This is a genomic window from Ruegeria sp. SCP10 (genome assembly GCF_040329495.1).
GTDB lineage: Bacteria > Pseudomonadota > Alphaproteobacteria > Rhodobacterales > Rhodobacteraceae > Ruegeria.
The window spans coordinates 111023-168693 of sequence record NZ_JBDZYF010000007.1 but is presented as its reverse complement, the minus strand read 5'-3'; the positions used below and the strand labels follow the sequence as shown (position 1 = coordinate 168693).

Here is a 57671-nt window from a genome sequence, read left to right as displayed (position 1 = left end):
TCGCTTTGGAAAGCGGAGAGAACTTAGAGCAGATTGGCGATTGGTTGCTATTTCAGCGGATCACATCGATGGATTCGGTAGAGCCCATCTCTGATCTTGTCGAAGTAACCGTAGAAATCAGAAGCACTGCCGGTGATGTTCTGTTTCAAGTTTCCGAGGTTCGGGTGGTTCGATGAACGCAAGGTCTGGTCTCAGTTTGCTTGAGTTACTGATCGCATTGGCGTTGCTCGCACTCATTGCAACAGGATTGTCCGGAGCGCTCAGTTTCGCGGTTTCAGTATACGACCGCGCACGCCCTGATACTTTTCAAAGTGACCAGATTGCTCTTAAAACACGCCTTCGATCCTGGTTGTCCAATGCAAGCTCGCCATCAGAAGTTACACCTTATCCGGTAAGTTTCGTTGGAACTACCGAGCAGTTAGAGTTTACAACAACTCAAACCAAAGGGTTTGCTTCTGAAGCAGCTGCTCTGAGAGTTCTCGTGGAGAATGCATTTGGTGACCTTGTTGTCACTGTTTCTGAAATGGATGATGAAGGGAACGTTTTTTCCGTTCATGCGGGGATTGTGGCCGTATACGTAGATCCTGTATTTTCTTATTATGATCATAGGGCTAGTGAATTAGTCTGGGATGAAGACTGGTCCGACCCCGCACGATTGCCAGACTTAGTGCGCATCGTAGCAAAAAACGGCAATGACCAGAAATGGAGTACCTTTGTCGTGAAACTTATTTTGAACTAGTGTGGGTCAACGGTAAGCGATGCTTCTATTATCCACTAAACGAGCAGGATCGCCGGGTGTTTGGAATCTGCTCAATAGGGGTAGTATCTGACTCATAAAATCATCAAATTGTGGAACGATCTGCCTTCTATTCCAGGTGCGGTTTTTTTGTACAACTGATTGCGTAAGCAACATTCTACTAGTTCAGTTTAGAACAGTCTGTCCGCCAGTTGAGCCATGCTCGACACGGATTCAAACTGGCCTTTGTTCAGCACCCGAATACCGGACCTTTGAGCCTTGATCCCATGCTGGTCACCTTTTGAGTGCTTCCCAATTCTGTTTCCCAGCTCTGGCAATGGCTCACCGGGATCACCACCGAACCAGAGATACTCTGTCAAATCTAGGTTGTCCGGATCGAACCTGATCCACACGACACATCCCGACGGCCTCTCTGACAGATGAATGTTGATCTTTTGCCTTGATGTCTTTGCGCCAACGAAACTCGACTTCAATTGCACGTGGCGGACAGTGCCATTTGCTTCCAACAAAACATCATAGCCACTTCTGTCGGTGTGGCTTCGTAGGATATCCATAGGGAGGTCGCGTTTCCACATCTCGCGACAGAGCTCAGCTAGAAAACCATATTCAATATATTGCTCTCTCAGGCTGGAAGCATTGTTGTGAAACTCGTCTGACATAACGACCTCTGATTTATACTCGTCCAATCACGCTTGCTGTTTATCCGTAGTCAAGCAAAATGAGACTTATAGTCTGTAGATTATTAGTCAACATCCGTGACCGATACTTCGGATGGACATACGCGTGCGGGTCGGCCGCAATCTGAAAAAGTACCGCAAGGAAGCAGGCCTTTCACAAGAAGGTCTGGCATTGGAATGCGGTCTTCACAGAACCTATGTCAGCGGTGTTGAACGGGGTGTGCGCAACCCGACAGTTGTTGTTCTGGAACAACTGTCAAAACCACTGGGCATCAGCGCGGCCCAATTGCTGGAGTAGGTATATGAGCAAGCGTGATTCTGCTGACCAAACGACTGAGTTCGCCTTCGACGTTAAACCCTTTTCGGAACAGTTACACATTCTCAAAGACAAAGGTGCCCGGCATGTGGAGCCAGAGGAGGTTGCTGAGGAAATCCGCAAGCATGGACTGAACGCGATGCCGCGGGAACTGGAGGCCTGGCTGTGCAACTTTCTTGATGGAAAGATCGAGAAGCGCGGAAGAAAGGGTCTTAGTGATTCAGAAAAGTTGTTCAAAGCAAGAAGGGTGAGGTTGATCCACTCCGCTATTCGGGCTGCGTGGCGCGGAGATAGTGATGTTCCGGATGAAGTCTATGAGCTGCTGAACGAAGTCGAGCCTGAATTCGACGATGCGGACGCAGAATCAGTGAAAGCCTGGAAAGCCGTTTCTTACTTCTTCCACGGACATTGCGGGCATCAGAAGGATCTTAGCAATCTCGCGGGCGAATTCGCTCCCTCTGCCTCAAAATAACCCGCTTATTGTTGGGCAAGCTTTTACGGGCGTTTTGTTCCATCAACAGGATTACAAAACCTGCTGATTGGAGAAAACATGAACTTCCTGGTAAATCCGGGCGTCAGTGACCGGAGCAAAGTCGAGTTTGTAGAGGTCGGGTTGGTAAAACCCTATCCCAACAATCCGCGCACCCATTCAAAGAAACAAATCAGACAAATAGGAGCCAGCATTCGTCAGTTTGGCTGGACAAACCCGATCCTGATCGACGGGACAAACGGGGTCATAGCGGGTCACGGGCGCCTTGCCGCTGCTAAAGAACTTGGCCTGACAGTCGTGCCCGTTCTGCGCATCGAGCATATGAGCGAGGCAGAAAAGCGGGCCTATGTCGTTGCCGACAACAAACTCGCTGAGAATGCAGGTTGGGATGCAGATCTTCTGCGGATCGAACTCCAGGGGCTGGAAGAACTGGACATTGAGTTTGATCTGGAAGTCACGGGGTTTGAGACCGGCGAGATTGACGTCCTGCTAAACACTGATACCGTTCCTGATGCGGATGAGCCTGTTCCTTTGCCAGACACGGAGCTAAAGCGGTTTCGCGGGAGGGAGATCTGTGGTTGATCGGACCTCACCGGGTCATCTGTGGCAACGCGCTGGACCCGACAACATGGAAAGCTCTGTTTGGTCGGGACAAAGCGCAAATGGTATTTACGGATCCCCCGTACAACGTGCCAATTGATGGCCACGTTTCCGGGCTCGGTCGGGTTCGGCATCGTGAGTTTGAGATGGCATCCGGGGAGATGTCCCGTGCCGGTTTCACGAAGTTCCTGAATACTGTATTTGTCAATCTGGTGGACTATAGCGAAGACGGTTCGATCCACTACATCTGCATGGACTGGCGGCATATACGCGAGGTGCTCGAAGCCTCAGATGGTGTCTATCAGGAGACAAAAAACCTCTGCGTCTGGGCAAAGACAAATGCCGGCATGGGGTCTTTCTATCGCTCGCAGCACGAACTTGTTTTTGTGTTTCGAAACGGAACCGGCCCTCATATCAACAACTTTCGTCTGGGTGAGACCGGGAGACATCGTTCCAACCTCTGGACTTATGCCGGGGCAAACACGTTTCGGGAGGGCCGGATGGAAGATCTGGCGGCTCATCCGACCATCAAACCGATGGATATGGTTGCCGATGCGATTATGGACTGCTCCAGACGTGGCGGTTTGATTGCTGATGCGTTTGCAGGATCCGGCACAACACTTCTTGCGGCGGCCAAATGCGGTCGGGTCGGCGCAGGCATCGAGCTCGACCCGCTTTATGTCGATCTGATTGTGCGTCGTTTGCAGGATGCAACGGGTGAGACAGCTGTACACGCAGATAGTCTCGACGATTTCCAGACAATCGCTAAGACGCATGGAGTGATCGCATGAGCGCTTCAGACGATCAGGACTATGAGGTCGGATATAGAAAGCCTCCTAAAAACACGAGGTTCAGAAAGGGACAATCGGGCAACCCCAAAGGCCGTCCAAAGGGGGCGAGGGGGCTAAAAACGGATCTCAGAGCAGAGCTGTCCGAGCGGGTAACAATCACAGAAAACGGCCGCCGTAAGACCCTGACCAAACAGCAGCTTGTAATGAAGCAGCTTACTGCCCGCGCTGTCAAAGCGGATATACGGGCAATCAGCAAATTGGCGGAACTGGCCATTGCATTGCTGGGTCCGGAGGATGAAGCCTCTCAGGTTGAAGACAAGCTCTCGGAGGAAGACGAGGCTATTCTTCAAAGCTTTTTGGAGCGAAACGCGGGAGAGCAGGGCAATGAGCAGTGACAGGGCTGTTTTACACGCCGCTTTGCGACAGAAATTCCCGAGCTTCTTGAAGAAGGCTTTCCCAACAGTCTCCGGGGGAGAGCAGTTTGCCGAGAGCTGGCACCATAACGCGATCGGATATCAGCTACAGCGCGTGGCTGACGGTGAGAACAGACGCCTCATCGTGACAATGCCGCCGCGCTATCTGAAATCCATCACGATCTCGGTGGCCTGGGTGGCCTGGATGCTGGGGCGGGATCCGACACTGAAGTTTGTATGCGTGAGCTACTCAGGTGATCTGGCGCAGAAGCACGCCAGCGACTGTCGCGCCATCATGCAAACTGAATGGTACCGGCGTATTTTCCCGAACACGCGTCTCAAGCGTGGCGGGAACTCGGAAATGGATTTCCGGACAACAAAGGGTGGGGGCCGCTTGTCGACGTCTGTCGGTGGCACGTTGACGGGCCGTGGTGGCGATATCATCATCGATGATCCCATAAAGCCAGAAGATGCAATGTCGGAGACCGTCCGAAAACGTGTAATCAACTGGTATGCGAATACCCTGTCGTCGCGCCTGAACGACAAGGCGAAGGGTTCAATTCTGCTGGTGATGCAAAGGCTGCATGAAGAAGATCTGGCCGGCCATCTCCTTGCTTCAGGAGGGTGGGAACATCTCAGCCTGCCCGCCATTGCTGAAAACGACGAACGGGTTGCGCTGAGAAAGGGTAAAACCCACGAGCGCCGGCGCGGTGAGGCGCTCCACCCGGAGCGGGAAAGCGTCGCCGATCTCGAACGCCTGAGGTCCATAATGGGTACTGCCGTGTTCTCTGCTCAGTATCAGCAATCCCCGGTGCCTGCGGAAGGGCTCCATGTCAGAAGGGAATGGTTCAAACGATACTCCAACGCACCCGAGAAAATCACCGGAGACCGGATCGTACAAAGCTGGGACACGGCCAGCAAGGACGGCGTTTTCAGCGACTATTCCGTCTGTGTCACAGCTTTGCTGCGCAATCGGGATGTCTACATACTCGATGTTTTTCGGGACAAGCTGCAGTTTCCCGAACTTCGGCGCAAGGTGATTGAGCAGGCCCACCGCTATGACATCAATGCGTTGCTGATCGAGGACGCTGCCAGTGGCCAGCAGCTTATTCAGGTCCTGCGGGACAACGCGCCCAATCACATGCCGAGGCCTATTGCGCGCAAGCCTCAGGGAGATAAGCAAACCAGGTTTTTGGCACAGAGCCACCGTATCGAGGCCGGAGAATTGTGGTTGCCAGAGGCGGCCCCTTGGCTAGCCGAGTTTGAGCGCGAACTCCTTGGCTTCCCCAATCTGAAACATGATGATCAGGTCGATGCACTGACCCAGCTGCTTGGCTGGTCCCTGCCAAACTATGGTAACAGACCCTACATACCGGGTGACATTCCCGGAATAATGGGGCCGGGTCTGTACAATGGTTATGGACGTATTGAATAAAGCCGCTCGGGTAGCTTTGAAGGCACAGTTCTTATTCGTCTGATGTTTTCTGTGATCCGCGTATAGACGTGTCGGTTTGGCGAGAGAGTGTCTTCAGCATCTGAAGTCGGGCCTCAGCGTGGGTCAGCAGGGCCTCAATCGACACTACAAGCCCATCGGTTTCCGTCGGGTGCTGCCACGGGCTCTGGCCCTGCACGACCAGAGATGTTGCGTCCTCCAGCGTGCCTGCGAGCTTTGCAAAAACAAAACTGAGCTGTTCCCGGGTTGTGTCGTTCATACAAGCAGTACTGCTCGACCGGCTAAGGAAGTCGAGTGAATTCGGTGATGCCTTCGGAAGCGCCGCCAAATTCGCCATTGCGGGGCAAATTTCCCAGTTGTCGAGCCTGTTATGCGGTTCAAGCCTGCCGTTCGCTCGACTTAGCCTTTGCTGCGGTGCGACACATCGGACCGGACTTTCGCTGCAGGCGCAAAGGCGCAGCCCGGCTCAGATTTGGGGTTGGCTTGTGGCTAACAGTACCGACGCTTACTCTTGCACGGAAGCGTCGGGCTTCAACATCGTTTGAAAGATATTGCAGCTGAGTAAAACCACGGAAACGCGTCTACATCTTTGATCAGATTGAGCCCCATTCTAGCCCGAACTTGCCTAAGTACTTTCTCAACCGATCTGCATCGTTCTGTGTCTTGCGTTTGCCGCGCGACACGGCAAACAACGCCCGCCCGGCCGCACTCAGGCTTGCAGAGCTGCGGCAGGTCCGGATGACCTCGGCCAATTGCACAAGGTCAAAAGGGTCCACCTCGGACGCGGCATCGCCCATCACATCGGCGACCAGCTTGAAATCATCATTGGACTGAGTGGATTTCCAATCCGATTTGAGCGCCTCGATTTCAGAGGTCACCATCGCACGGGTAATCCGCCCCCGTGGCGCAAGCGTACACAGCCTTCGGATCGACCCGGAAAAGTCGCGGAAGTTTCCCGGCCAGCCGGTTGCCGGATCTTTGGCAAAACCCAGATACTGCGCGCGCGCGTCAGAGTTGAAACCGACATGGGTGCCCAAATCCCGCTCGCAGCGATCCAGTTCGTGTAGCAGATTGACCTCGATATCCTCGGTCCGGCTGCGCAGCGCGGGCAAGGTGAAGCTCCAAGTGTTCAGCCGGGCCAGAAGGTCGGTGCGAAACTGACCCGAGGCCGTCAGGCTGCGCAGATCGCGGTTCGCACCGGCGATCAGATGAAACCGGCTTGAAATCTCGTGGTCCGCACCCAACGGGTAGAAACGCCCGGTCTCGATGGCATGCAACAAAACGGATTGCATGTTTGGATTCAGTTCATCCACATCATCCAGAAACAGAACGCCGCCATCCGCTTCGCGCAACAATCCGCTGCGTTCAGTCCCCGCCGCCCCAAGGTACGAGCGGCGCTGACCAAACAGCGTCGCCATGGCGTCGGGTCCGTTTAACGTCGCGCAATTCACATGGACCAGGCGACCTTTGACGCGGCGCCGATCCAGTTTGAGGCTGTGAATGCGTTCGGCCAGCTCGGTCTTGCCGGTCCCGGTTTCTCCGAGCAGCAGGATCGGTTCGTCGGAATTGCTGGCCACCAGTTCAACCCGGTCGATCAGCGCGTTGTATTGCGCATTGCGCGTTTCGATCCCCCCCTTCAGCTGATCGCTGTATTCGCGTGACAATTGGTCGAACCGCTGCTGCAGCGCATTGTAGCGGCTGAGGTCCAGATCAATGATGTCGAACTTAGGGGCGTCGTCATCCGGACCAGGTGGACCGGTCTGGATCAAACGCGCGGGGATATGCCGACTTTCGGTCAGCAGAAACCAGCAGATCTGTGCCACATGTGTGCCTGTGGTCAGGTGGACGTGGTATTGCTCTCGATCTTCGTCGAACCCATAGATGCGTGCAAAGTCGAACAGCTTGCCATACACCTCCTGAAAGTCCCAAGGGTCAGTCAGGTCCATTCGGCGCAACAGTACCTCGGTCTGGGGCGATAGCTCTTCGATTTCGCGTTTAACCTGATGGGCAAGTCGATTGAATTTGTGGTCGTGCAGCAGCTCAAGCCGGTCGACATTGAAATGGTCATGGATGGTCAGGCTGGGCGTCGGCTTCCAGCGCCGTTTCTTGCCCATATCCAGCTGCGTACCGAGGAATCCAATAACGACGTTTTTCATATCTTATCTATTTTTATATTTTCTGATCTTTTTGTATCGTACAGCTTGGCGCAAATTTCTTCAATGGGCGATAGAATTTAAATGAATCAATAGCTTAACTCAGTTGTAAGTTTTTCTCTGATCGCGAACCGAACCATGCAAAAACATCCTCACAAACAAACGAGGACAAAGAAATGGCGAACAAATCCGTGTTTGCATCGATCAAAGGCCGGTTGCTGCCAAAGGCAACTGCACAGAACGCCCATGGGGCGCGGGCCTATGCCTATTCCGACGCCCATGCTCTGGCTCAGGTCGCCGTGACTGGGACCTTCGGGGGCATGTTCTATCAGTCGCCGCAAGAGGAGCTGGAATATGTTCTGGACGTGGCCGAGGCAGTTGAGCCGAAGTTTCTGGCGCAGGCTGCAATTCATGCCCGTCAGTCTGGCTACATGAAGGATATGCCCGCCGTGTTGCTGGCCATACTAGCCCGGCGTGACCCGGTTCTGTTTCGTGCGGCTTTCGCCCATGTGATCGATAACGGCAAGATGCTGCGCACCTTCGTGCAGGTCATCCGGTCGGGTCAGACGGGGCGGAAATCTCTGGGCTCTGCGCCAAAAGCCATGGTGCAGGCCTGGTTGAACACCACATCTGACCGGGCGCTGCTGAACGCCAATATCGGGAATGACCCGTCGCTGGCGGACGTGATCAAGATGGTGCACCCGAAACCGGCCTCGGCCGAGCGGGAGGCGCTGTTTGCCTGGATCGTCGGGCGGCCGTGCAATCTGGCACGGCTGCCACGGGCCTTGCAGGAATGGATCGCGTTTCGTGAGACGGGCAAGGGTCCGGTGCCGGATGTACCGTTCCAGATGCTGACGCAGCTGGAGCTGTCGCCACAACACTGGGCGCGGATCGCGCGCAAGGGTTCGTGGCAGATGGTGCGGCAGAACCTGAACACGTTCGAGCGTCATGGCGTTTTCAACGTGGCCAAGAATGTGGATCATGTGGCTGCACTGCTGCGGGATCCGAAGGCCATCGCCAAGGCGCGAGCGTTTCCGTACCAACTGATGGTGGCGGCGCAGAACGTGAACGGCGATATGCCGCGCGAGATCGTGGATGCTCTGCATGACGCGATGGAGATCGCGGTGCAAAACGTACCGCAGGTCTCGGGTCAGGTTGTCGTGTGCCCGGATGTGTCGGGCTCGATGACATGGGCAGTGACCGGTTACCGCCCGGGGGCGACCTCGGCTGTACGGCATGTGGATGTGGCGGCGCTGGTCGCAGCGTCGTTCCAGCGCGTGAACCGCGGATGTCAGGTGTTGCCGTTCGACTTCGATGTGCGTGATGTACGTCTGGAGCCGCGCGACACGATCCTGACCAATGCCGAGCGTTTGGCCGCCTTGGCCGGAGGTGGGACGAACTGTTCCGCGCCGCTGGCCTGGTTGAACAAGCGCGGTCGCGCACCGGACCTGGTGGTATTCGTGTCTGACAACCAGTCTTGGGTGGATGCCCGCGCTGGCGGTCAGGGCACGGCGATGTTGAAAGAATGGGAAGTGATCAAGCGTCGCAACCCGAAGGCCAAACTGGTCTGCATCGATATCGCCCCATACGGGACCACACAGGCGCAGACACGTACCGATGTGCTTAATGTCGGCGGTTTCTCGGATGCGGTCTTTGACCAGATCGCGGCCTTTGCCGCCGGTCAGACCGGCCCGGATCATTGGGTCGGCGAGATCGAGAAGATCGAACTTTGAAAAACGGGTCAGGCGGAATGCCTGTGGGACTACAGCTTTGAACTCTGTCAGATGTCTCACAAACATCTTGTCCGCCTGACCCAAACAGACATTTCCCGGCGAATGCTGGTGGAACTACAGGTTAGAGCACCGGTCAGCAGGCCGGAGGTCGCGGGTTCAACTCTCGCCGCGCTATGCGCGTAGCTCAGGGAAGATGTTTCACCAACCCTTTGTCGCCAGGACCCGAACAAGTCAGGCAGAATGCCGGTGGGACTACATCGCTGTTAACGATCCGCGCCCGTCAAAGGGCGCTGTCTCACCACCCCTTGTCTGCCTGACCCGAATTGAAAGGAAACTGTCTCGGCGAATGCCGGTGGAACTACAGATTGTTAATCTCCGTGTCGCGGGTTCGAATCCCGCTCGTCCCAGCCCCTTGTGGGAAGGACGGTAGCTCAGTCAGGTAGAGTAGGCGTTTCACCCTGGTCGTGCTTTGCACGCAAACACAACCGCTTTGTCGCCGAGACAAGAAACGAAAGGAATACCCGGCGAATGCCGAAGGAACTACATGGCACACCAGGGACAGGTCGAGTGGGTTCAACTCCCCTCCGTGCCGGCGCCCAGACGGCAAACGCATCTGCCCATTCAGATGCGGGGCGGGCCTCCCAACTGTTTCTTCACCCCTTGTCGCCGGGGCTACTGGTTAAATGCATAGAGTATGATGATGACAGACATTCAAAAAACGCTCCATTTGGCTGGTAAGGCTGTTGAAATGTGTTTGAACGGCCGCCCAAGTTTGGCACTCCGCCGCTTCAACGCGCACAGGGCTCGGCTTTCCCCGTGGGACGTCGCCCGGATTGATCCGCAATTGCGCCGCGTACATCGAGACGCTGAATTCCAAGGGAGTCGGAAGCCCGGTGTGGTTACCCGAATCCTGCGCTTGAAACCGCCATTTTTTGAGCAGGAAATTGCAAGAAGTCCACAGACCGCATGGCTATTTGTACATAGCCACAATGGACGATATCGACAGTCCGCTGTTCAATCGATGATCATCGGAGACGAGGATACCGCAGCGCAAACGGCACTATTGCAGCGTTGCAACGATTGGGTTCCACAAGTGCGCGAAGCAGCGTTTGATCGGTTACGCACCCGTGCGCCCCAATTGTCTCAAACGGCTCTGGCCAGCTTGGTGGTATTTGCTGTTGCGAGAGTCGGAATATGGCAACGCGGAGGTGCCGAAGCTCTGAATATTCTAAGGGAATGTCCTCTTTGGCTTTCCGCTTTGGAAGAAGCTTTGGCAAAACAAACAAATGGCCCTTTGGTGCATGTGCTCAAAAGACAGATCGTTGAGAGTGCGTTGGATCATGCCCTGAATCGACTGGCAAGATCCGCGAGGTCGCCGTTTGTCAGATCAGCCGCTACCGAATGCGTTTTGAATGAACAGGTGCGTTGGAAAAGTGGATACGCAAAGCAATGGGTCAACAAGCCTCTGGGTATCAGCAGGCGCGTTCCGATCTTTAAAGAACGGGTTCTGGATATTGATCCGGCAAATTGCGCGGCCGTTGTGCGTTCTGGTGCGCGTGACGCCTCTGCGATGGTTCGTAAGAAGATAGCTGACAAATTCATCAGGGATGGAGGCAAGGAATTCTCTGATGAGGTCAAGCTATTGAGTAAAGATTCTGCGGCATCGGTACGAAGTCGCATGGAGTTTTTCCATCGCAAGTATCCGAGCAATATGAAGAAAGACAAAGTAAATGACTAAAGAAGCCGAAAACTACCCCGTAACCGGGGACCATCTGAAAGACTGGGGCCATCGCCCCGGCAAGCAGTTCCCGGCCCTGCTGGCGCGCGCGAATGATATGCGGGCCGAGGGGTTTGGGCTGGTGCGCATCCGGCAGGAGCTGGAGGGCGAGATCCCTCCGATCCCGCCAACGCTGGACCTGCGTACACCCGGGGAGGTGGCGTTTCACGAGAACATCGACGCGGTGCATCCGGACGAAGAGGACAACGTCTCCAAGGTGCGCGAGACGATGACGGCGCTGATGCGGACTCCGACGATTGAGGCCGGGGCGATCATGCCGGATGCCTGTCCGGCCGGGCCGGTTGGCACCATCCCGGTTGGCGGTGTGGCCGCCGCGCGGAATGCGATTCATCCGGGGATGCACTCGGCGGACATCTGTTGCTCGGTCATGATCACCGATCTGGGGGATGCGGACCCAAAGCAGGTACTGGATGCGGCGCAATCTGTGACGCATTTTGGGCCGGGTGGGCGACCTCAGGGCAAGCGGTTCACGACCTCGCTGAAATTGCTAGATGCGTTCCGTGAAAACCCGTTTCTGGACAACCCCAAGTCTCTGCGCATGGCGCAGGAACATATGGGCACGCAAGGCGACGGGAACCATTTCCTGTTTGTCGGCCGCTCGCGCAAAACCGGGCGGACGGCGATTGTGACCCATCACGGCTCGCGCGGGCCGGGGGCGGTTCTGTACAAGAACGGCATGGCCGTGGCCGAGCGGTTCCGGAAACAGCTCTCGCCAAAAACGCCCAAGCAGAACGCCTGGATTCCAGCCGATACCGAGGAAGGGCGTGATTACTGGGAGGCGCTGCAACTGATCCGCAAATGGACCAAGGCCAATCACAACGCGATCCATCAGGCGACGGTCGAGGCCGCGCGCGTGGGTGACGTGGGTGAGCGGTTCTGGAACGAGCATAACTTCGTCTTCAAGCGGGGCGATCTCTTCTACCACGGCAAGGGGGCAACCCCGGCCTGGGGAGACTATGCGGCGGACGCAACAGGTTTGACGCTGATCCCTCTGAACATGTCCGAGCCGGTTCTGGTCGTGCGCGGCAACGATGCTGGTCACGGGCTGGGCTTCAGCCCGCATGGGGCCGGACGGAATTTCTCGCGGTCCGAACACAAGCGCCGGATGGGGTCGGTCACGCCGGATCAGATGCTGAAGGCCGAAACCGAAGGTTTGGATATCCGGTTTCACGCCGGTGGCGTTGACGCTTCCGAGCTGCCATCCAGCTACAAAAGCGCCGACAGTGTTGTGGCGCAGATCAAGTCGTATGATCTGGCAGATATCGAAGACTACATCGATCCTTACGGCTGCATCATGGCTGGTGATGTCCCGCCATTCTGGAAGAACAAAAAGAAAGGTCGCCGGTAACAGCTGGCGACCTTGGCAACTTCCAATTCAACATCCTGATGATGGAAGTTCGATGAATACATGGAATCTGTCAAAAGGACTGAGCGCAGGGGGGAGATCGGCCCAAACCGGACATTGCGCAGGCTGTCTGAATGCTGCAATCGCAGCCTGCTTAGCGGACATTCGCTGCAACAAAGATGTTAGATGATAGGCAAATTCATGAACCGTGCGCCAGGAAGCTGCGATGATCGCTAATACGACCGCGCGTACCGCGGTTATCGGCGAAATACCCGACTACCCACCTGTTGTACTTAGCGTGGTCCACTTACAGGCCTCCCTGGGCCATAGTCCCTTCCAAATCACGATAAGGCAACTCGCACTGCAAACAGATGTTAACTCAGAATACAAACCTGCATCCCAATAAAATTGCCAGCCATTCAGAGAGACCATGCTTCAAACTGTTCAAGAACAATTCGACGGGAACAGACTTGGAAAACTCAGTGTTCATCAATCTCAGTTCAACAATTGCGACACATCCGTGCTTGTTATGCGATGGCAGAAAGCCACGCATGTATGGATGCAACGCAGACCGAACCTTCACCAACACTGGACGCCACCCGTTTGATAGAGCCAGCTCTCACATCACCGACGGCAAACACTCCGGGGCGAGAAGTTTCGAATGATGATGTCGCACGACCTTCTGTTACATCGGTTCCAGTACAGACAAAACCGTTACGGTCTAACTCGACACAACCATTCAACCAGCTTGTATTCGGAACCGCACCGATCATGACAAATACGTGGCTGATCGGTTTGCGCTTTTCTTCCTGCGGCCCCTTCCAAGTGACTTCGACCAACTTATCGTCTCCGTGCAGATCGGTGATCTCCGTCTGGCCGTGAAGAGAAATTCGGTCGGTTTCAGCAATTCGCTGAACCAAATAGTCGGACATACTTGCTGACAGGTCTTTGCCTCGAATGAGCATATGGACCCTTTTTGCATAGCTGGACAAAAACACTGCAGCCTGACCGGCTGAGTTTCCGCCACCAACTACCACAACTTCCGAGTTTTCACACAGCTTTGCTTCCAGCGCGGATGCTGCGTAGTAGAGGCCCCTGTTCTCGAACCTGCCCTCTTCAGAAAGACCAAGTTTTCGGTATCTTGCGCCAGTTGCCAGGACCACACTGTGACCGAATGCGTGGTCATTGCCATCAAGTCCTAAGCGAAAGGGTTGTTTTTCACATTCAATTCCCACCGCCTTTCTGCTTACGGCGAACTGCGCACCAAACTTCTGAGATTGGATCCAAGCGCGCCCTGCAAGCGCGGGACCAGAGATACCAGTTGGGAACCCGAGGTAATTCTCGATTTTTGACGAAGTTCCAGCCTGACCACCCGGTGCCTCCTGTTCGATTATGAGAGTGCTCAAGCCCTCAGAGGCTGCATAAACCGCGGTCGACAAACCCGCCGGGCCGGCGCCTACAACAATGACGTCGTAGGGTTTGTCCGGGCTGACATCTTCAGTCAGACCCAATGCAATGGCGAGTTCTTTGTTGGATGGTTTTGACAGTGAAACCATGTTCGAGACAAGTACAACCGGAAGATCATTTGTTGTCAGATTCCGTTGATTCAGCAGGGCGTCTGCATGTGTTTTGTCGTCCGCTAGGGCTGGATCAAGCCGCTTCAGCGGATAACCGTTACGGTTCAGAAAACGGGCCATCCTAATCGCATCGGCATCTTCATGCGATGCAATCAAAGTCGCCCCCGCCTCACCGTGTTGTATGAACCCTGTGCGCCTTAGGATAAAAGCGCGGGTGATTTTCTCTCCGAGCTCGGGCTCGGCCGAAATCAGGCGGCGAAATTCTTGCCTTGGAACACGAAGCAGTCGACCTGGCTGGTCAACAGTCGCACCACGAACGATACCATCGACAAGAATCCGTCTGTTGTTGAACAGGTCCAACTCACCTGTGAATTGCTGTGTTCGATGCGCAGTGTTCACTCTGGTGCTGCCATCTGGATCATGCTCGACGATTTCGATGGCACCTTCCAAGACGACAAAAAAATCTACAGAGCGCTCACCGAGTTTGAAAACATAAGTGCCGGGTGATACGGATTCTTCGCGGCCATATTGCCTCACGCGGTCTATTTCTTCAGATGTCAGAAATGGAAATGTCTGTTGCTCGCGTGCATATGGATCAGACGGATCCAGGCTGTGGTTTTGACGCGAATTCTCAAAGTTGCCCGTGTCGATCGGTTCCATCTTTCTCAACTCCCCAGGATTCTGAACACAGTCACACCTCAGCAAGCAATCGTCTTTCAGATTATCATCAAATTGATGTAACGCCCTGCATCTACGCCAACCGTATATTTAGCAGATAGCGCAGTACTGGTTAGCGCCCTTTTTCCAATGCCTTATAAGCGGATGACCTAATCCAAAGGTTTGACAGTCGATATAGCATGGAAACACTTCGAATTTAGAAATGTCAAAAATCTGAAAGCCTCAACAAACATCAAAAGCATAGAATATCTAGGAGTCTTAATTGGTCCATTAGCCAAGTGCTTTTAGACGTCCAAAAACTGAGGCAGCGTGATGATTGACATCAAGAGTGACAGGGGTTTTCCATACGTTTTCGGATGTTTCATGCATTTTATATTGGCGTCGTCAGTCCTTTGGTTTGGTTGTTCTGCTTCTTTGGCGCAGACCGATGCCCCTGTTGTCGAGGTCGCGCATCCGCTTGAAGAGCTGATAGTGGATTGGGATGAATACACCGGCAGGTTTCAGGCACGTCAACAGGTCGAAATCGCATCCAGAGTTTCGGGCTTTGTGCAGTCGATTTCCTTTCGGGAGGGGCAGCTGATTGAGGCGGGCGATCTGCTGTACGTTATCGACCAAAGGCCCTTCGAGATTGCATTGCAACAAGCACAGGCCAGGTTGGCTGTCAGCAGGGCAACGCTGGAATTTGCCGAGATTGAGTTCAATCGGGCCAGCACGCTTGCCGAGCGGAATGTTGGGGCGCAAAGCGAAGTAGAAAGGACCTCGGCTGAGTTCGCGCGCGCCAGAGCAAATGTCGATTTAGCGACCGCTGACCTGAAATCAGCTGAACTGCAGCTGGAATACAGCGAAATTCTCGCACCCATCGGCGGAAGAATATCCGCAACCAACGTTGATGTCGGAGATCTTGTCGTAGGCGGGGTCGCTGGTGGCCAGACCTTGACCACCATTGTTAGCCTCGATCCGATTGAGTTCCTATTCTCCGTCTCAGAAGCTGATTTCATTCGCTACACAAGGCTAGACCTGAGCGGAGAGCGTCGAACTTCGAGGACAGAGCCCAATCCTGTGTCCGTCAGACTATCTGATGAGGCAAGCTGGAGCCACGCCGGTCATATGGAGTTTGTAGAGAACACATTGGATCCAAATTCAGGGACATTGATCGGCAGGGCAATTTTCGAGAACGCAGACCACTTCTTTCAACCTGGCCTATTCGGACGGTTGCGGCTGTTGGGATCTGGTGAATACACAGCGGTCCTGATCCCAGATGAAGCCGTCGTCGCGGATCAGGCGTCTTCCATCGTGTATGTCGTGGACGATCAGGGAATTGTTGAGCGAAGACAGATCGAAACCGGTGGAGTATGGCAGGGTCTGCGCATCGTCACGAACGGTATCTCGAAAGAGGATTTAGTTGTCGTGGCTGGCATCCAGAGGGCGCGGCCGGGCGGCCCGGTATCGCCCGAGATCATAGACCTGACGCTGTTCAATCGGGAGTAGCCGCCATGAACCCGCGCTTCTTCGTCGACAGACCAATCTTTGCTGCAGTCATATCTATCTTCATTCTGATAGTGGGGGCGGTTTCTTATCTCCGGCTTCCTGTTGCTGCGTACCCGGAAGTCGCGCCTCCAACGGTTCAGGTTACAGCCAACTATCCGGGCGCCTCCAGTGAGGTAATCGCCGCCACGGTTGCCACGCCATTGGAACAAGAGATCAATGGGGTGGAGGGCATGATCTATATGCTCAGTCAATCAACCAGCGATGGTCGATTGACAATCACCGTTACCTTCGAGCTTGGTACGGATATCGACGAAGCACAGGTCTTGGTTCAGAACCGTGTGAGCAGAGCAGAACCACGGCTGCCTGAAGATGTCAGACGGTTGGGCGTTGTCGTGCAACAGAACTCACCCAGTCTGTTGCTGGTTGTCCATTTCTTGTCACCTGACGGGAGCCGTGATCAGCTTTACATCTCCAACTACGTCAGGTCCCAAATCGTTGATCAGGTCTTGCGTATTGAGGGTGTCGGCCAAGCCACGCTTTTTGGCGAGCGCGCTTATTCCATGCGCATCTGGCTGGATCCGGACAAGTTCGCCGCCCGAAATCTTACCGCGGGTGAGGTGATCGCAGCCCTACGTGCAAATAACGTTCAAGTTGCATCCGGCGTTCTCGATCAGCTGCCAGTCGAAGATCAGGGCGCGTTTCAAATCAATGTCGAAACACTTGGTCGCTTGGTTCAGCCTCAGCAATTCGCCGATATCGTCATCTCGACGGACTCCTCCGGCCGGCAAGTTAGCGTTCGAGACGTAGCGCGTGTCGAACTTGGGGCCCAGGATTACGCATCCAATGGCTATCTTGGAAAAGACACTGCTCTTCCCATCGGTGTCTTTCAGCGCCCCGGGTCAAATGCCTTAGCGACTGCCGAACAGGTTATGGAACTGGTCGACGAACTCAGTCACGAATTCCCGCCGGGTATCGAATATCAGATTGTCTATAACCCGACCGAATTTATCGAAGAATCCGTGCATGCCGTTTATGTAACGATCGAAGAAGCAATCCTGTTGGTCATTCTGGTCGTTGTTGTCTTTCTGCAATCCTTGCGGGCGTCAATCATTCCCATTCTGGCAATACCAATTTCGCTGGTCGGGACGTTCTTTGTCATGCAGGTGTTGGGATTTACGCTGAACAACCTGACCCTGTTCGGCCTGGTGCTTGCCATAGGTATCGTTGTTGATGACGCGATCGTCGTCGTCGAAAACGTCGAGCGCTATGTTGAGGAAGGATTTCCCCCAAAAGAAGCAGCCTACAAAACCATGCAAGAGGTTTCAGGTGCACTTGTTTCAATTGGTTTGGTCTTGTCGGCTGTATTTATTCCGGCAGCCTTTATCGAAGGTATCTCTGGTCAGTTCATGCGGCAATTCGCGGTAACGATCGCGACAGCAACGATCATCTCGGTGACAGTCGCTCTCACTCTATCACCTGCGCTATCGGCCCTTTTGCTGAGACCAAAGCAGAAAGATCAAACGAAAACAGGCTTCCTTGCATCGGTTTGGAAGGTGATTGGTATCCCATTCCGAGCATTTGGCAGAGGGTTCAATTGGGCCTTCGACAAGCTTTCGCAGGCTTATGCCAGTGCGATCCGCGGCATCCTTCGTGTTTCGGGCTTGGCGCTTGTTGTTTACTTCGGTCTTGTCTTTCTAACCGTGTTTCAGTTCAACCGCGCGCCAGCCGGGTTCATTCCCGATCAGGATCAGGGGTATCTGATCGCGGTTGTCCAGTTGCCTGCCGGTGCATCGTTGACCAGGACCGACGCTGTCATTCGGGAAGCCACAGACCTGCTGTTGGACGTTGAAGGCGTTACCGACACCGTCGGGTTTGCCGGTCTGGATGGGGCGACGTTCACCTTCGCGCCCAACACCGGTGTCGTCTTTATTACGACAGACGATTTCAAGGCACGCGCCAAGAAAGCGCTGAGCAATCCTAAACTCATCGGCGATACTTTTTTGACCCTGCAGCAGATACCTGAAGCATCGATTTTCGTTATTGCGCCGCCTCCGATCCAGGGTATCGGCAATACAGGTGGGTGGACACTTTACATACAAGACCGGCGTGGGCGCGGCCCGGATGCGTTGCAAACCGCCGTTTTTGATGCAGCGTTTTTGGCCAACGGAACCGACGGCCTAACGCAAGCTTTCACTTTCTTTAATACCAGCAGTCCAAAGCTCTTTGCTGACATCGATCGTGTCAAGGCTGATATTCTGGGGGTTCCACCTGAACGCATTTTTGAAACGCTTCAGGTCTATCTTGGTTCTGCCTTTGTGAATGACTTTAACTTTCTGGGACGCACATATCGGGTGACGGCCCAAGCTGATGGCCAGTTCCGCGACGATCCACGCGACATTCTGGATCTGCAAACACGGTCCGACTATGGCAACATGGTTCCTCTTGGGTCTGTCGCTAGTCTGGAGCAGCGCACCGGCCCGTATCGTGTGGCAAGGTATAACTTGTATCCTGCAGCATCGCTTCAAGGGGCCACATTGCCTGGAACATCAACCGGTCAGGCGATCTCCGAGGTTGAACGATTGCTGGATGAAACCTTACCAGACGGCTTTGGATACGAATGGACAGGTCTGAGTTTTCAGGAAAAAATTGCGGGCAACACTGCAATCTATGCTTTTATGCTGGCGGTGGTGTTTGTCTATCTTCTGTTAGCGGCACAATATGAAAGCCTGTTCCTCCCTCTGGCGGTGATTTTCATCGTACCGATGTGCCTGCTTGCGGGTGTGACGGGCGTCTTGCTCAGAGGTCTGGATATCAACATTCTTGTACAGATTGGGTTCATTGTCTTGGTCGGTCTGGCCTCGAAGAATGCCATCTTGATTGTCGAGTTCGCAAAACAGGCCGAAGAGCGTGGAATGACCCGAGTTGATGCCGCTGTTGAAGCTGCACGCCTACGACTGCGACCAATCCTGATGACGTCCTTTGCGTTCATTCTTGGGGTTGTGCCACTGATGATCTCGGTTGGTGCGGGCGCGGAAATGCGCCAGTCGTTGGGGACGGCCGTATTTTCTGGAATGCTCGGCGTCACGTTTTTCGGCCTCTTTTTCACGCCGGTATTCTTTGTGGTTTTTCGTGGGATCGAAACCTTTTTCCTGCGCGAGCGAAGGGTCAAAACAGTCAGCCTGGAGCGGTGATCGTAATCCCAATTGTGTTTGTTGAGTGTGTGTCAAGCACCAACAGAGGCTAGCGTTTTTCAAAGACAGATTTTTTGAAATCTCAAAGGTTTCTGGAAGACCAAACGGGTACCGTCGCGTACGATAGACGCTCCAAACCTGTTCTGGAAACCATAATGATCGATACAGCGCTAGTTCGAGGCTTGATACGTTTCTTTGCGGGAACAGTTGTGCTGGATCACAATGCGTCTTTCCTGATTTGGCGGAAATCAACGAGCATAGACGATACTCTTGTCCGCAGCCTTCGACGAGACCAAGAGTTCTTGAGGCAATCCGCATCAAATCTTCTCAATGCGTGCCAGGAAATCGGCTTTAGTCTGCCAGAGGATTTCTTTGGCTTGTCCGAGCTTTCATCGATCGCTGTTGGCTCTGACATCGATTCTGATGCATTGTGTTGTCGGTTTAGAAATGACCACTTGCAAATGGTTGAAGATGCTCAGTTCCTGTTGGTGGTTTCACGGTTTGATACACCTTCGTCCAGAACGGCTATTCTGACGCAAAGCGCAACGCATGGTTTCTGGGCGTCTCACTGGGCTGAGTTGGATCACAAACTGCCAAAAAACTACTACAACTGAACTTCTGGCTTCGAAATCCGAGCAAGAAATGGTTTCAAACGATACGTGAGTGTCAATGGCACTCATACTGACGGTCTAGCCGGAGAGTGTATTCGAAACTTCAACGAAGTTCTGTGGGAAAATAACCTTGCTGCTGACGTACGCCAAAGGCAAAAGGTCTAAAAGCAAGCACTTAGATCAGGCGGTTATTTACACAAATCACGACCAAACCGCCAATATTCCCAGACGGGGTAGGATATGCACAAACAAGAAGATGCTCGACCCCGTCCAAGGCTAGAATCTTGTATGAGGCCTGAAAATACAGCATCGCGGATGGATCGCTTAGGTCGCATATTCCGTTGTGAAAAAGAAATGTCCTGATCAGTGTTTCCGGTAGAACCGTGGCGTCTTTGCTCGGCCAATGCCCGCTGGAATTGCCTTGATAGTCGATCGCAAAACACAAGACATCGTTAATCTTCAAATGCTCCAAACCGGTGTCCGATCTTTGGGGTCTGTGCTTCCACTTTTCCAGCGCATTCACCATTTCGCTGTCCAAAGATGCAAGCGCCCCCATTTCCTGTGCGCCCTGAAAAACCAGAAGGTCGGCGATGTTGTCTCCATCTGCGAAACTGTTCATTTTTCCTCCTGAATTGATCATGATGGACGTCCACACCACATCAGAAAGGCAGAAATGGTCACTGGCGGAGAACGCTATCCGGTTTCACCTTGGTTTGCCGTGATACAGGTAATGCCTTTTTTCCTGTGACTTCGGTCGGAACGGTTGAATCGATTTGGTGGTTTTGACGGTAACGGCCTGGCGCAACGCCGATTAAGTCCTTGAAACTGGATGTCATATGCGCTTGCGAAGAGAAGCCGAGGGTGTAGGCAATCTCTGAAATCGTCAAATCCGTTTGCTGCAGCATCTGGCGCGCTTTGGTAATTCGGCGCTCAATTATGAATCTTTGTGGAGAGCAGCCGATCGTCGCTCGAAACCTTCTTGAAAAGGTGCTGGGCGTTAACCCTGCGTTGGTCGCAAGGTCAGCGATCCGTATGCCCGTTTCGAGATGAGAGTCTATGTCTGACAAAACACGCTGCAAGGAGCCGTTGGTGAACTCTGTTCCGTCCAGTTCCGCAGCTCTCACGCAAGTCGATCCTATCGCATGTGACAAAAGAAGATCAGCAGTCGAAGACAAGAACGACATATTGGGACACACCGGTTCGAGAATGTGACGTCGAAGCATCTTTGCAATGGATGCTATGTCGCTGTGGCGATGTTCAATCAGTGTTTGCGGTAGGCGCCACTTACCGGATTTCGCAGTACGGAGTATCCGAGCTGCACGATGTGGTTCAGCCGTGATCAACAGAAGTTCGACACTGGATTTTTGGCGGATCACCCGTTCTTTGCCAGGCGACAAGTAAGTGAGCGCGTACGCTCGGTTCAGGCAACTTACTGAACCGTGTTCGTTTTCATGTAGCGTCACCGCGCCAGCCGCAAGAGGGATGAGGATATTGCACCGATCTACGCTAAGCCGTGCTTCGAATGGCTTTGCAACCATTATTGCGGCCATTACGTCATCGGTCTCCTTAAGCACAAACGCATCTGGGAGTTTATGTTTAGAGCTGGGAACGCTGATCGGGAGTGCCCGTTTTTTGCGCTCTGACTTTGATCCGAAGCTTTGTGCCATTCCCGATCATAGCTCTCAATTCAGAGACGGGTCTTACATGCAGACTGAGCTTTACAAATTCGAACAACTTTACGGCCTAGTGCAGATAACGAAACTCCGAACACATCAGTCAGATACAATGCGATAGCGGGGTTGAACGCACGGCCGTTTAGGGCTGGTTACACTACGCGACTGAGAGTTTTGCTGCTTTTCTAAGCATACCCAGAGGCGGAATTAGACATCTATTTGTTTAGAAAGTAGCCTACTATCCAAGCATGGGGTCTTTTCCAGAATGGGATATATGACTTGTCTGTGTATCAGAAATCTGAACAACCCTGGGCCAAATTAGGCACATTACAGGTCGAAACGGGCGGCTGTTTCGTCGACTATGTGAGCAAGCACACCGACGGCCACGTTATTGAGTCAACAGCTTCGCGCTTGACACTCTCTGCGACGTTGTCGCTTTCGACAGGTATGTTTGCGGCAAACTCTGACCGCTTAAAAGAACTGACCCGAACTCAAAACGCGTCGGCTTTCGTGCCAGTGGGGACTACGATCAAGGCAGCCGTGCCCGCCGGAGCACAGGAGATGCTATTGTTTCATTTGTCCGATCCGCCAGAAGACTTGGCTGAACTCGATATAACCGATTCTGGGCTGGAATTCCGAAATGACGTTGTCGATGAACACCTTGGGGCTCTGGCAAAGGAAGTACGCCGAGCGTTGATCTCTGGCCAAACTGAGGGTGTCAACTATGTTGAGCATCTCATCTATGCATTTGCGCATAGACAGCTGTCTTTGATCAGAGAAAGGACTGCACCCTCACACCAGAATACCGCCTGGATATCGAAGGAACTGATCGCACGGATTCATGAATATGTTGACGCGAATCTTGAGCAGCCGTTGAGCTTGAACAACGTCGCAAACGCGGTACAGCTGCCGCTGGCTCGGGTGCAACGGGCACTTCGGGCTGAGACAGGTCAATCGCTTCATCAGTTGATATTGCACCGCCGCGTGACCCGCGCTCGGGATTTACTGGTTTCTACTGATAGAACGCTTGCGGATATTTCATTTGCGTGTGGGTTTTCCAGCCAGCAACATATGACAAATGTCTTCTCTTCACGTTTGGGTGTTTCACCTGGTCGTTACCGGCGTCAGCAAGGCGACTTTGGACACCGGCGGGCGGGCCGTAATTGAGTTCGTACCGCGATTTCGGTTGGTCGTATCGAGGCGAGTCCCTTATCCCCCGTCAGTGAGAGCCAAATTGAATGCTTGCACATTTCGGCGGATTTGTTGCTTCGTCAGAACATCGGATGGGTGTATCGCAAACTTCAAAGCCTGAGTATTCGTCAGCCTCAGCTCAAAGTTTGCGAAACATCGATCCCACTCCATCCAAATCATGAGATTTTATGCGCCTCATAGATCCTCGCTTACCTTGCCTTCCGAACACCGCTTTCCGAAGGGTAAGTACGATATGCTCCGCAGGCTGCTACTGAAAGACAATAATCTTCAGGCGTCACAGCTGGTGGATTCTTTGCCAGCGAGTGATGAAGATATACTGCGCGCGCACGCCGCTGGATTTGTCGCGCAGTTCGAAAACGGGGAATTGGAAGAAAAGGCCATGAAACGGATTGGCTTCCCGTGGAGCCCGGAACTTGTGACTCGGGTTCGCGCCACGGCCGGTGGCGCAATTGCTGCTGCTGAGACAGCACAGGAGTACGGTATCTCGGGACAGCTTGCCGGCGGCACACACCATGCTCATCCTACGTTTGGATCCGGCTACTGCGTCTACAACGATCAGGCCATCTCGGCGCTCCACCTGCTTTCGGCTGGCAAGGTCGAAAGGGTCGCAATCATCGACCTTGATGTCCATCAGGGCGACGGCAGCGCCGCCATTTTCGCCGCCAATCCCTCGGTTTTCGTCTTTTCGATGCACGGCGATAAGAATTTTCCGTTCCGCAAGTTTCCGGCGGATCTCGATGTTGCACTGCCGGATGGCACCGGTGACGTGGATTATCTTCGCGCTTTAGCCGAACACTTGCCGGCTGTGTTCGAATTTCGCCCCGACCTCATTCTATACCAGGCAGGCGTTGATCCGCTTGCAGAAGACCGGTTAGGGCGGCTTGAGCTGACCCACAATGGCCTCATCCAGCGCGATCAGGCGGTGCTTCACGCCTGCAAGGGCCGCGGCATCCCTGTCTCAATGGCAATTGGAGGCGGCTACGCCGACCCCATTGAGGCTTCCGTCAAGGCCTATGCCAACACCTATCGGGTCGCAAAGCGACTTCACCGATTTTAATGGCTGTCACAATCTCGGTGACCCGGAATTCACACCTTATTTCGGTGGTTTGCTTTGAGCCCAATTCACCCCATCACCACAGGCTGACAATAGTCTGCCATAGATGCTCTGCCTCCTGTTGCCTAAGGACCGGCTGGCTTTGGTGACTTATCTATCCTTCCCAGCCTGGGAGCGACGAACCGCAACTCAGTCAAAAGAGATCTAGTTCTCACTGACTGGGACATGCGCCTTCAGGAAGTCGACAAATGTGCGGATTCGCGGCGACAAAAGCCGCCGGTCAAGATACATCGCAGATATCGGCGTGGCGGGCGGGCGATGTTGGGCAAGGGCTTCTTCCAACGTGCCGGACGCCAAATGCTTGCGAACCATGTACCCCGGAAACTGGGCGACACCAGCGTTCCGCAGGGCCAGGTTCAAGATCATTTCACCCTCATCCGCAACGAAGTCGGCGGGCAACTCAATCCTCTGAAGTGCCCCGTCAAAGTTCATCATCCATGGGAACAGGCGCCCGGTTTGCGGGGCCCGAAACCTTAGACCGCGGTGCTTGGCAAGATCGCTCGGGTGATCGGGGCGGCCGGCCTTGTTCCAATAGGCAGGTGTGGCGCAGACCAGCATGTCTTCGTCATAGAGCTTGCGCGCAATCAGGTGTTCGCTTTCTGCCAAACCGCCCGAACGAATGGCCAGATCGATGCCCTCTGCCGCAAGGTCGGTCAGATGGTTGGCAAGGGTGATGTCAATCTGAACCTCGGGCCATTTGGCGCTAAACTTGGCGATCACATCGGCCAGCCAAAGGCGTGCCATGGGCGAGGCCGCCGACACCCTTAACCGCCCCTTTGGAGCCGCGTTTGTGTCTGTCACCTCGGCGCCCACAAGGGACAAATCCGCCAGCGCCTTTTTGGCACCGTCCAAGTATCGCTCGCCTTCTGGTGTCAAGCTGACGCTGCGAGTGGTTCGGTTTAGAAGTTTGACACCCAAGTGATCCTCAAGCCGTGTCACTGCTTTCGAGGCCGCCGAGGGCGATAGGTCCATCGCCCGCGCAGCCTCGTTAAACGCGCCGTGTTCCGCCACCTGCACGAAGGCAGCAATAGAGGACATGGGAGGAAGATCATTCATGACAAAAAGTGCATACTGTGTCCGTTCAGCTCCGATTTATCCTGCACGCTTTCGTCTCCATCATCAATCACATCAGAAATGAAAGGAGATATGACATGAAAATCGGTATCATCGGAGCAGGCGACATTGGTCGCCTTTACGCAAAACTCTGGCACAAAGCGGGCCACGTCGTCTTTCTTAGCGCCCGCAATCCAGACAAACACCGCGACTTTGTTGCGGGCCTTGGCGATGGTGCCTTTCTCGGCACGCCGGAAGAAGCCGCCGCGTTTGCGGACGTTGTGCTACTAGCCGTGAACTACCCGACCGTTGAAAGCGCCGTGGAGGCCATTGCGCCCCATGTTAGTGACAAACTGGTTATCGACGCCACCAACCCGCTTGGATATGACGCAAAGGGCCAGCTTGAGGCACTAATACCCGATGGCGACATTGCCGGACTGGTCATGGCGGAAAAACTGCCCAATGCCCGTATCGGCAAAGCTTTTACCTCTTTGTGGTCGGGCTATGTCGAGACCAAATCAAACGTCACCGATCCCCAGGTCGCGATGCCCTTCGCCGTCGACGCAGATGCGGACAAGACGACGATGGCGCAATTGATTGGTGAAGCGGGCCTGGTGCCCGTAGACATCGGCGGGCTTGCAGACTCAGCCGCGCTCGACCCCAGCAGTCCGGTTTGGAACGTCGTTCTGTCCTCGGATGAGGTCAAGCAACGCGTCGCCGCGTTTCGGCTGAACAACGCGGCGTAAGTCAAGAAACACTCACGTTCACTGGCGACGTGGCAGACTGCCGCGCAAGAACGCTTGCGTCTGCAAGGCATCGCCAGCGATCTAAAAGAGGCACAAAATGTCCACATCAAAAACTCTCATTGCCGGTGCAACCGGCACAAATGGCCGCGCGCTCATCGACGCGCTGGTCGCTAAAGATGTCCCCGTCCGCGCCCTTGTGCGCAGCATCGAAGGGGCGCGGGCGACACTGTCGGACGGCATCGAATTGGTGCAAGGCGATCTAGGCGCGCCTGATAGCCTGAGCGCTGCGTTCGACGGCGTAGACAAAGCTTATATCGTGACGTCGGTGCAGCCAGACACAGTTGCACTTTTTCGCAATTTCTACCGTGCGGCGCGTAACGCGAGCGCTTCACATGTGGTAAAGTTTTCAGGCATGGGCGCATCAGACACGTCCCCATCGGAAGTGATCCGCCAGCATGCGGCGAGTGACACAGACCTCCGTGCCAGCGGGCTGCCCTATACGATCCTGCGGCCAAACTCGTTCCACCAGAATATGCTGTGGCAGGCCGGTGGGATCGCGTCGACCGGCAAGTTCTACCTGCCGCTTGGCGATGCCGCGCAAAGCACGATTGATGTCCGGGACATCGCCGAGATCACGTCCACCATTCTGACCACGGACGGGCATATCGGCAAAACCTATGATCTGACGGGACCGGAAAGCCTGAGCTTTCACGACGTCGCGCGCATCATCGCAGAGGTCCGCGGCGCACCCGTGGACTATGTGCCCATCACGCCAGAGGCTGCCGAACAGGCGATGCGCGATCAGGGCATGCCAGAGTGGTCCGCGCATAGCTTGGCGGAGATTCAGGCGCTCTTTGCGACCGGTCAATATGCGCAGGTCACCGAAGATGCCGAACGCCTTCTGGGCCGCTCGCCGCGATCTTTTCGGGACTTTGTCCGAGATCACAAAGACGCGTTCATGACATGACCGCTGCTTTTGCGGCGCTCGTCCCGCTACGTCGCGACACACCAAAACAAGAACCGCCGCTGATTAGGACCTGCGGCGGTTTTTTGTTCAGTCCGGCGGGCCTCATAAACCCACACGGATGGCCATCGGCCCTCGATTGGTGACAAAAAGTGAATTCTGGCGATCTACAAACCCAATTTTTCGCCCACACCGCCTGGTTTATCTTCCTTTCATCAGCAATCGAAAGGCAAAGCCATGTATACCAAACGCAACTTTCTGACCGCCACAGCCTTTGCTGTCGCAGCCAATTTAGTACTTCCCTTCTCAAGCTCCGTAGCAGACACACCGCGGATCGCGGGCGGCACCGCAGAACCCTTCACCATCGAGGTGCCTCAGGATCGTCTTGATCGCATCATGGCCAAGGTCCGCGATCACCAGTTCTTGCCAGCGCTGCCAGCAGATGCCGCGATGGCGCCTTGGGATCAGGGCATGTCGCAGTCTTGGATGGCGGATATGGGCCAGATCTGGGCGAATGACTATGATTGGCGTGACGCCGAAGATCGCCTGAACGCGTTTCAGAACTTCCGCGCCGAGATAGACGGCAAAGACTTGCACTTCATCCACGAACCCGGCAGCGGTTCAAACCCAACCCCTATCCTGATCCTGCATGGATGGCCTTATTCGCCCTATTCGTTCGTAGATGTCATTGAGCAGCTGGCGCACCCTCAACGGTTCGGCGGTGATGCTGAGGATGGGTATGACGTGGTTGTCGCCTCGATCCCGGGTGTGGGCTGGTCCGAAGCGCCCGACGTACCCGAAGGCTTGCGGGCCACCGGGGAACGCTTTCACAACCTGATGACAGAGGTCTTAGGGTACGAAAGATACGTGACTCATGGTGGGGACCAAGGGGCCATTACCGCCGCCTATATGGGCATCGACTACCCCGAGGCGGCTATCGCAAACCACGTACATATGTTCTACCCCCGGCACGCGGAATCGCCTTGGCTCTCTGGCGCAGTGGGCGACAACCCCACAGCCGCTGAACAAGCCTTTATCGAACGCGAGGCCGCGTCCCCCTTCACCGATCTGGCCTACATCCTGACGCACATCGCGCGCGGTGAAACCCTCGCGGCAGCACTGCATGAGAACCCTGTGGGTCAAGCGGCCTGGATTTGGGACAAGTGGTTCTACTGGACCGATAAAAGCTATGCATCAATCGACGAGGTTTATGAACCGACACGGCTGATTGACGAGGTCATGTACTACATCGTCACCGACAGCTTCAGAACGTCGTTGTGGCCCTACCTGATGCTGGCCCACGAGAACGTCACGGTCTTGGCAGAGGGTGAAATGGTCGATACACCCACCGGCGTCACGGCCTGGCCCGACCCGACCTTCCCGCTGCCGCCCAAAGAGTATGTGGAACGGTCCCGCAGCAACCTGATCCATTACACCAATCCTGAGCGCGGCGGACACTTCCCAATGGTCGAAACACCCGAGCTCTACGTCGAAGACTTGCTGTCCTTCCACCGCACCCTGCGCGGGCTGGAATAAAGCTGCACCACAAACCATCGCGAAAATCGTGCACGCGGGCCAACGCTCGCGTGCACGGGTCTATTTGCTAAGCAGGCGGCGTGAGAAACTTCGCAGCTACGCCTTAGACAAAAAGGAAACCGCAACGCTCACGAACCAGAGGCCGACTAGCCAAGGCTGCATACTGATGTCCGTCGCCTAATTGCTGCCGCTGTCATCCATCCCGCCCCGGTTCGGTTGGATCGCTTGAGAATAATGCGATCTTGTTGCCGTGAGGGTCGAGCAAGTATCCGACGAAAAAGTTTGGCTCATAATACTCTCGGAAGCCCGGTGCGCCTTCGTCCGATCCGCCGGCCTCAACGGCGGCGGAATGAAGGTCGCGAACCTGTTGTTGATTGCGTGCCTCAAAGGCAATCATTGTCCCGTTTCCAGCCGAAGCCTGCGATCCATCGAAGGGGGATTTAACATAGAACTCGGGAAGGTTTGGTGTTTGTCCCGGTTTCGCAGGTAGCGCGTAGCTCAAATCACCGTGATAGTACTCCAGCCGATATCCCAGTTCTGGCAGGAAGGCCGAATAAAAGCGTTCCGCAAGTCTTATATCATCCGCGCCAACGGTGATGTATGCGATCATTCTTAAATCGCCTTTCAGTTTACCCCTACAACCCTGCGTTTCCCAAAATTACAGTGCGGACCACTTCGCCACCCTACGCCTTCGTCCACTAAGCGACAGCCGGCAGGAGAAAAGTCTTACGCGGTGCGTCAAGGCGCAGCCATCGCGCGCTGTCCGGCCTATAGGCGTTAACGAAAACGCAATTCAACACTCAACACCGCATTGGCGAGACGCATCTGTTGCATCACTCCCGCAAAAAGCTGATTAACTGCGCAATGCGTTTTGCGCGGGTCTCCGCTCGCTTTGCCGTGTTAATGGTGTGAAGCAGGCCGCGCTGCTTTCCCGGGGTCAGTTTCGACCAAGCGTCGCTGAGGGAATTACTGCGAATGGCCGACGAAACGTCGTTGGGCACTTCCACTAAGTCTGGATCAGCTTTACGCAGACGCACATCAATCTCTTGGCCGGGTGAAATCTCTGCCGCTTGTAGGATAGTCTTTCCAGTGTATATGAAAGTGCCAGAAATCGCCGGAGATTTGGTAAGAGCCATGTTGAACGGGTAGTCATTCAATTCGACTTCAACACGTTTCGCACCCAAATCTTTGAGCGCATCAGCGATTTCGTCTGGGATACATAAGACTGTATAGGTGCTTCTACCCCATTGCATCGGCTCGATATGGCCGGTGAATGATAACCACTCTCTCATTCTAGCCTCCTAGCATTCACCTTGCGCGACGATGGTTTGGACGCTGGTGAAGTCAAGGTCGCTGAGGCACATCCAAACCTGAGCGAAACCTTACAACTGGCGCAATCTGATCCGACAACCTAGTCGCAAACTTTTCTGCTGTTCGCTGAATGTCACCCTATCGCTCTTGCAAGGCGAGGCGAACCCCAAGTGCACAGTAGATGCTACCGACAACTTTGCCTTGCCATTTGAGAACCGTTGGGTTGCGGCGTAAGAAATTTCCGAGACCGCCAGCGGCAACCGAATAGACGATTGTGCTGAAAAAGCCGATGAGCGCGAATACGATCCCAAGGACTGTAAGCTGCGCTACGACAAAGCCATTTTCTGGAGCAACAAACTGCGGCAGGAACGCCAGGAAAAAGAGCGCGGTCTTCGGGTTTAGCACCTCGGCTAAGATCGCTTGTCTAAAGGCTTGGGGTGCCGTAATCGGAACGCGACCTTGCCCCAGATCGACCGACGTTTTTTCGAAGATCGCCTTCAGGCCAAGATAGACCAAATAGGCGGCGCCAAGGTATTTGACGATCGTGAAAAGGGTTGCTGAGGCCGCAATAATAGCCGATATACCGACCACTGCCATGATAGTATGAAGAAAATCGCCAGCGGTGATGCCCGCGCCCGTTGCGATGCCAACTTTTGTTCCAGATGTTGTTGCTCGCGCGACAGTCAAAAGAGTGGCGGGGCCAGGAATGAAAACGAACCCAAGAACGATCAGCGAATAGGTTAGTAGAACGGCGGGGTCGATCATCGTGTTTTCTCCATTGATCCGTTAAACCTCAGCAATCCACAGGCGGCATTGATTGGCAAGCCTGAGAACCAGACTTTCGCTGCGTTATGCATGCCTGTCAGCTCCGCGATCGAAGCCGCCAGTCAAGCGAACTGCAAGAACTTGTGCTAGCGGCCCAGAGCCGACCTTGAGCGACGGTGTCCGATGCTGCGATTGCAGCTCGCTTTCCGGACGTTCGCTGCGAAAGCAGAATAAACACAGATCGAATTGGCGAAACGCGAATAAATCTGCCGTTCAAACGCAGCGTAGCAAAGTCCCCTTTGAACCAAGAGTTCGAATACGGGGATGTTGATTCAGGAAATTGGTTAAAACTGTCTGCCAATCCGAAATGAAGGTTTACTACTACATTCGCCGTCGTTTCGTATCTTTAGCGACTTGAGCCACTCAAATAAGCGCACGACACAACCACCTGCCTCACACACCTTGAGCTGGGACAAGCTGGAAATGCAGAACCTGTTCATTTCAACAGGTTCTACTTTCCACAAACTGGCTAACGGTCAGGCAAGCTCACGCGCAATATGGCGTGCCTGGGCCTGAGCTGAGGCGACGGAAGCTTCGTGACGCTCATCAGCAAATTCCTGGTACTCGGCCGCAGCTTCAAACATGCATTCTGCGCCCAGGTACTTGCGCAGTGTGCTGATATGCGCAGAAAGGTGACCCGAGTCATTGCGAATTCCACCCTCATCAAAGCCGAATTCGCCAGCCGATGTCAGCAGCACCAGTGTTTTGCCGGACATGATCGGTTCTAGAGGGAAGTCGCCGCGCGCCAAATCAAACGTAAATGTCTTGTTGATCCGGATGATCTGATCAAACCAAGCCTTCAGCGCTGCGGGCATGCCGTAGTTGTACATGGGCGTCGAAATCAGCAGGATGTCGGCGCGGTCGAGTTCGTCAATCAGCGTGTCAGACAAGCTGACCAAAGCGTTCTGTTCAGGAGTGCGTTCTTCTTCTGCTGTAAAGACAGACGCGATCCAATCGTTGGAAATGAAATCTGGTGGTGCCATTCCGACGTCACGCAGAATAACTTCGACGTCCGGATCAACCGTTTTCCATTCTTCCACGAAACTGTCCGCCAAAGCGCGGGAAATGGAGTTATAGGCCGCAACCGGGTTGTCGGTGCGGCGTACGCTGGCGTCAATTCTCAGGATTGTGGTCATCTTGTCACCCGGTCAGTTTGCAATGAACCATTCAAAGGTGAAGCCAGGGACGCGCAGGTACAAATGAAGAGAATTCTGAATAGAGTGAAACGAACTCAGCCATCTCTAATCGCTAAAAATTTCTTCTCCAGATGAGACGCCGTCGCAAGTACATCCGCGTCCATGTTGGGAAGGGTCAAAACTTTGCATGCGCAAAAACTCCTGATTAGGGGTTTAGAAACGCATGCTTCTCGGCAATTTAGAAATGACAAAAATTCAAGCGAAGGATTAGATCGTTGCGAACGCGCTAATCTTCAAAAAACCTTTGACCAACGGCGCTGTCGCGAAACTCATCCGCTTGATCCAATAGCCATTCCCGGAACACACGAACGCGTGCACGATTGGCGTAAGTTTCCGGGCAGACGAGAAAATAGCTCTTGTTCTTCAATGCAGTGTCAAAGGGGGCGACCAGCATATTGCGTTCCAGAAAACGCGCGGCGGCCAAAAGGCTGACCAGGGCCACACCATGACCATCGCTTGCCGTCAGCAAGCAGATGTGTTCGTCGGAATAGGTGACATAGGGCTCGACATCGCCAGTCTGCAAGCCAGCCGCGTCCATCCAGCGCTCCCAACTCGGATCCGCATCGGAAAACCCGCTCCATTGGTATTCGATCAGACGAGATTTCAGAAGATCTTCGGTGGAACTCAGTGACTTCGCCTTTTCCACGCTGCAGACAGGGGCTACCCAGTCATTCAAGACCCAAGCCACATTGCTGTCAGGATAATCGCCAAAGCCATACCGAATGGCCACATCCACATCGCTGGACTTGAAATCCACCAGCTGATCGCTTGACAGAACCCTTACCGAAATCTCCGGGTATTTCTCGTAAAAGCCTCGCAGCCGCGGGCTAAGCCAGTTGGCGGCAAAGGACCCGGTGGTTGAGATTGTCAATGTGCCCGCAAGGTCGTCTTCCTCCAACGCGAGAGAGGCAGCTTCGATGTTCTTGAAAGCCTCAATAATGTGGGGCGCGTAATTTGCCCCATCCTCCGTCAGTTTCAAGGCGCGGGTCAGCCGGTGGAACAGGGGCACCCCAAGTTGATCCTCCAGGGATTTGATCTGATGGGAAATGGCAGTCGGAGTGACGCATAATTCATCGGCAGCATCCTTGAAACTCAGATGTCGGCAGGCTGCTTCGAAGGCCTGAATGCTTTTCAACGACGGTATCTTCGCCATGACGCGCGGCTTTGCTCTCCTGATGCGACGCTATTTCGTCGCTCTACTCTAACCCGATTGCCAGTTCATATGTGGGCGAAATTCTCAGCCGTGAGGTGAAAACATCTAATTTGAGAAGATAGGCGGCCAAGGTAGAGCATTCGGTTCTTCATGTCTGAAATCTCCTGCGTGCGGACTGTGTCAGCAGTGCGGGACAAAGCGAAACTTCGCCGCACGCGCACCAACGACCGATTTGGTGCTGCAGCTAATCCAGAAAATGGATTGCAAAAGAAGAGGGAGATGCGCCGTGAAGGTCCGTGGAATAAAGCAATGCGATTTACTCACTTGCTTATCTTCACTTCGGAGACCAAGCCACCTAAACGTTTCGATGTTCCGAGTTCTAACTTCGCGCCGTAGGCGGCCAATAAATCCACGCAAATAGAGAGGCCCAAACCAGTTCCCTTTACAGAAGTGTCCAAGCGACTGCCGGAACGAAGAATCTCAAGCCATTGGTCTTCTGGAACTCCGGGCCCGTCATCTTCAACGCAAATTTCGATACCCCTATCTGTGCGTTTTGCTGTGATTTTGAATGTTTTGCGGCTCCACTTGAGCGCATTGTCGAGGAGATTTCCGATCACTTCCTCAATGTCCTGAGGGTCAATTCGGACGTGAAGACCGGTCTCACAATCTGAAATAAGCGTTTTTCCCTCGCGTTCGGCCATAACCGAGAACAGCCGGGACAGTCGTTCGACCGAGTTCGACAGGTCTGTCCTAGAATGCGTTAGCTCTCCAGTGTTTGAAGCACGCATGCGCGCGAGCGAACGGCCAAGCTGAGCGTCAATTCGAGACAACGCCTCTTCTGCAGGCTCTGTGTGTACGCCGGCGTCAGACAGATCCGCCAATTCGTTTCGTAAGATGGCTGTCGGCGTTTTCAGAGCGTGCGCCAAATCCGCTGCCTGCCTTCGCGAACCGGAGACGATCTCTCGGTTTCGATGCAGCAGTTTATTGAGATCTTCTACTAGAGGCGAAACCTCATCCGGGTAGTCTGCGGGCACCAATTCATCACCCCGATCCCAGCGATGAGCGACATCGGCACGCAACTTCCTGAGGGGGCCAATAATGGCGGACATCAACAAAAGTGAACTGGCCACTCCGATCAAACCGATCAAGCCGAAAACCGAGAGCAGGTATCTTTGTGCGGCACTGCGTTCGTTGATCAGTTGGTTCCTGCTTTCGGCGACAGTTACACCCCACTCCGTTCCGTCTTCGAACGTAATTTTTTGATAGACGCTGCGAACGGCCTCGTTGTCCGGACCTGTAGTGTTCCAAATGATTGTTTCGCCATTTGCGCGCGGAGGTTCGGAAATCGTTTCGTCAAAAAGTGAGGCAGAGGTATAGATGGCACCAGTACTGTCTGTTACTTGCCAATACCGCCCTGAGTAAGGTGTACTATAGGCCGGGTCGAATACAAACTGCCGCAAGGTTTCAGGGTCATCCTTAGTTGCACTTAGGCCAACGACAACCTGCGTATGATGGTCTTGCAGCGCACTGTCGAACTGATCCAAGACGCGCGTATTGATATAGGAAAACACCACCAGCGTACCAACGCCTACAGACAACGCACCCGAGGCGATACCTCCGAGCAACGCCCGTTGGCGTAACGACAGCATTAGGCAGGATCAATCATATAGCCCCGTCCCCTGACGGTTGTGATCAAATCAGAGCCCAGTTTTTTGCGCAGACGCGTAACGAATACAGCGATCGTGTTGGAATCCCTGTCGCCGTCGTATTCGTAGATGTGTTCGGACAGTTCTGTACGCGACACCATCCGACCGATATTATGCGCAAGATAAGTGAGCACCGCGATCTCCTGCGCAGTCAAATCGACCGGGATTCCTCCGACGCTGACCCGACCGTTTCTAATGTCTAACACCACGTTCCCCATTTCGATTACAGGGTTCAGCTGACCGCTTTGCCTGCGCAAGATCGCCCGCACCCGTGCGGCCAGTTCAGGCATGTGAAATGGCTTTGTCATATAGTCATCTGCGCCCGCATCCAGACCGTCGACACGTTCGCTCCAGCCATCTCGGGCCGTCAGGATCAAGACCGGGGTTTTGACGCCCGCGTTACGCCATTCCCGCAGGACTGAGATACCGTCGCGTTCGGGCAGGCCGATGTCGAGGATGATCATGTCATAAGGCTCAGTCGACCCCAGATGCAGGGCATCCGTACCATTGTTTGCCACGTCGACTACGCGGCCCTCGGAGCCCAGAAGCTTTTTGACTTGTTCACAAAGCTGGGGTTCATCTTCAGCAAGGAGAATTCGCATATTCGGAGACTATAGTTAAAACTCGGTCAGCTTCACTCTATTTTTTATCGGCTATTGCCGTTTCCACCGCCGTTTCCGCCACCGTTTCCACCGCCGTTTCCGCCACCGTTGCCATTGCCGTTTCCACCACCGTTGCCATTACCGTTTCCACCGCCATTGCCATTACCGTTTCCACCGCCGTTGCCGTTACCGCCACCGTTGCCGTTTCCACCGCCATTGCCACCGCCGTTTCCGCCACCGTTGCCGTTTGCAACGGTGTTAGAAACGCTTTGACCAACACTGTTATTGGTTTTGGCGGCTTCAGAGATTTCGCGTCCGATGCTTGAATTGTTCGACACGACGGTGCCGGTTTGGGCATTCACAATCACACTGACGATCTTTCCGCCCGGCTTTTTGACCAGAATGCGATAGTAAATCTTGTCGGCTTGGAATGCGCGTGCATCAACGGGGGTCCCACCGATGGCTTTTTCCACACCTTTGATGACGCGTTTCAACCGGATTGCGCTTCCCGACAGAGTTGCCATGCGCAGTTCAGACTGTTTGAGTTCGCGTGCATCCGCCGCCGCTTGTCCTCCGGACAAGGCGCTCAGCAACGCTGCAACCAACAATAAAGCTTTGGTCTGCATAGAACCCTCATACTCTTGGGCCGAGACTACAGGGCCGGATGTGAACCGGCGATGAACAAGCAGTTAGCCCTGCGTTCAAGTGCGCTCAGGTTAAATGAAGTCCAACCTTGTTGATTCGAACACGGATCAAACGGCCAGAACACGGCGTTCAAGTTCAGTTAATTGATGGCTGTTGCTGTGAGTTTATTAGGAGATTGAGATGAACATCACCAAGTGCGGACTGTTGAAAGCCTCGACAATAGCGATTGCCCTTTTTGGTTCGACGGCCATTGTGACCACTGTTGCAGCTCCTGATTTTGCCTATGCCAAGCAAGGCAGTGGCAACGGCAATGGTGGTGGGAACGGCAATGGTAACGGCGGCGGAAACGGCAATGGCAACGGCGGTGGGAACGGCAACGGTAATGGCGGTGGAAACGGCAACGGGGCGAAGGGATCTAGCGGAGATCACAGCGCGGTTGGCAAGGGCGCCAGCGGAAGCAAGGCCGGAAAATCCGGGGCAGGAAATACAAAGTCTCGCTCTGCCGGGGTTGGTCAGAAAAAAGGCGGTGGGTTCTCTCTGAAAGATCTGTTCAGTGGGAAAAAGAAACCCCGTAAAACAGAAGCCGCCGCGACGGGCGCTAACAAAACGCACGGGACCCTTAAGACTAAGGCACCAAAATCCTCAGCGCAGACGGTCATTGTGGACGAGTCAAAGCGCCCCGTATCTCGTGCCAAGGGCAATCGTATGGCCGCGTTGCTTGGTGCCCATCCATCGGAACTGGGCGCGCTGAATGCGGCCAACGCCAGCCCCACTGCACTGGCCAACGCTGCGCCGAATTCGCGCGTTGGCAGAATAGCCACCTACCGAGACACGGTTTTGGCCGGTGAACCCTTGCGTGAGGATCTGGTCGAGCAGCTAGAGGTTTTAGCGGGGCTGGAGCCGCCGGAGCGCCTATTGCAAGATATCGAAGATGATTTGGAAACTGCGCTGACTGAAGTTCAAGAAAACCGGGACAAAGTACAAGAGCTTGAACAGGCCTTGGCTGACGCAGGCGGAACAGATCCCGATATCGAAGCGCAGCTTGAAGAGGCTCAGGCCGCTTTGGATGCCTCAATTGATGAAGCGCAAGACTTGGACGACGAAAGACAGGCTGCCATCGATTACAATGACGCGGTGGAAGAGGTGGAAGAATTGACAGAGCTTGTTGAAGAACAGGACCTGGCAGAGCGCGAAGCCTTAGAAGCGGCGGCCAACAAACCTGTAACTGACGCCGTCGAAGAAGAGGTCAAAGCCCTTTTGGGATTATAACCCGAAGCCTTTAGGCCCTTGTTGATCTACACTTTGGGCGTGCCGACCGTAGGCGCGCCCAGGGATGTTTTGACGGTTTCTGAAGCTGAACTCGTTTTCTGGTGATAGTGTCACCCGTCAAAACAAATCCCACCCCAAATGATGGGGTGGGATCGGGGGACAATTCTGATGTTTAGGGTGAATATCGAGAATTGTTCGGGGGGGGTCAACTGATCTGCCTTCAGGCGTTCTGACGAGCCTCGGAGAGTCGCAAGCTTTTGGTGATCTCGATTAGTGCATTTTCGATAGGAGGGAAGCGACCACTGCTCGAATTGATCAAGGTTTGCAGACGCTCGTCGGCAGCTTTGCCGGAGGTCTGCATCGCAGCTGGTTTGCCACTGTCTTTAGTCACAAAGGCAGGCTTGACCATGTTGTTCCCCTTGTTTTTGCCAAACGATACACATGTCGTTCGATCTAATTCAGGGACTATGACTCAGCGTGGTTGAACGCACCGAGAATATGCTGTTCACGTTCGGTTAATGTTGTTTACGGAATAAAAACAAATGAATTCTCTGGTCGTGGGACCGTTCGATTGCCACCTTTTAACTTGACGGTTTGGAAGGTCGCTAGGTGAGGATGACGCATCAGTCGAACCATCGCCTCAGATCCGAAGATGCTAGCCGCAAGCCAGTCTCCGCCTATGGGTTAGGCACACCGTGACCGGAAGCATACTTAAAATTTGAAAGCAAATGAGGCCCCAAAAGATGAAAACAACTTTAGTAATCGCAGCAACACTATCTGCCATTCAGACTGCGCCGGTTGCGGGTGCGAGTTTTGACTTACAGACCCTTGGGCTTGGACAACTTATCAATTCACATAGAGCAGTGCAGCCTGTTCTCGTGAAATCGAAGGCGGGACACTGTCCACCTGGCTTGGCCAAAAAAGCAATTCCATGCGTGCCGCCAGGTCAAATAAAACGATATCGGGTTGGGGACTACATCTACGATGGGTACGTACCTATCGACAATCCCAGCCGATATGGACTGCGGCGAAACGGCTACTATGTGCGTGCTGGAGACTATGTTTATCAGGTGAACCAAGAGACGCACGAGGTGTTGAACCTGATAGGCGCCATAGCTGATATTCTTAACTAGCTACCTTCATCATTGACAAAGCATCGCTCGGTTTTCTGCCGTTCGGACGCAAATCGTAAACGGGGCAACACGGCTCACAAAAGCCGTTGGACGTCGGTCGGCGGTTGTGTCAAGTTCTGGCATGACAGGTCTAACAAAGGTGCAGTGCGCAGTTTGCGGGAAGAAGTGAACCTTCGCCGCGACTGCACGATAACTGGTTTTTGGAAGCGACAGAAACTCGGGGCTAGCTCTCCATCCAGTTTTCCAGCAAACTTTGCACCACCAGCCTCTACCGCTCATGCATCCACAGTCCGAGTAGCTTTATCGCTCTCAATACAAGACACCCGCGCGTTTGGCGGCGTCTCGGAAGGTCCGGCCAACCGGTACGGTGCTACCATCTTTCAACCGTAACCGCGTCGTACGATCCACCGTGAGGCGGCCTATGACGGCATCTCTGGCCACCCAGTGTGAACGATGCACCTGAGAACCGGCGATGGGGGCGGCCTCTGTGATCGCATCACGCAGTCGCATGGCCACCAGCGCACGACCGTGATCAGTCACTACCTCAACATAGTGATCCTGCGCCGTCATCCTGATCAGGGTACCGCGGCACGCACCGGGCAACCGGTTCATCAACAAAGTGGCTTGGTGTTCCCGGTCCTCGGCCGCAGGTGCCCCCGATGCCAATTGTGCAATTGTCGTAATTGCAAGTATCACCAGAGAACACTGCAGATAGAGCTCGCCCACTGCCGTTAGTTCGATTTGCGATCCGAATATGCGAGATACCATGTAGACCACAATCGTTGCCGGAACCGAGGCACTTAGGCAGGCAAGGGATGTCCACGCGATGTACCTGAAACCGCGCGAAACCGCATAGCGATCGAACGCGGCAAGCACGAAGTGGACCGGCATCACTGTGGCGAACACGATCAGCGTCCAATAGACGAGGCGGGCCCAGATATCATAGCTGATCGCGGTGCCGAACGGGCCGGTGAGTCCCGCCAGAAATGCGATTGCAACAAGGGCAGCAAGGCTCCTGCGTGTGCTCAGCAGTTCAATCGAGGAATCCAGCATTCCGGATTTGGCGACGTTGTTGACGAGGAATATGCGCATTTCACGAAACCAGACTTGCAGACAGTATGAGCGACAATTCATGCCGAAGTGACCAGACCAATGAAAGCGGCCACAAAGCGAGTATGTCATGGAGATCAGCGAGCGCAGTAAACCCAGAAAAACATCGCGTTTATGGACGCTGACAACAGCAGCTTGGGCTCTGCCTGCCGCAGCAATTGCCTGCTCAACATTGGCGATTGGACCAGGAGACGCTCCAATGATCGCCTACAGCTATGACACATCCGCGACAGGCGCAGGCTATGTCGTTATCAACCCCGTAGGTGCGACGCGTGCGTCAATCGTGGACCTCAGTACGGCAAGCTGGAAGAGCCGTTATGGAAGCGTCAGCTTCAACCAGATGGGGCCGGGTATGCCGACTGCGGGCATGAACACCGCCGGGCTGTTCATTTCGCTGATGTGGAATGACGCGGTCCAGTTTCCAAAAGCGGCGGACAGTGACATCGTCAATGAACTCGAACTGATCCAGCGTGTGCTTGACCAGGCAGCAATGGTTGAGGATGCCGTGCGCCTCGTTCAGAATGCAAGTGTTCAAGCCTGGAGCCGCATCCATTACTTTATTGGGGACAGTACCGGACGGACTGCCGCCCTACTGCCAACAGCCAACGGCCTGGTCGTCCGCGTTGATGAGAATATGCCGATACGCGCACTCACTAATTCCAGCTATGACGACCTGCTTGAGGCATTATCCAACTATGCGGGTTTCGGCGGGACGGAACCGCTACCAACGCGTGTGGAAACGCCAAATCCCAACAGCCTTGAACGGTTCATCTTTGCGGCGTCGGCGTCCCGGAATAACGCGCCGGTCGACACCCGGGACGGGTTTGCGGCCCTGGAGGCTGTAGAGAACCCGGAAACACGCTGGCAGATTGTCGGCGAACCGGGCACAGGCGTGATTGCGTTCCGACTGCCCGGCGGCGATCAGCAGTGGCGCATTAACACGGCGGAGATCGACTATTCCTGCATGCCAACACCACTTGCGCAGAGTCTGGGGAACCTTCCGGCCTCGGACATGGAAGTACGTTTCCAACCGCTTGATAGGGATCAGTTGACGGAAACGCTTGCTGAAGTGTTGGAGGGTTTCTCGGACACAATTGGCTTACCCCTGGAACTGGCCCGGCCCATCGCTAATGCGCAGTTCAATGCGTTGGTTTGTAGCGACTGAGGAGACAGAACGTAGCAAGGCAGTCGAGATCAGTGACGGGTTGTCGAAGGCGCACTCTTGGTAGTGCAGCCATTGACACAACTTGCAGTATCGGTCACGTCGGGCTCTGAGTGGTCGCTGGGCCAACTGCAGCATCGCCTTCACCACGCAGTCTATCTTTCGACCCATTGACGTAGTCGTCTCTATTACAACGGAGACTTGGACCAATCACTGGTCTTCCGACAAACCTATTGCCGCGATCAATGCGATAAGCTTCCACTTATCGCTTTGGAATATTGAACGTCCGCTTATCGGCTGCCTAGTGTGGGTCTCGCATCCGCAGCCAACGTCGGCTTCCCGCCCTTTAGTGCAAACAACTGGACTTCCGATCGCAAGGAAGCGGTACTGACGACGGTCGAGATTCGCCCGGGTGCACCCGGGCTCCACTCAGTACAGGGCGCAGGATCAGCCTGTGTCCGCAAAGTGGAGATATCAATGACACCTTCATCAGATCCTGAAATCAAAACACCGCCCGCCAAACCCGTTCGGAACAACCTGACGCGTCAGCAACAGTTGCAGAAGCTGCTGTCCCGCAAGGCCGGTGCCACGATTGCGCAGATGCAGAACACCTTTGGATGGCAACCACATTCTGCGCGCGCGGCGATTTCGATGATGCGCAAGGCGGGACATACTGTTGAGCGATCAGGATCTGACAAAGGTACGGTCTATCGGATTGTGAAGGAGGCGTGAGCATTAAGGATGCAAGCTCTACTATTCGCGATCTTACGAAAGTACTCGCTGACATCGAAAACCTGGACCGCTCTGGCTGCCTTGATCAGTGGCGGGACGTGTTCGATCGGCCTCCGCCGAAACACCTGTCACCACAGTTCATGAAGCGGGTGCTGATTTGGGAGTTGCAGAACCGGGAATTGGGCGGGTTGTCGGTGAAGACAGAACGCCAACTGCAGCAAATCGCGTTGGGAAAAACGCCGCCTCCTAGTCTGAAGCCGGGATCACATCTGGTGCGGGAATGGAACGGACGTACCTATCAGGTTGAAGTGGTTGATCGCGGGTTCGTCATGGACGGCAAAACGTGGCGGTCCCTGTCGGCCATAGCAAAGCACATCACCGGAGCGCACTGGTCCGGGCCGCGCTTCTTCGGGGTTCGGTGATGCAACGTATCCGTTGTGCCATTTACACGCGGAAAAGCTCGGAGGAGGGGTTGGAGCAAAACTTCAATTCGCTGGATGCCCAGCGGGAAGCTTGTGAAGCCTATGTTGCCAGTCAGAAGCATGAGGGATGGGAATTACTGCCGGATCACTATGACGATGGCGGTATCTCGGGCGGCCATCTTGACCGCCCGGCGCTGCAGCGACTGATGCAGGCTGTTGATGACAAGCGTGTGGATCAGATTGTTGTTTATAAGATTGACCGGCTGACGCGCTCGCTTGCTGACTTCGCAAAGCTGGTCGACCGTCTCGACGCGGCAGACGCGTCTTTTGTGTCCGTTACCCAGTCCTTTAATACGTCCACTAGTATGGGTCGCCTGACACTCAACGTGCTGCTCAGCTTCGCTCAGTTCGAACGGGAAGTCACCGCTGAACGTATCCGGGACAAGATCGCCGCCTCGAAGCGCAAGGGTCTTTGGATGGGCGGGAACGTTCCACTTGGGTATCAGGCTGACGGCCGGACGCTCAAAATCGACGAAGAAGAAGCTGAGATGATCAGGACGCTTTACGATCTCTATCTGGAGCATCAGACCATTCTGGATGTGAAGGAGCAGGCGGAGGCACTGGGGCTTCGGTCCCGGAGACGGGAACGCCCGGGTGGACGCGTGACAGGTGGTAAGTTCTTTGGCCGCGGACACATCCATCATTTGCTCAGCAATCCGATCTATGCTGGTGGCATTCGACACAAGGGTCAGATTTATGAGGGGCAGCATCCTGCCATCATCGACCCGGCGGTGTGGGAGCGGGTGCAGCAGCTATTGACGGATGGCGCAGCAAGGGAGCGCGGCGTTAAGCAGAAAGCAAAACGATCAGCACTGGCCGGAAAGCTCTATGATGAGACCGGAGATCGGCTGACGCCCAGCCATAGTCGCAAAAATGGGAAGCGGTTGCGGTACTATATCTCTGGTCGTCTGGTGACGGATCGCAGTCAGAAGCATCCGGATGCGTGGCGGCTGCCGGCAGAGCAACTTGAATGCCTCCTGGCTGAAGTGGTCAGACAACACCTAAGCCGACCGAACGCGGTGACATCAATGGTACGGGATATGTCTGCGGCCGAGATTGCTTCAGCAGTGGATCTCCTCAGAGATTGCCGGTCTGTCAGGACATGCCTCGGCCTGATTGCGCGGGCAGATCTGCGACAGGGGTCCCTGAATGTGCAGCTGGACCTCCAGGCACTGGCCCGGATGATCGAGTGCAGAGCGGATCAGGTTGATGCCGAGGAACTAACAATTGAAGCTCCATTCCAGATGCGCCGCAGAGGTGTGGAGCTGAAACTGCATCTTGGCGATGCACCGCCTGAGATCGATCAAACACTTGTCTGCAACATCATCAAGGCGCGCCACTGGTTGGCGATGATCATAGATGGCAGAACGTTCTCTGAAATCGCTGAGGCGGAAGGCACCTCCAAACGCCGCGTTCAGGATGTGGTTGATCTCGCAATGCTGGCGCCTGACATTCTGGATGCCATCGCTGCAGGCGAGCAACCTGACGGCCTGACCACGGATCACTTGATCAAGTCCGGCTTCCCAGCGATCTGGTCAGATCAGAACAAGCAGTTCGCTGCGCTCTGATCGACAGACTTTTCCAAACACACCAAACTCGTACCGTCGGAATCGCGAACTGAGACTGCGGCCGGAAATCGGCTATTGTTGCGCTCACCTTCGCGTCTCAGCTCAAATCGTCAAAAGCTAAGCCCCTGAAAATTAGACACAATCTGCGCCCAAACATTCAGTGTGTGACCTAATGGAAAATCATGGCTGGGGTGGTAGGATTCGAACCTACGATACACGGTACCAAAAACCGCTGCCTTACCACTTGGCTACACCCCAACGGTGAGCGGCTGTCTACGATTGTTGCTGGCGGGGTTCAAGAGGTTTTTAGGCAAAAAAACCGGCTCCTAAAAATTTATCCGTCGTATGCATCATCGCGTTTCCAGCAAAACGGCTCCGCTGCGCTGGCCAGCTTGGACAAGATCGTGGGCCTGTGCGCAGTCGGTTAGAGGCAGCACGTCTTGAATGGGGCATTTCAAAGCATCATCCGTAAGTGCCGTGTGCAATTGTTTGATCGCTGCGGTGCGGAGTTTGTGGGGGAGCAGGTAGATCAGAATGACCTCTAGCGTGACTGCTTTGAACATCAACGGGTAGAAGGGTAGTGTTGGGGTCATGTCTTTGGCAGAGCCGAAGGCATTGATGCGACCGTTTTCGGAAATGACGGCTATGTTGGTTTCAACGTTTTGGCCGAACTCGACATCGACAATGCGATCTATCGGCTGGCCTTTGTTTGCATCAAGGATGTGTTCAGCCAGATCGGCGTCGGCATAGTCGATCACGGTGTCGGCGCCTGCCGCTTGCACGCGGGCAAAATCGCGGGGGTTTGCGGTGCTTATGACCTTGGCACCACCCCATTTTGCTAGCTGAACGGCCAGGTAACCCACGGTTCCTGCACCACCGTGTATCAGCACGGTTTGGCCTGAGATTTCTCCGCCCGAGAACACCGCATGGCTGGCGGTCAACCCGGGTATACCCAACACAGCGCCCGTTTGAAACGAGACAGAGCAGGGCAGTGGCACCGCCTGGTCTGCGGGCAGAGTGATCTGCGTAGCCGCAGTCCCATAAGGGCGCTGCCACTGGCCGTTCCAGACCCAGACCCGCTGCCCGATGCGCATGGTGGGCACGCCGTCTCCGACCGCGGAAATGATACCAGCCCCATCGCTATGGGGCACGATCTTAGGATAGGGCGGTTTGGTCACGCCCGGTCTGGCACCGGCCCGCGCTTTGATGTCGGACGGGTTCACCCCGGAATAGGCCAGATCGACTGTGACATCTCCGGGCTGCGGTGCCTCAGGCGGTAGATCCTCTAGCTTCAGCACATCTTCGGCTGGTCCGAAGGCGGAATAGGTAATGGCTTTCACGGTGATTCCTCTGACTTTGGGGCAGCTTAGCCGCGCTAGATCAGAGTTCCAGAGGATTCCCTTTGACAGGTGCCAAGCTAAGCCCACTGGAAGTGGCCTAGCTATTCCCTGATCTCGGCGGGATCGACGCCCCAAAGGTTCGATTTCAGTGTCCAGCCGCGATAGCCACCTGCGGAAATTCGGCACCAATCCAGCGAACAACTGCCAAGACGCGCAACCACGCCGGTTTCGAAATGGGCGTTGATGGGGGCGTTGGGGTCGGGTCGGGCGTATACGGGCAACATCTCGGATTCGATCAGCACCGTGCGCACGCCAGACAGCAGCGCATAGTGAACCCAGCCGCCCGCACCGTCGCGGTCCTGGACCTTGCGCCAGTTTCCATATTCCGCCGTGATTTGCAGGGGCATCCCACGCCGTTTGAAGACCCAGTCGATGCGGTGGGTCAGCGACGGACCCCGGCGGACATTGCCTTCGGCTGCTTTCATCGAGACATAACGGGGCAGGGGCAGATTCGTAACCTGGCCGCGATTGTCCTCTGCGGCGGCCACAATGGGACTGAGCGCTACGAGGAACGCGGTTAGGATCGCCAAACAACGGCGTTTCACCGGTAGAGGACCACTCACTGACTGCCTGCTCTTGTGCCTGTTGATCTGCTTTCGAAAAAAGGTCGACTCAATGCCTTTGGGGTTCTTGTGCCCCGCCTTATCCTGAGCCACGATGCCACGGAGCGCGCGTGAATGCAAAGCAGTGGGAGGGCCGAGGTGCCAAGTGAACGTCTGAGTGTTGTTGTAACGCGACGGTTGCCCGAAGCGGTCGAGACGCGGCTGAGTGAGCTGTTCGATGTCCGTTTGCGCGATGATGATACGCCCATGACCCGGGATGATCTTGTGGCAGCCGTGAAAGAGGCGGATGTGCTCGTGCCGACCGTAACCGACACGATCGATGGCGGTGTATTGGGGCAGGCGGGGGATCAACTGCGTCTGATTGCGAATTATGGTGCCGGTGTTGACAATATTGATGTGGCGACTGCCCGTCAGCGCGGCATCCTGGTGTCGAACACGCCAGGTGTTCTGACCGACGATACAGCCGACATGACAATGGCGCTGATTCTAGCGGTCACGCGGCGCATTCCCGAGGGTCTGGGCGTAATGCAAAAGGGAGATTGGGCAGGCTGGGCCCCGACGGCCCTGCTGGGTGGTCGGATCGGCGGTCGGCGCCTTGGCATTCTGGGCATGGGCCGGATTGGGCAGGCGGTTGCGCGCCGCGCCGGTGCCTTTGGGATGCAGGTGCATTATCACAATCGCCGCCGCCTACGGCCCGAGACCGAACAGGCGCTGGAGGCGACCTATTGGGAAAGCCTGGACCAGATGGTGGCACGGATGGATGTGATCTCGGTCAATTGTCCGTCGACCCCATCTACTTTTCATCTGATGAATGCGCGGCGTTTGAAGCTGATGAAACCCTCGGCCGTGATCGTGAATACTTCTCGCGGTGAAGTGGTCGATGAAAACGCCCTGACCCGCATGATCCGCGCGGGCGAGATCGCTGGAGCGGGTCTGGATGTCTATGAACACGGCACCGATGTGAACCCGCGTCTGCGGCAATTGCCGAATGTCGTCCTGTTGCCGCATATGGGCTCGGCCACGCTGGAAGGGCGGATCGAGATGGGCGAGAAGGTGATTATCAACATCAAGACGTTCGAAGATGGGCACCGCCCACCGGATCAGGTTGTGCCCGCTATGCTATGAGGTTTTGGAGGTTGGCCAGTGACCGAGGTCCATAAAGCCGGTTGCCGCTGTGGCGTGGTGCGGGTCACTGCCAAGGGCCCTCCGCTGCGGGTTGGTTTATGTCATTGCCTTGATTGCCGAAAGCATCATGGTGCCTTGCTCTATGCTGCCGCCATTTTTCGCCATGATTGTGTGCAGATCAGCGGGGAAACTCGCAGCTACGAGGGGCGCTTTTTTTGCCCGGTCTGTGGGTCGCCGGTGTTTGCCAAAACAGATGACGAGGTAGAGGTGCACCTGGGTAGTTTTGATGAGGTCGATCAGTTCAAACCAAGCTACGAATGCTGGGCGATCCGGCGTGAAAGCTGGCTGCCGGAATTTGATGGCCTGCAGCGATACGACAGGGATCGTGTGGATGCTGGTTCGGATTGACAAGACCTGATACGGCGGAACTCTGCCGTTGGTTTGTGCGATATCAACCTTTGATTGCGGCTTTCCGGTCGTCTGTACAGTGTTGAAAGCAATAGTAGAATTGGAGGATAAGATGCGTTTCGGTCGAATTTCAGGGCTCGTTGTTTCAACGTTTGCGTTCACGGCGCCTGCTTTTGCGCAGGAAACGGCAGATGCAGTTGCGCCCGAAGGGGCGTCAGAAGGGCAGGTTCAGGCCTTGACCGAGGAGGTCATCGCAGCCGTCGAGGCGAAACTGGCTGGTGTTCCGGTACAATCCGAAAACTGGATGGTTGCTGCTGCTAATCCGCTGGCAGTCGAGGCCGGGGGCAAGATCTTGCGCGCCGGAGGATCGGCGGCCGATGCCATGGTCGCAGTGCAAGTTGTGCTAGGTCTGGTCGAGCCGCAGTCATCGGGTTTGGGCGGCGGGGCCTTCTTGGTTTGGTACGATGCAGCCTCGGATCAGATGACCACCCTGGACGGGCGCGAAACTGCGCCGCTGGCGGCAACGCCAACACTGTTTCATGACGAAAACGGCGAGCCCCTCAAATTCTTTGATGCGGTAGTCGGCGGGCTATCCGTTGGCACGCCTGGAACGCCCGCGCTGCTGGAAGAGGCGCATCGCCGCTGGGGGCGGTCACCTTGGCCGGGGTTGTTTACCGATGGCATCCGATTGGCGGATGAGGGGTTTCTGGTCTCGCCGCGCCTTGCCGCGCTGGCTGCCAATGATGCTGAACGATTGGCACGTTTCCCTGCTGCGGCAGAATACTTCTTGCCGGGTGGTGAACCGTTGCAGCAAGGCCTTCGGTTGATGAACCCCGACTATGCCGAAACGCTGCGTGTACTGGCAGCGGACGGGGCTGCAGGGTTCTATGGCGGTGATATCGCGGCGGGGATCGTGAACACGGTTCGAACTGCCCCGGGGAACCCGGGTGTTCTGTCGGGCACTGATCTGGCGCTCTATCAGGTGATCGAGCGTGAACCCGTTTGCGCCACATATCGCTCTTACGAGGTGTGCGGCATGGGGCCGCCGTCATCCGGAGCACTGACCGTTGGGCAAATCCTGGGCATGCTGGACAGTTATGATCTGGCGGCGATGGGGCCAGAAAGTGTCGAAGCCTGGCGGCTGATCGGTGAAGCCTCACGCCTCGCCTTTGCTGATCGGGGGCGGTACATGGCCGACAGCGATTTTGTCCCGATGCCAACCGAAGGTCTGGTTGATCCAGCCTATCTGGCAGAACGTGCCGATCTGCTGAACGCCGAGAGCGCGTTGATCGATGTTGCACCCGGCAACCCCGCCTTCGATCACGCGGCAAACTGGGCGGACGATGTTTCGCTAGAATTGCCCTCGACCTCGCACATCTCGATTGTGGACAGCTATGGCAATGTTTTGTCGATGACCACAACCATCGAAAACGGCTTTGGTTCGCGCTTGATGACCAACGGTTTCCTGCTCAATAACGAACTGACGGATTTCTCGTTCAGAACTCATAACAACGGTGTTCCCATCGCTAACCGGTTGGAGCCGGGCAAGCGTCCGCGGTCGTCCATGAGCCCAACCATTGTGATGCAGGACGGTGCCCCGGTTCTGGCCATCGGATCACCCGGCGGCAGCCGGATTATCGGCTATGTGGCCAAATCGATCATTGCCTGGGCTGATTGGGGAATGGACGTACAACAGGCGGTGTCCCTGCCGCATCTGGTCAACCGGTTCGGCACTTATGATGTGGAATTGGGCACCGCAGCCGAGGGCTATGTGGACGCCCTGACCACATTGGGATTCGAAGTGAGCCCGCGTGACCTGACCTCGGGCTTGCATGCCATCGAGATCGGCGAGCAGCTGAGCGGTGGCGCGGATCCACGGCGCGAAGGGATTGCGTTAGGCGAATAAGCTAGGGGCTTGTACGGATCATTCAGGCCTTTTAGTCATAGCTAAAAGGCCTGAATGCCGTTTGATGAACAGGGGTTGGATATGGTGCAGGCGACAGCTTTGCCGCGCAACGAAGCTGGGATTGAAACCGCAGTTGGAATTCTGAAACAACGATTTGGCGACCGGCTGCAAACCGGGGGCGCGATCCGCGAACAGCATGGTCATACCACGACCTGGATCGTCAATCAGAGCCCAGATGCGGTGGTCTTTCCCGCCTCAACGGCTGAAGTATCCGAAATCGTCACGATTTGCGCGACGCATAAAGTGCCCGTGATCCCCTTCGGCACCGGCACCTCGCTGGAAGGGCATGTGAATGCGCCTGCGGGGGGAGTGTGCGTGGACCTGATGCAGATGAATAAGGTGATCGCCGTCAATGCCGGCGATCTGGATTGCGTTGTTCAGCCGGGCGTAACCCGTGAGGACCTGAATACCCATCTGCGTGATCAGGGCTTGTTTTTCCCAATAGATCCGGGGGCCAATGCCTCGCTTGGTGGTATGGCCGCGACACGCGCCTCGGGCACCAATGCGGTGCGCTATGGCACAATGCGGGACAATGTACTGAGTCTTGAGGCGATCATGCCTGACGGGCAGGTGATCCGAACCGGCAATCGTGCCAAAAAATCATCCGCGGGCTATGATCTGGCCCGATTGCTGATTGGGGCGGAAGGGACGTTGGGCATCATCACCGAACTCACCCTGCGCCTGCATGGCATCCCCGAGGCGATCAGCTCGGCCCGCTGTTCCTTTCCAAGTGTTGATGCCGCGTGTCAGGCCGTAATGATGACCATCCAATACGGCATCCCGGTTGCGCGTATCGAATTGCTGGACGAGATGTCAGTTCGTGCAGCCAACGCCTATTCCGGCCTGACCCTGCCTGAAACACCCCTGTTGTTGCTCGAATTCCATGGCTCAGAAAACGGGGCTGCCGAACAGGCGGCGACCTTCGGTGACATCGCAGGCGAATTTGGTGGCGTGGACTTTGCGGCAACGTCCACAACCGAAGAACGCAACAAACTATGGCAGGCGCGACATGATATGTACTGGGCCTGCTTGCAATTGCGCCCTGGCGCACAAGGCATATCAACAGATGTTTGCGTTCCGATCTCTCGGCTGGCCGAGGCGGTTGGCGCAGCGCAGGACAAGGCCGCAGAACTTGGTCTGATCGCCCCGATTGTTGGCCATGTTGGTGATGGGAACTTCCACACTCTTCCTCTGATCGACATGAACAATCAGGCCGAAGTTGCCAATGCTGATCAATTTGTCAGTTGGCTGAACGACCTGGCAATTTCGATGGACGGCACCTGCACCGGCGAACACGGGATCGGGCAGGGCAAACGCCCCTATCTGGTCAAGGAGCTTGGGGCGGCAACGCAGTACATGTCGGCGATCAAAGCTGCGCTGGACCCATACGACATCATGAACCCCGGAAAGATTGTTCCGAGCCAGTAGCTGGATTGAGGCCCAGACAGTGGCCGAGCCGAGGCGGCCGATGGCCGTTTTTCGACCTTGAATTCATCTGCGGGTCGTTTTTTTCTTATCACCGGTCGGATGAATGTCGCGCTGCCCCCCTGAACTGCGCCATATGGTGTCAACTGAATTCAAGGGGAGACGCCCGGTTATGAAAACCCAAGTCAAAGCACTGGTTGTTGGCGGCGGTGCCGTCGGCACCTCGATTGCCTATCATCTGGCCAAAGCAGGCTGGGACGATGTGATGCTGATCGAACGGGATGAGCTGACCTCGGGCTCGACCTGGCACGCGGCGGGCCTGCTGCCGCTGTTCAACATGTCGTATGCAACGACCCACATCCACAAATACTCGGTCGATTTCTACAAGACGCTTGAGGAAGAGACCGGCCTGAACGCCGGCTTCGCTGTGGTTGGCAACCTGCGCATGGCGCAGACGCAGGAGCGTATGGATGAATACATGCTCTACGCGTCCACAGCGGAAACCTGTGATGTTGCGTACGAGTGGCTGACCCCCGACCAGATTAAGGAACGCTGGCCGCTGATCGAAACTTCAGACCTGAAAGGTGCGATTTACCACACTGAAGATGGCTACATTAACCCTGCCGATGTCACGCAGGCGATGGCAAAAGGGGCCCGTCAGCGGGGCGTCGATATTGTTCGCAAGATGCAGGCCGACGCCTTCCACTGGAACGGCACCCATTGGGAAGTCACCTGCACCAAGATGGTCGAAAAGGGTGGCAACCTCATCCCGTCAGGCGAGCAGGTGGTTATCACAGCTGAGCATGTCGTGACCGCATCGGGCAACCACGCGCAACGCACCGCCAAGATGCTGGGCATCAAGATGCCCGCGATCCCGGTCGAGCACACTTTCATCGTCATGGACAAGGACCCTGAATTGGTCAAATGGCGCGAAGCGGGCAACCCCGAGCACCCGGTTGTGCGTGACGCCGACAATGAATCCTACGCGCGTGAAGAACGCGGCGGCTGGATTCTGGGCATCTACGAACATGGCGCGCCTGCGCAGTTTGAACACGGCGTTCCAGACAGCTTCCGCGCGGATCTATTCCCGCTGGATCTGGATCGGATTGCCGATCAGTACATGGCGATGGCTGAGCGTGTTCCTTCTTGCGCTGAATCTGGCCTGAAAGACGATTTCAACGGCCCGATCTGCTATACCCCGGACGGCAACCCGCTGGTTGGTCCGGCTCCGGGCCTGCGCAACATGTGGCTGGCCGAGGGTTTCTCGTTTGGTATCACTGCCGCTGGCGGCACCGGCTACTATCTGGCGCAGATGATGGTGGATGGCGAAGCCGAGATCGACATGGCCTCGCTGGATCCCAAGCGTTACTCGTCGAACTGGATGACCACCGAGTTCGCGGCGCGCAAGAACGAAGAGTGCTATGAGCACGTCTACATCCTGCACCACCCCGACGAAGAGCGTGAGGCCTGCCGTCCGCTGCGGACCGTTCCGGCCTATGACAGGCAGAAGGCGCGCGGTGCGCAGTTTGGTTGGGTGAATGGCTGGGAACGTCCGAACTACTATGGCCCGCTGGATGCAGCGGACAATTTCGATAAGGAAAGCCGCAGCTTCCGCCGCGGCGGTTGGTGGCAGTACGCGGTCGAAGAGGCCAAAGCGATCCGCGAAGGCGTTGGCCTGATCGATGCGTCGGCCTTCACCAAGCATGTCGTCAAAGGCCCCGGTGCCACCCAGTTCCTGGATTGGTTCACCTGCAACAAACTGCCCAAGGTCGGACGCATCAACCTGACCTATGCGCTGACCTCGCACGGCACCACCCGCACCGAATACACCATCGTTCGCAATGGCGAGAATAATTACTACATCGTCTCTGCCGGTGCGTGGACCGAGTATGACGCCGACTACCTGCGCAAGGCGGCCGAGGACAAGATGGAGGAGTTCGGTTACATCGAGATCCAGGACGTGACCACTCAGTGGGGCGTCTTCGCTATTGCCGGGCCCAAGTCGCGTGACGTTCTGAAAGAGGTTATCAAGGACGCCGATCCGGAAACCGCTCTGTCCAACAAGCGCTTCCCTTGGCTGTCGGCGCGTCAGATCGAACTGGGTATGTGCCCTGTGAACGCGATCCGTGTGGCTTATACCGGTGAGCTGGGTTGGGAACTGCACCACCCGATCGAAATGCAGAACTACCTGTTCGATCTGCTGGAAAAGGCGGGTGAGAAGCATGGTATGAAGCTGGTCGGCGCGCGCGCCCAGAACTGGTTGCGACAGGAGAAATCCTATCGCGCCTTCGGTACCGAACTGGGACGCGACGCGACCCCGTTGGAAGCCGACCTGCCGCGCTTTGTCGACCTGTCGAAAGACTTTTACGGTAAGGCCAAGCTGGAAGAGACCGGCGTGCGCGTGAAATGCTGCACTCTGCTGATCGACGGACCGGAAGATGCCGACCCGTGGGGCCGCGAGGCGCTCTATACGCCGGAAGGCACACGCGTGGGTCGTCTGACCTCGGGCGGTTACTCGGTGGCGTTCGAGAAATCCATCGGTATGGGTTATGTGACGCCTGAACTGGCGGTCGAAGGCACCAAGCTGCGGGTCAAGATGCAGGACAAGCTGTGGGATGCAGTCGTGACCTGCGACAGCCCCTACGACCCGAAGAACGAAACCATCCGCAAGGACGGCTGAGCGGTCGAAGAAGAATGGGGCGCCTTCAGCGCCCCATGCCTCCGCCGGAGGCAAGCCTGCTTCAGCAGGCTTTCAGGCCGATCTACTTGATCATTCGGCCTGTTTTTGAGCGACAAAAGCCATGTTATTGGCGGGCATTTCTGTCACTTCGATCAGGTTCAGGCCGCTCACCGCAAGCAAGCGCTCGATATCGGTGTCGTTTTTATACCCAACCTCGGGGTCCTGCTGAACAAGCGCTTCATGAAACCGCTTGTCTCCATCGCTTGTCAGCATGCCATCCCGCATAAAGGGGCCGTAAAGAATAAACCTGCCGTTTGATGAGAGCGTCTTGGCTGTCTCAGAGACAAGCGTGACGGTTTCTTCCCAACTGATCAGATGCAGCAGGTTAATCAAAACGATCAGGTCTTTTGGCCTAAATTGCCGATGCCAACCAGAGCTGGCCGCGTCCAAATGCACGGCGGGCTGAATGTTCGGTTGATCACTGGCATAGGCATCTATGCTCTGACGCCGTTCCGCGTCGATCTCTGTCGGTTGCCAAGACAGCTGAGGTAGCTTCTGCGCAAACGCGCGTACATGCTGACCCGTGCCGCTGGCGATCTCCATGGCCCGGCCTTGTGGCGGTGCCCAACGCGAAACCAGCTCACATAGGACGGCAGCGTTGCGACTGGCAGCGGGTGCAACCAGCTTGCCATCGGTTGATGGCGCGGCGACGCTGGCATTGGGGGGTGGTGTACGTTTGCTCATTTGCGCAGCCGATCCGGTGTTAGCATGTCGATAATCGCCTGCTCGAACGCGGGTCTGTTTCCAACCACAAGATCGGCCACAAACTCAGAAGCGCCCGGCGCGCTTTGGAAACCATATCCGCCTTGCCCGGCGCACCAGATAAATGACCTGTCCTGCGGATCAGGGCCCAGCACCAAAGTTCCATCTGGTGAAAAACTACGCAGCCCGGCCCAGTTTGTTTCAACCCGCGTCACCGGTTCGCTGACCATCTCTTCATAGCGGGCCAACCCCTGGGCCAGCACCATATCGTCGGCATAGGCATCATGCGGGGCAACCAGGTCGGCATCGGCCGGAGACACAAGCAACTTCCCCGCATCCGGTTTGGCGTACCAGGTCTCACCAGCACCAATCATCATCGGCCAGTCTGAAACGTCATGTCCGCCTGGCGCCGGTATGCGTGCCATTGACCGGCGACGGGGTTCCAGGCCGATTGGCGCTATTCCAGCCAGTTGTGCGACCCCGTCCGCCCAGGCACCGGCCGCGTTGATCACGTGTCGTGCTTCAAAAACATCCCGCGCTTCGACCTGCCAGTTGTTGGCTTTGGTGACCGCAGTCACCGGGGATTTAGTGTGAACGTCCCCGCCGTTCTTGCGAATGACCCGTGCAAAATCCTGCAGGAGGCGGTCGGTTTCGATGTCAAAGGCATCGTGGCTGATCCCAGCATAGCCCAGCCGCTTGGGATGCAGGATCGGGATCAATCTGCGCGCATGGCCAACCGATATCTCTTGCATATCCAGGCTGTTGAGGTCTGCCTTGAACATATCTTGCTGATCGGTGCTTGCGACTAGCATCAAGCCGCGTTTTTGCAGATAGCCGCCATCCTGAAGAAACTGACTGCCTGCCTGGTTTAACGCGACCACTGATAGGGGGCCGTAATTTTCCTCGAACAAAGCTGCAGATCGACCTGAGGCGTGATAGCCCAACCCATCTTCGGCTTCGAGCACGGTAACCGACCCATGCGCGGACAGTCTTGCACCAGCGCTCAGCCCGGCGATCCCGCCGCCAATGACAAGGAAATCAATCATGCTCTGCTTTCTGACAAAAGCGGGATCATTGCGGGCTGTGGGGATTTCATGGGCGCTCCTTAAGTTCCAACGCGTCTCGTTGTCAGTTACGTGGACTATAAGCAGCCTTGAATTTGTGCTTCAACCCAGTCAAAGAAGTATCAAATTGAAAAGGAGGGCACAGTGACTGCAGCGGATCTTCATCCAATGGCCACAGGACATATCCCCCGATATGTCGTCGCAGCTGACGGGAGCGATTATCTGTTCTCTGCCATGGTCGTGTTCTTTGTGATCATCGTGGTACTGATTGGCGTGGGGTATCTGACTCTGCATTCGGTTCCGGAAAAAATGGCGCATGAAAACAACCACCCTCAGTTCCAGTTGGTTGGTATTCTGGCGCTGCTTGCCTTGTTTACACATAATGGATTGTTCTGGATTGCAGCCATTTTGGTTGCAGGGTTCCAGTTCCCGGATTTTGCAACGCCGATGAAGAATATCGCAGATGCCATCCGATCTTTGGGGCGGTCACCGGTGCCGGACGCTGTGCCCGAAGCTGCGCAACACGAAGCACCCGTTGCAGAATCCACCGAAACGCGGGAGCAGTAGGCAATGATCGAAACAATGCTCTGCGCCCTGATCACGGTGCTGCCTGATTATCTGTTCCGCCGCTTTGTGCAAGGTAAACGCATCGGGCATGAAATCACCCTGTTCACCATGTGGTACGAACTGCGCTGGGGCTTGACCACCTGCGCCATTCTCGCCCTGACAGTGATTACTACGCTATTCTACTTTCATCCGGCCAGTTCCAATGCCGCTTCCTACTTCCGGACGGTTACCATCCTGCCGCAACTGGGCGGTCGTGTGGCAGAAGTTTACGTGCGCAACAATGAACTGGTGACTGCGGGTCAGCCGATTTTCCGGATCGAGGATTTCACTCAGCAAGCGCAGGTTCAGTCGGCGCATGCGCAAGTGGCTCAGGTCCAGGCCTCGCTGAAGGTGGCAGAAACCGATCTGGCAGAAGCCGATGCAGGTATTGCCGGGGCCCGGGCGGCGCTGGCGCAATCGCTGGAAGACCTTGAGCGCAACACCACGCTGCGCGACGAAGGCTCAAGCGCGGTTCGATTGGCCGAGATTGAGCGGTTGGAAAATCTCGTGGCCGAGCGTGAAGCGCAGGTAACGGCAGCCCAATCCAAGCGGGCAGCAGTTGTTCAACAAATCGAAGAACTGATCCCGGCCCAACTTGCCAGCGCAAATGCGCAGCTGGATGCCGCGATGACCGAGTTGGATAAGACCGTGATCAATGCCGGTGTGACCGGACGTGTAGAACAGTTTGGGTTGCAGGTGGGTGACTATGTCAGCCCGCTTTTGCGGCCTGCGGGTATTCTGGTGCCGTCGCATTCCGGGCATGACCGGTTTCAGGCAGCGTTCAATCAGCTATCTGCACAGGTCATCAAACCCGGCATGATCGGAGAGCTGGGTTGCATGACCAAACCCTTCACCGTAATCCCAACGGTCGTGGTTGAGGTTCAGGACGTCATCCCCTCGGGTCAAATCAGACCATCGGACGAGCTGCGCGATGTGCAGAACAACAAGGTTCCCGGGTCGATACTGGTCTATATGGAGCCGCTTTACAAAGGCATGGCCGACGACATTCCGCCAGGCAGCAACTGTCTGGCGAATGTCTACACGGACAATCATGAGCGGCTTGAGCACGAAGACCTTGGGTTCTGGGAAGGCGCGTTTTTGCATGTCGTCGACACTATTGGTGTGGTGCATGCGGCGGGGCTGCGCCTGCGTTTGATCCTGATGCCGGTCAACACCCTGGTTCTGACAGGGCACTAAGTCTGATCCAGCCCCGGGTCGTTGGCCCAGGGCTGGCCCGGTTATCTAGTTGTTTGCTTCCTCGGTTTGGTCGCCCGGCGTCCCGGTATTCTCTCCCGGTTCCGGGGTTTCAGGTCCGGCTCAATCTGTTTTCTAAACGTCTAAAAAATGGTCGACCTGATAGACCACAAAACCCGGTTTTCTCAGTTTTGTTCCCCAGGGCCTGCACCAATATCCTCTGAGAACGGTATTACAGCCCCCGGATCGCCGGTTACCAGGGACCCCAAATCAGCCCAGCCTTTGAAGAAAAGAGCAGGGCTGTCGTCGATAACGATGTAGCTGTCGGTCAGAGATTGTACATCGGGGCCGTCCAGAACGGTGTAGCTGAAACTGATGTTCTCATCCGACTGTTTGGGGTCGGTCAACTCGACGATGATCGAAACGGGTTTCCCCTCTGACTGCCCGACAAGTGCCGCGTTGGGTGGATCGTCAGCAAAGCTGTCCTGACCTTCCACCCAAGCTTTCAGCAGGTCAGCACTGGGAACGGCCGCCGCGATGCGATGTGGGCGATCCGTAAAGATCACCATGTTTGCATCTGCATCTTTCAGTGTCAGCGTGCCACCCGCCATAGTTGCCGAGCCCGCGTGTTGAACAATCAAATAGCTTTCGGGTTCGGGTTTGTCCTCAGCTGACACCGATAATGGAATGGCAGCTATTGTGAACACAATCAATGAGGATCGAAGAGAATAGTTCATTGGTTTCATCACCTTGTTGCAATTCTGTTGAAAGGTCGCTGGATTCATACAGTGAATCCCATAAGCCTAATCGGGGTTCAACGTATCGCCCTTATACCCATAATCCGCCAAGGGATTAGCCACTGTCAGCAGCGGAGTACCGTTCTGACCAGTAAGATCGTCACCTACACCTACAACAGTATCTAGATCTCCCCACCAAGTTTCATCTATGACCACATAACTCTTCTCAATTTTAACGGCCTCCTGACCCTCCAAAATGACGTAGTTAAATGTAAGATTGCCATCGGCCAATTGGGGATTGGTGATCTCCACAATCAATGACGTCGCTTTGCCGTCAACTTCTCCGATAATTACAGCATTGGGCGGGTCTTCAGCAAAGTCATCATTGCCCTTGTTCCATATCTCGATCAGGCTTGCGGTAGGAATGGCCAGGGCTGCCCGCATTGGGCGATCTGAAAAGGCAATCATATGTTTGTCG

General features: G+C 55.3%; 54 protein-coding genes and 1 tRNA gene (2 of these 55 running past the window's edge). 31 read left to right on the top strand and 24 right to left on the bottom strand.

Annotated elements, in window-relative coordinates:
• Window positions 1–176 carry the final stretch of a type II secretion system protein gene (locus ABLN87_RS15485; RefSeq protein WP_353011670.1) on the top strand. The gene continues 181 nt to the left of window position 1, outside the view, so only the last 176 of its 357 coding nucleotides appear in the window; its start codon lies off the left edge, out of view; its stop codon occupies window positions 174–176.
• Window positions 173–739, top strand: a complete 567-nt coding sequence (locus tag ABLN87_RS15480) for a prepilin-type N-terminal cleavage/methylation domain-containing protein (protein ID WP_353011669.1) — start codon at window positions 173–175, stop codon at window positions 737–739. The genes ABLN87_RS15485 and ABLN87_RS15480 overlap by 4 nt, the downstream gene beginning before the upstream one ends.
• Window positions 740–927: 188 nt before the next feature.
• On the opposite strand, the gene ABLN87_RS15475 is transcribed toward ABLN87_RS15480, so the two are convergent.
• Window positions 928–1416 (bottom strand): hypothetical protein, encoded by a 489-nt coding sequence (locus tag ABLN87_RS15475; RefSeq protein ID WP_353011667.1) that lies wholly within the window; start codon window positions 1414–1416, stop codon window positions 928–930.
• Between the two features lie 112 nt (window positions 1417–1528).
• On the opposite strand from ABLN87_RS15475, the gene ABLN87_RS15470 reads away from it, so the two are divergent.
• The 6 genes from ABLN87_RS15470 to terL all read left to right on the top strand — a co-directional run bounded on the left by ABLN87_RS15470 (window position 1529) and on the right by terL (window position 5479).
• The gene (locus tag ABLN87_RS15470) at window positions 1529–1732 is read left to right on the top strand and encodes a helix-turn-helix domain-containing protein (protein ID WP_353011665.1); all 204 of its coding nucleotides are present in this window, start codon (window positions 1529–1531) and stop codon (window positions 1730–1732) included.
• 4 nt (window positions 1733–1736) lie between these two features.
• A complete protein-coding gene (locus ABLN87_RS15465) occupies window positions 1737–2222 on the top strand; it encodes a hypothetical protein (RefSeq protein WP_353011663.1) in 486 nt (161 codons plus the stop codon).
• Window positions 2223–2300: 78 nt separating this feature from the next.
• A complete protein-coding gene (locus ABLN87_RS15460; RefSeq protein WP_353011661.1) occupies window positions 2301–2822 on the top strand; it encodes a ParB/Srx family N-terminal domain-containing protein in 522 nt (173 codons plus the stop codon).
• Window positions 2819–3631, top strand: coding sequence for a DNA-methyltransferase (locus ABLN87_RS15455; protein ID WP_353011660.1), 813 nt, complete (start codon window positions 2819–2821; stop codon window positions 3629–3631). Before ABLN87_RS15460 ends, ABLN87_RS15455 begins: the two co-directional genes overlap by 4 nt.
• Window positions 3628–4026 (top strand): DUF5681 domain-containing protein, encoded by a 399-nt coding sequence (locus ABLN87_RS15450; protein ID WP_353011658.1) that lies wholly within the window; start codon window positions 3628–3630, stop codon window positions 4024–4026. The genes ABLN87_RS15455 and ABLN87_RS15450 overlap by 4 nt, the downstream gene beginning before the upstream one ends.
• Window positions 4027–4048: 22 nt before the next feature.
• Window positions 4049–5479, top strand: coding sequence for a phage terminase large subunit (gene terL / locus ABLN87_RS15445; RefSeq protein WP_353011656.1), 1431 nt, complete (start codon window positions 4049–4051; stop codon window positions 5477–5479).
• A gap of 31 nt (window positions 5480–5510) precedes the next feature.
• On the opposite strand, the gene ABLN87_RS15440 is transcribed toward terL, so the two are convergent.
• Together ABLN87_RS15440 and rtcR are read right to left on the bottom strand one after the other, a co-directional pair.
• A complete protein-coding gene (locus ABLN87_RS15440; protein ID WP_353011654.1) occupies window positions 5511–5756 on the bottom strand; it encodes a hypothetical protein in 246 nt (81 codons plus the stop codon).
• Between the two features lie 334 nt (window positions 5757–6090).
• A complete protein-coding gene (gene rtcR, locus ABLN87_RS15435) occupies window positions 6091–7653 on the bottom strand; it encodes an RNA repair transcriptional activator RtcR (protein WP_353011652.1) in 1563 nt (520 codons plus the stop codon).
• A 173-nt stretch (window positions 7654–7826) separates the two neighbouring features.
• Here rtcR and ABLN87_RS15430 point away from each other — a divergent pair, with 173 nt between their 5' ends.
• The 3 genes from ABLN87_RS15430 to ABLN87_RS15420 all read left to right on the top strand — a co-directional run bounded on the left by ABLN87_RS15430 (window position 7827) and on the right by ABLN87_RS15420 (window position 12529).
• Window positions 7827–9383, top strand: coding sequence for a vWA domain-containing protein (locus ABLN87_RS15430; protein WP_353011650.1), 1557 nt, complete (start codon window positions 7827–7829; stop codon window positions 9381–9383).
• Window positions 9384–10083: 700 nt separating this feature from the next.
• The gene (locus tag ABLN87_RS15425) at window positions 10084–11121 is read left to right on the top strand and encodes a hypothetical protein (protein WP_353011648.1); all 1038 of its coding nucleotides are present in this window, start codon (window positions 10084–10086) and stop codon (window positions 11119–11121) included.
• Window positions 11114–12529, top strand: a complete 1416-nt coding sequence (locus tag ABLN87_RS15420; protein WP_353011646.1) for an RtcB family protein — start codon at window positions 11114–11116, stop codon at window positions 12527–12529. The genes ABLN87_RS15425 and ABLN87_RS15420 overlap by 8 nt, the downstream gene beginning before the upstream one ends.
• Window positions 12530–13053: 524 nt before the next feature.
• Here the strand turns inward: ABLN87_RS15420 and ABLN87_RS15415 are convergent.
• A complete protein-coding gene (locus ABLN87_RS15415) occupies window positions 13054–14763 on the bottom strand; it encodes an FAD-dependent oxidoreductase (protein WP_353011644.1) in 1710 nt (569 codons plus the stop codon).
• Window positions 14764–15144: 381 nt separating this feature from the next.
• On the opposite strand from ABLN87_RS15415, the gene ABLN87_RS15410 reads away from it, so the two are divergent.
• The 3 genes from ABLN87_RS15410 to ABLN87_RS15400 all read left to right on the top strand — a co-directional run bounded on the left by ABLN87_RS15410 (window position 15145) and on the right by ABLN87_RS15400 (window position 20074).
• A complete protein-coding gene (locus ABLN87_RS15410) occupies window positions 15145–16269 on the top strand; it encodes an efflux RND transporter periplasmic adaptor subunit (protein WP_353011642.1) in 1125 nt (374 codons plus the stop codon).
• Between the two features lie 5 nt (window positions 16270–16274).
• Window positions 16275–19460 (top strand): efflux RND transporter permease subunit, encoded by a 3186-nt coding sequence (locus ABLN87_RS15405; RefSeq protein WP_353011640.1) that lies wholly within the window; start codon window positions 16275–16277, stop codon window positions 19458–19460.
• Window positions 19461–19615: 155 nt separating this feature from the next.
• Window positions 19616–20074 (top strand): hypothetical protein, encoded by a 459-nt coding sequence (locus ABLN87_RS15400; RefSeq protein ID WP_353011638.1) that lies wholly within the window; start codon window positions 19616–19618, stop codon window positions 20072–20074.
• Window positions 20075–20246: 172 nt separating this feature from the next.
• Here ABLN87_RS15400 and ABLN87_RS15395 read toward each other — a convergent pair whose 3' ends face one another.
• Window positions 20247–20690, bottom strand: a complete 444-nt coding sequence (locus ABLN87_RS15395; protein ID WP_353011636.1) for a hypothetical protein — start codon at window positions 20688–20690, stop codon at window positions 20247–20249.
• A 58-nt stretch (window positions 20691–20748) separates the two neighbouring features.
• Window positions 20749–21738 carry an AraC family transcriptional regulator gene (locus ABLN87_RS15390; RefSeq protein ID WP_353011634.1) on the bottom strand — a complete coding sequence of 330 codons (990 nt, stop codon included), beginning with the start codon at window positions 21736–21738 and terminating at the stop codon, window positions 20749–20751.
• 291 nt (window positions 21739–22029) lie between these two features.
• Between ABLN87_RS15390 and ABLN87_RS15385 the strand changes: the two genes are divergently transcribed.
• The gene (locus ABLN87_RS15385) at window positions 22030–22911 is read left to right on the top strand and encodes an AraC family transcriptional regulator (RefSeq protein WP_353011708.1); all 882 of its coding nucleotides are present in this window, start codon (window positions 22030–22032) and stop codon (window positions 22909–22911) included.
• A gap of 202 nt (window positions 22912–23113) precedes the next feature.
• A complete protein-coding gene (locus tag ABLN87_RS15380; protein WP_353011632.1) occupies window positions 23114–24013 on the top strand; it encodes a histone deacetylase family protein in 900 nt (299 codons plus the stop codon).
• A gap of 201 nt (window positions 24014–24214) precedes the next feature.
• Here ABLN87_RS15380 and ABLN87_RS15375 read toward each other — a convergent pair whose 3' ends face one another.
• Window positions 24215–25108: a LysR family transcriptional regulator gene (locus tag ABLN87_RS15375; protein ID WP_353011630.1), complete on the bottom strand. Its 894-nt coding sequence runs from the start codon at window positions 25106–25108 to the stop codon at window positions 24215–24217.
• Between the two features lie 113 nt (window positions 25109–25221).
• Here ABLN87_RS15375 and ABLN87_RS15370 point away from each other — a divergent pair, with 113 nt between their 5' ends.
• From ABLN87_RS15370 to ABLN87_RS15360, 3 genes are all read left to right on the top strand, one after another.
• Complete coding sequence (locus ABLN87_RS15370) at window positions 25222–25869, top strand: NADPH-dependent F420 reductase (RefSeq protein ID WP_417750404.1); 648 nt, start codon at window positions 25222–25224, stop codon at window positions 25867–25869.
• Between the two features lie 97 nt (window positions 25870–25966).
• The gene (locus ABLN87_RS15365) at window positions 25967–26836 is read left to right on the top strand and encodes an SDR family oxidoreductase (protein WP_353011626.1); all 870 of its coding nucleotides are present in this window, start codon (window positions 25967–25969) and stop codon (window positions 26834–26836) included.
• A gap of 234 nt (window positions 26837–27070) precedes the next feature.
• Complete coding sequence (locus tag ABLN87_RS15360; protein ID WP_353011624.1) at window positions 27071–28369, top strand: epoxide hydrolase family protein; 1299 nt, start codon at window positions 27071–27073, stop codon at window positions 28367–28369.
• A 193-nt stretch (window positions 28370–28562) separates the two neighbouring features.
• Here ABLN87_RS15360 and ABLN87_RS15355 read toward each other — a convergent pair whose 3' ends face one another.
• The 8 genes from ABLN87_RS15355 to ABLN87_RS15320 form a co-directional block, all read right to left on the bottom strand.
• Window positions 28563–28979 carry a VOC family protein gene (locus ABLN87_RS15355; RefSeq protein WP_353011623.1) on the bottom strand — a complete coding sequence of 139 codons (417 nt, stop codon included), beginning with the start codon at window positions 28977–28979 and terminating at the stop codon, window positions 28563–28565.
• A 223-nt stretch (window positions 28980–29202) separates the two neighbouring features.
• Window positions 29203–29661 carry a YdeI/OmpD-associated family protein gene (locus ABLN87_RS15350; protein WP_353011622.1) on the bottom strand — a complete coding sequence of 153 codons (459 nt, stop codon included), beginning with the start codon at window positions 29659–29661 and terminating at the stop codon, window positions 29203–29205.
• A 157-nt stretch (window positions 29662–29818) separates the two neighbouring features.
• On the bottom strand, window positions 29819–30445 hold the full coding sequence (locus tag ABLN87_RS15345; RefSeq protein ID WP_353011620.1) for a LysE family translocator: 627 nt from the start codon (window positions 30443–30445) through the stop codon (window positions 29819–29821).
• Window positions 30446–30981: 536 nt separating this feature from the next.
• On the bottom strand, window positions 30982–31641 hold the full coding sequence (locus ABLN87_RS15340) for an FMN-dependent NADH-azoreductase (RefSeq protein WP_353011619.1): 660 nt from the start codon (window positions 31639–31641) through the stop codon (window positions 30982–30984).
• Window positions 31642–31927: 286 nt separating this feature from the next.
• Complete coding sequence (gene gcvA / locus ABLN87_RS15335) at window positions 31928–32854, bottom strand: transcriptional regulator GcvA (protein WP_353011617.1); 927 nt, start codon at window positions 32852–32854, stop codon at window positions 31928–31930.
• A 320-nt stretch (window positions 32855–33174) separates the two neighbouring features.
• Window positions 33175–34503: a HAMP domain-containing sensor histidine kinase gene (locus ABLN87_RS15330; protein ID WP_353011616.1), complete on the bottom strand. Its 1329-nt coding sequence runs from the start codon at window positions 34501–34503 to the stop codon at window positions 33175–33177.
• Window positions 34503–35162, bottom strand: coding sequence for a response regulator transcription factor (locus ABLN87_RS15325; protein WP_353011614.1), 660 nt, complete (start codon window positions 35160–35162; stop codon window positions 34503–34505). The genes ABLN87_RS15330 and ABLN87_RS15325 overlap by 1 nt, the downstream gene beginning before the upstream one ends.
• Window positions 35163–35206: 44 nt before the next feature.
• The gene (locus ABLN87_RS15320) at window positions 35207–35788 is read right to left on the bottom strand and encodes a PepSY domain-containing protein (RefSeq protein WP_353011613.1); all 582 of its coding nucleotides are present in this window, start codon (window positions 35786–35788) and stop codon (window positions 35207–35209) included.
• Between the two features lie 199 nt (window positions 35789–35987).
• On the opposite strand from ABLN87_RS15320, the gene ABLN87_RS15315 reads away from it, so the two are divergent.
• The gene (locus tag ABLN87_RS15315) at window positions 35988–37076 is read left to right on the top strand and encodes a hypothetical protein (RefSeq protein WP_353011611.1); all 1089 of its coding nucleotides are present in this window, start codon (window positions 35988–35990) and stop codon (window positions 37074–37076) included.
• A gap of 220 nt (window positions 37077–37296) precedes the next feature.
• On the opposite strand, the gene ABLN87_RS15310 is transcribed toward ABLN87_RS15315, so the two are convergent.
• Window positions 37297–37485, bottom strand: coding sequence for a hypothetical protein (locus ABLN87_RS15310; RefSeq protein WP_353011610.1), 189 nt, complete (start codon window positions 37483–37485; stop codon window positions 37297–37299).
• A 1033-nt stretch (window positions 37486–38518) separates the two neighbouring features.
• On the bottom strand, window positions 38519–39301 hold the full coding sequence (locus ABLN87_RS15305; protein ID WP_353011608.1) for a LytTR family DNA-binding domain-containing protein: 783 nt from the start codon (window positions 39299–39301) through the stop codon (window positions 38519–38521).
• Between the two features lie 217 nt (window positions 39302–39518).
• Here ABLN87_RS15305 and ABLN87_RS15300 point away from each other — a divergent pair, with 217 nt between their 5' ends.
• The 4 genes from ABLN87_RS15300 (at window position 39519) to ABLN87_RS15285 (ending at window position 43263) form a co-directional block, all read left to right on the top strand.
• Window positions 39519–40484, top strand: a complete 966-nt coding sequence (locus tag ABLN87_RS15300; protein ID WP_353011607.1) for a linear amide C-N hydrolase — start codon at window positions 39519–39521, stop codon at window positions 40482–40484.
• A gap of 474 nt (window positions 40485–40958) precedes the next feature.
• Window positions 40959–41213, top strand: coding sequence for a DUF3489 domain-containing protein (locus ABLN87_RS15295; protein WP_353011605.1), 255 nt, complete (start codon window positions 40959–40961; stop codon window positions 41211–41213).
• A complete protein-coding gene (locus ABLN87_RS15290; RefSeq protein ID WP_353011603.1) occupies window positions 41210–41635 on the top strand; it encodes a DUF2924 domain-containing protein in 426 nt (141 codons plus the stop codon). The genes ABLN87_RS15295 and ABLN87_RS15290 overlap by 4 nt, the downstream gene beginning before the upstream one ends.
• A complete protein-coding gene (locus ABLN87_RS15285) occupies window positions 41635–43263 on the top strand; it encodes a recombinase family protein (protein WP_353011601.1) in 1629 nt (542 codons plus the stop codon). The genes ABLN87_RS15290 and ABLN87_RS15285 overlap by 1 nt, the downstream gene beginning before the upstream one ends.
• A 183-nt stretch (window positions 43264–43446) precedes the next feature.
• Here ABLN87_RS15285 and ABLN87_RS15280 read toward each other — a convergent pair.
• The 3 genes from ABLN87_RS15280 to ABLN87_RS15270 form a co-directional block, all read right to left on the bottom strand.
• Window positions 43447–43521, bottom strand: a tRNA-Gln gene (locus tag ABLN87_RS15280).
• 92 nt (window positions 43522–43613) lie between these two features.
• A complete protein-coding gene (locus ABLN87_RS15275) occupies window positions 43614–44603 on the bottom strand; it encodes an NADPH:quinone reductase (protein WP_353011599.1) in 990 nt (329 codons plus the stop codon).
• 101 nt (window positions 44604–44704) lie between these two features.
• Entirely contained in the window at window positions 44705–45187 is a 483-nt protein-coding gene (locus ABLN87_RS15270; protein ID WP_417750406.1) for an SH3 domain-containing protein, read from the bottom strand.
• Between the two features lie 177 nt (window positions 45188–45364).
• On the opposite strand from ABLN87_RS15270, the gene ABLN87_RS15265 reads away from it, so the two are divergent.
• From ABLN87_RS15265 to ABLN87_RS15245, 5 genes are all read left to right on the top strand, one after another.
• Complete coding sequence (locus tag ABLN87_RS15265) at window positions 45365–46351, top strand: 2-hydroxyacid dehydrogenase (protein WP_353011597.1); 987 nt, start codon at window positions 45365–45367, stop codon at window positions 46349–46351.
• 18 nt (window positions 46352–46369) lie between these two features.
• Window positions 46370–46759, top strand: coding sequence for a GFA family protein (locus ABLN87_RS15260; protein WP_353011595.1), 390 nt, complete (start codon window positions 46370–46372; stop codon window positions 46757–46759).
• A 112-nt stretch (window positions 46760–46871) separates the two neighbouring features.
• The gene (ggt, locus tag ABLN87_RS15255; protein WP_353011594.1) at window positions 46872–48665 is read left to right on the top strand and encodes a gamma-glutamyltransferase; all 1794 of its coding nucleotides are present in this window, start codon (window positions 46872–46874) and stop codon (window positions 48663–48665) included.
• 81 nt (window positions 48666–48746) lie between these two features.
• Window positions 48747–50153 carry an FAD-binding oxidoreductase gene (locus ABLN87_RS15250; RefSeq protein WP_353011705.1) on the top strand — a complete coding sequence of 469 codons (1407 nt, stop codon included), beginning with the start codon at window positions 48747–48749 and terminating at the stop codon, window positions 50151–50153.
• A gap of 169 nt (window positions 50154–50322) precedes the next feature.
• Window positions 50323–52830, top strand: a complete 2508-nt coding sequence (locus ABLN87_RS15245) for a GcvT family protein (protein WP_353011592.1) — start codon at window positions 50323–50325, stop codon at window positions 52828–52830.
• 90 nt (window positions 52831–52920) lie between these two features.
• On the opposite strand, the gene ABLN87_RS15240 is transcribed toward ABLN87_RS15245, so the two are convergent.
• Both ABLN87_RS15240 and ABLN87_RS15235 read right to left on the bottom strand, forming a co-directional pair.
• Window positions 52921–53574 carry a DUF938 domain-containing protein gene (locus ABLN87_RS15240; RefSeq protein ID WP_353011590.1) on the bottom strand — a complete coding sequence of 218 codons (654 nt, stop codon included), beginning with the start codon at window positions 53572–53574 and terminating at the stop codon, window positions 52921–52923.
• Window positions 53571–54638 carry an NAD(P)/FAD-dependent oxidoreductase gene (locus ABLN87_RS15235; protein WP_353011588.1) on the bottom strand — a complete coding sequence of 356 codons (1068 nt, stop codon included), beginning with the start codon at window positions 54636–54638 and terminating at the stop codon, window positions 53571–53573. Before ABLN87_RS15235 ends, ABLN87_RS15240 begins: the two co-directional genes overlap by 4 nt.
• A 186-nt stretch (window positions 54639–54824) precedes the next feature.
• Between ABLN87_RS15235 and ABLN87_RS15230 the strand changes: the two genes are divergently transcribed.
• Together ABLN87_RS15230 and ABLN87_RS15225 are read left to right on the top strand one after the other, a co-directional pair.
• Complete coding sequence (locus ABLN87_RS15230; protein ID WP_417750405.1) at window positions 54825–55223, top strand: hypothetical protein; 399 nt, start codon at window positions 54825–54827, stop codon at window positions 55221–55223.
• A 3-nt stretch (window positions 55224–55226) separates the two neighbouring features.
• Window positions 55227–56459: an HlyD family secretion protein gene (locus ABLN87_RS15225; protein ID WP_353011584.1), complete on the top strand. Its 1233-nt coding sequence runs from the start codon at window positions 55227–55229 to the stop codon at window positions 56457–56459.
• 182 nt (window positions 56460–56641) lie between these two features.
• Here the strand turns inward: ABLN87_RS15225 and ABLN87_RS15220 are convergent, their stop codons facing one another.
• Window positions 56642–57193: a hypothetical protein gene (locus ABLN87_RS15220; RefSeq protein WP_353011582.1), complete on the bottom strand. Its 552-nt coding sequence runs from the start codon at window positions 57191–57193 to the stop codon at window positions 56642–56644.
• A gap of 66 nt (window positions 57194–57259) precedes the next feature.
• Window positions 57260–57671: the 3' portion of a hypothetical protein gene (locus ABLN87_RS15215; protein ID WP_353011580.1), read on the bottom strand. The gene runs 158 nt beyond the window's last position; the window shows 412 of its 570 coding nt (coding positions 159–570); its start codon lies off the right edge, out of view; its stop codon occupies window positions 57260–57262.

Bases quoted from the DNA above. Each gene is read 5' to 3' on its own strand.
- ABLN87_RS15475 (WP_353011667.1), bottom strand. From the start codon at position 1,416: ATGTCAGACGAGTTTCACAACAATGCTTCCAGCCTGAGAGAGCAATAT.
- ABLN87_RS15460 (WP_353011661.1), top strand. From the start codon at position 2,301: ATGAACTTCCTGGTAAATCCGGGCGTCAGTGACCGGAGCAAAGTCGAG.
- ABLN87_RS15250 (WP_353011705.1), top strand. From the start codon at position 48,747: ATGGTGCAGGCGACAGCTTTGCCGCGCAACGAAGCTGGGATTGAAACC.
- ABLN87_RS15245 (WP_353011592.1), top strand. From the start codon at position 50,323: ATGAAAACCCAAGTCAAAGCACTGGTTGTTGGCGGCGGTGCCGTCGGC.
- gcvA (WP_353011617.1), bottom strand. From the start codon at position 32,854: ATGGCGAAGATACCGTCGTTGAAAAGCATTCAGGCCTTCGAAGCAGCC.
- ABLN87_RS15235 (WP_353011588.1), bottom strand. From the start codon at position 54,638: ATGATTGATTTCCTTGTCATTGGCGGCGGGATCGCCGGGCTGAGCGCT.
- ABLN87_RS15340 (WP_353011619.1), bottom strand. From the start codon at position 31,641: ATGACCACAATCCTGAGAATTGACGCCAGCGTACGCCGCACCGACAAC.
- ABLN87_RS15390 (WP_353011634.1), bottom strand. From the start codon at position 21,738: ATGGCACAAAGCTTCGGATCAAAGTCAGAGCGCAAAAAACGGGCACTC.
- ABLN87_RS15365 (WP_353011626.1), top strand. From the start codon at position 25,967: ATGTCCACATCAAAAACTCTCATTGCCGGTGCAACCGGCACAAATGGC.
- ABLN87_RS15295 (WP_353011605.1), top strand. From the start codon at position 40,959: ATGACACCTTCATCAGATCCTGAAATCAAAACACCGCCCGCCAAACCC.
- ABLN87_RS15440 (WP_353011654.1), bottom strand. From the start codon at position 5,756: ATGAACGACACAACCCGGGAACAGCTCAGTTTTGTTTTTGCAAAGCTC.
- ABLN87_RS15450 (WP_353011658.1), top strand. From the start codon at position 3,628: ATGAGCGCTTCAGACGATCAGGACTATGAGGTCGGATATAGAAAGCCT.
- ABLN87_RS15310 (WP_353011610.1), bottom strand. From the start codon at position 37,485: ATGGTCAAGCCTGCCTTTGTGACTAAAGACAGTGGCAAACCAGCTGCG.
- ABLN87_RS15375 (WP_353011630.1), bottom strand. From the start codon at position 25,108: ATGTCCTCTATTGCTGCCTTCGTGCAGGTGGCGGAACACGGCGCGTTT.
- rtcR (WP_353011652.1), bottom strand. From the start codon at position 7,653: ATGAAAAACGTCGTTATTGGATTCCTCGGTACGCAGCTGGATATGGGC.
- ABLN87_RS15315 (WP_353011611.1), top strand. From the start codon at position 35,988: ATGAACATCACCAAGTGCGGACTGTTGAAAGCCTCGACAATAGCGATT.
- ABLN87_RS15345 (WP_353011620.1), bottom strand. From the start codon at position 30,445: ATGATCGACCCCGCCGTTCTACTAACCTATTCGCTGATCGTTCTTGGG.
- ABLN87_RS15395 (WP_353011636.1), bottom strand. From the start codon at position 20,690: ATGAACAGTTTCGCAGATGGAGACAACATCGCCGACCTTCTGGTTTTT.
- ABLN87_RS15225 (WP_353011584.1), top strand. From the start codon at position 55,227: ATGATCGAAACAATGCTCTGCGCCCTGATCACGGTGCTGCCTGATTAT.
- ABLN87_RS15350 (WP_353011622.1), bottom strand. From the start codon at position 29,661: ATGAGAGAGTGGTTATCATTCACCGGCCATATCGAGCCGATGCAATGG.
- ABLN87_RS15370 (WP_417750404.1), top strand. From the start codon at position 25,222: ATGAAAATCGGTATCATCGGAGCAGGCGACATTGGTCGCCTTTACGCA.
- ABLN87_RS15305 (WP_353011608.1), bottom strand. From the start codon at position 39,301: ATGCGCATATTCCTCGTCAACAACGTCGCCAAATCCGGAATGCTGGAT.
- ABLN87_RS15430 (WP_353011650.1), top strand. From the start codon at position 7,827: ATGGCGAACAAATCCGTGTTTGCATCGATCAAAGGCCGGTTGCTGCCA.
- ABLN87_RS15360 (WP_353011624.1), top strand. From the start codon at position 27,071: ATGTATACCAAACGCAACTTTCTGACCGCCACAGCCTTTGCTGTCGCA.
- ABLN87_RS15300 (WP_353011607.1), top strand. From the start codon at position 39,519: ATGATCGCCTACAGCTATGACACATCCGCGACAGGCGCAGGCTATGTC.
- ABLN87_RS15410 (WP_353011642.1), top strand. From the start codon at position 15,145: ATGCATTTTATATTGGCGTCGTCAGTCCTTTGGTTTGGTTGTTCTGCT.
- ABLN87_RS15240 (WP_353011590.1), bottom strand. From the start codon at position 53,574: ATGAGCAAACGTACACCACCCCCCAATGCCAGCGTCGCCGCGCCATCA.
- ABLN87_RS15320 (WP_353011613.1), bottom strand. From the start codon at position 35,788: ATGCAGACCAAAGCTTTATTGTTGGTTGCAGCGTTGCTGAGCGCCTTG.
- ABLN87_RS15380 (WP_353011632.1), top strand. From the start codon at position 23,114: ATGAGATTTTATGCGCCTCATAGATCCTCGCTTACCTTGCCTTCCGAA.
- ABLN87_RS15220 (WP_353011582.1), bottom strand. From the start codon at position 57,193: ATGAACTATTCTCTTCGATCCTCATTGATTGTGTTCACAATAGCTGCC.
- ABLN87_RS15230 (WP_417750405.1), top strand. From the start codon at position 54,825: ATGGCCACAGGACATATCCCCCGATATGTCGTCGCAGCTGACGGGAGC.
- ABLN87_RS15480 (WP_353011669.1), top strand. From the start codon at position 173: ATGAACGCAAGGTCTGGTCTCAGTTTGCTTGAGTTACTGATCGCATTG.
- ABLN87_RS15325 (WP_353011614.1), bottom strand. From the start codon at position 35,162: ATGCGAATTCTCCTTGCTGAAGATGAACCCCAGCTTTGTGAACAAGTC.
- ABLN87_RS15465 (WP_353011663.1), top strand. From the start codon at position 1,737: ATGAGCAAGCGTGATTCTGCTGACCAAACGACTGAGTTCGCCTTCGAC.
- ABLN87_RS15330 (WP_353011616.1), bottom strand. From the start codon at position 34,503: ATGCTGTCGTTACGCCAACGGGCGTTGCTCGGAGGTATCGCCTCGGGT.
- ABLN87_RS15355 (WP_353011623.1), bottom strand. From the start codon at position 28,979: ATGATCGCATACATCACCGTTGGCGCGGATGATATAAGACTTGCGGAA.
- ABLN87_RS15425 (WP_353011648.1), top strand. From the start codon at position 10,084: ATGACAGACATTCAAAAAACGCTCCATTTGGCTGGTAAGGCTGTTGAA.
- ggt (WP_353011594.1), top strand. From the start codon at position 46,872: ATGCGTTTCGGTCGAATTTCAGGGCTCGTTGTTTCAACGTTTGCGTTC.
- ABLN87_RS15400 (WP_353011638.1), top strand. From the start codon at position 19,616: ATGATCGATACAGCGCTAGTTCGAGGCTTGATACGTTTCTTTGCGGGA.
- ABLN87_RS15470 (WP_353011665.1), top strand. From the start codon at position 1,529: ATGGACATACGCGTGCGGGTCGGCCGCAATCTGAAAAAGTACCGCAAG.
- ABLN87_RS15405 (WP_353011640.1), top strand. From the start codon at position 16,275: ATGAACCCGCGCTTCTTCGTCGACAGACCAATCTTTGCTGCAGTCATA.
- ABLN87_RS15415 (WP_353011644.1), bottom strand. From the start codon at position 14,763: ATGGAACCGATCGACACGGGCAACTTTGAGAATTCGCGTCAAAACCAC.
- ABLN87_RS15285 (WP_353011601.1), top strand. From the start codon at position 41,635: ATGCAACGTATCCGTTGTGCCATTTACACGCGGAAAAGCTCGGAGGAG.
- ABLN87_RS15420 (WP_353011646.1), top strand. From the start codon at position 11,114: ATGACTAAAGAAGCCGAAAACTACCCCGTAACCGGGGACCATCTGAAA.